The organism is Pedobacter sp. AJM, assembly GCF_002197755.1.
Classification (GTDB): Bacteria; Bacteroidota; Bacteroidia; order Sphingobacteriales; family Sphingobacteriaceae; genus Pedobacter.
Genome location: NZ_NHOT01000003.1, coordinates 288358 through 346028, shown reverse-complemented (window position 1 = coordinate 346028; position 57671 = coordinate 288358). Strand labels below are relative to the sequence as shown.

The window sequence follows — 57671 nt, the reverse complement described above, 5'->3', positions numbered from 1 at the left end:
GCGTTGCGGGATTACCGGTTGGCATAACTTCAGCCTATAATCGTTCAACAAAAAAATTAACCATTAGTGGTACACCCACTACCGCAGGTTCAGCAAAAACTTACACCGTAACTGGTACTGCCGGAAATGCATTAAGCATAACCGGAAATATTACAGTAAACGGAAAGGTTAGCACCCCCGTTTTTAACGGTGGATTAACTGATAAACGCTGTATTGGTGCCGGCACAGACACTTATAGGGCAACTGCAAGCAACACTACAGAAATAGTGTATTCGCTATTGCCTTTAGCGGCAGGTATTGTTGATGCCACCAGTGGTCAGGTAACCTGGAATGATACCTTTTCAGGTACGGCAACGATAACTGCTACTGCTAGAGGTTGCGAAGAGAAAAAAACAGATTTTATCGTAGTGATAAGTGGCCTGCCCGGTTTAACGCTTGGTACTGAACCTGAAATTTGTCAGGGCTTTACGGCATCATCATTAAGTTATACCAACCCGGTAAATAACCCTGTAACATATAGCATTAATTGGAATACAGCTGGTTTTGATCCTGTGATTAACCAGACTTTACCAGTAGGAAGTATTCCTTTTAACATCCCTGTTAATGCCCCGGTAGGTATGCATACGGGCATACTAACCTTAAAAAATGCAGCAGGCTGCAGTGCTCAAATTAATTTTAACCTTAAAATAAATCCAAAACCATCAGCGCCGCATGTGCTGGTGCAAACTACATCTCAATATTAATTAAACAAAAAAATCAGTCCCCATGAAAAATTCTACTACAAAAACCATCCTCGCAGTTATTTTCGTTATCATCTGCACATTTTCAAAAGTATCTGCACAGGTACTTCCAAACACCCCTGGGGTGAGTTTATTCTGTAAGGGTTCAGACCTTACTTTGCCATCTCCTCCTTCCGGAGAAGACTGGATTGTGAAGTATAGTGCAACGCAAACTACTACGCCAGGTACAGGTATTACTTTAGTGTCAGGAAATAAAATTGCAGCAGCTGATTTAAATACCGGCTATTATTATTTAAGTTCCAAATCAACCATAGCAGGTGCCTGTGAGTCTGAATTGCAGGAAATACCGGTATATGTACTTAAACCTTTGGTAGTTGATTTTACACCTGCCAATTTCTGTTTGGAAAGTCCGTTGGCACAGGTTGGTTCAGTTACCAATCCGGAAGATCCTACCATCACTACATTGGCCTATCAATGGTATACTGTTGAAGGTACTGTAGAAACTGCAATAGCAGGTGCAACAGCAAAAGATTATACACCATCTGCGCCTGCTACAGTTGGAACAAAAAAACACAGGTTAAAAGTAGGTTATGTAATTGGTAGCAAAAACTATTGTGCGCAAACTGCAGATCATGATATTACGGTTACAGCTAAGCCAACAAAACCAACCATTACGCCAGGAACCATTACAGGTACTGCCACCGCAGTTACTTTCTAGGTAGAAGGTTACATTTTCTGAAATATAAGGTATAAATGAAACGAAGGGTATTCTCCTTTCTGTCATTGGCTTTGATGTTGTTTTTTATTCAAACAGCAATGGGCCAGATTGCTTCCGAAGGGCGGCAAACGATTGCGATCTCACCAGGATCGTCAGTGGTTTTGCGTGCAAATTCGGCGGGGGCAGCTTCGTATATCTGGTATAAGGATAATGTATTGGTGAACGGGCAAAATAAACAGACACTGATTACCGCAACTGCAGGAATTTATAGAGTGGCTACATGGAATGCGCTGGGCTGCTTCTCAGATTTCTCTGATGAAATGGAAGTCGTTGTGCCACATAGATCTGTTGCCGATGTAGCCATCACAAAGCGGTCAGAATCAAAAATTGTAGTCGTTGACCAGGTCTTTGATTATTATCTAAACGTCATTAATAATGGTTCACATGATGCCTCCCAGCTGGAAATTAAAGATGCGCTTCCAAATAACTTATTATTGGAACGCCTTGAACAGCCTACAGATGGCTTAGCCACCTTCGATCAATCTAAACAAACCATCAACTGGAATATTCCTTTACTGGCCAACGGTAAGTTTGCTGAACTGGTGGTTAAAGTGAGAGCGAAACAATCTGGTATAGTGAGTAATACAGCCGTGGTTACGGTTAAAGAGTTTGATCCGAATTTGGCCAATAATACATCAACCGATCAAAAAGAGATTTCAGGTTTAAGAATACCAAATGTTTTTACGCCTAATGGGGACGGCAAAAACGACACTTTTTATATCCAACTTCTGGAATCATTTGAATCAAATGAAGTAACCATTATTAACCGTTGGGGAAGTACGGTTTACCAATCCGATCATTACCAAAATGATTGGACTGCTCAGGGACTGGCAGACGGAACCTATTTCTATATAGTTAAAGTGAAGAACGGAACATCAGCCTGGCAGGATTACAAAGGTTACATAACCGTAATACGGTAAATATGATAAAATATATAAGCATGAACATTTGGAGAGGGATATTTTTTGTTTTAATCATGATTACATCTGCTTTTAAGCTTTTGGCGCAACAGGATGCCCAGTTTGGACAGTATGTATTTAATGGCATGTATATCAACCCGGCATATGCAGGTTATAAGGAAGAACTTTATCTTCAGGCTTTTGCCAGGGCACAATGGACCGGCGTTCGAGGTGCACCGCAAACTCTTTCCATATCTGCAGATGAAGCAGTTAATGATGAAAGTTTAGGCCTCGGCATGATCATCACCAAAGATAAAATTGGTGCACAAAGTAGTTTAAATGCATCTGCAAACTTTGCCTACCGGATAAAACTGGATCGTACCGAAACCAATATCCTTGCCTTTGGTTTGGGCGTAGGTGTAATTCAATCATCCTTAAACGGTAATTTGCTGGAGGCTATTGAAGAAGGTGATAACCGTATCGTTACGGGAGTGGTCAGTCAAACCACACCTGATGTAAGAGCCGGTGTTCATTATTCCAACGAAAAGTTTTTTATTGGCTTTTCTGCCAACAATCTTCTGGCCAAATCACTATCAGTATTTAGCGATTACAATGCGCTTAATGTAAAAGTTCAACCACATTTTTACCTCACCGCAGGCATGGCATTTCCTGTAAGTGAGGATTTCGTTTTTAAACCTACCTTTTTAATTAAGGATGATTTACATGGACCAACTTCTCTAGATTTAAATGCCTTTATATTAATCAAAGAGCGTTTCTGGCTTGGCGCAGTTTACCGGACTTCAGTAGAACTTTATCCCAAAGGCAATCTGCAGCGCGGTCTGAACAGTAAGGCTGCTGCTGGTTTCATCAGTGAATTTTTTATCCGGTCCAACCTGCGTATTGGTTATGGTTATGATTATAGCCTGAACAAGCTAAATAATTATGATTACGGCTCGCATGAAATATCGGTTGGATATTATATTGAAACTAAAAAGAGCCGGAGACCGAAGTGTTATTTTTAAGTTTTGTGAAACCTATTAACTTCAATTGTCTTCGATTTACAGGTCATTAAAATGGTAGATAATCCCACCTCCGGAACCTTAATCATAAAAACGACCGCCAGTTAATGAAACTTCATATTCATATTATTGATAAAAAGTTTTTCGGTAGCATCAAATCATCATTAAAGGTATGTTTTAAATATAGGGTTATACCTTCTGCCAGAATTAGGGTGAATATGGTTTTCAGATCTGTACCAGACTTAAAAACCATAAAAAAAAGAAAATCCGCGAGATTATTGAAATTTCGCGGATTCTTTTGAAGATTTGTGGAGCCGAAGGGAGTCGAACCCTTGTCCAGTTGTGAGATAAATTATACCTTCTACATGCTTATTTTTCAATTAATTTTCGAATGATAAACGGGCTGAAAACCGACCTTGTTCATCACCTTAGATACTTGATCTCACTTTAAGTCGTATCTCCTTAAAGCCAGCTTTGTTGTTTCGATGCCCCGGATTCTAACCCAACAATGCAACAGTCAGAGGGACAAAAGCTATCTAATTCTAAATTAGGCAGCTAAGGCGTAAGTGTTTTCGCCAACTAAAATGTGATCGTTCACTTTAAGTGCTCTCCGAACAACGCACTGCATGCTAACATAACCTTCGCCACCCTGTCAAATCCAAGAACGGCCCCGGTTTAGGTCTAAAGTCTAAAGTCTAAAGTCTAAAGTCTAAAGTCTAAAGTCTAAAGTCTAAAGTCTAAAGTTGAAAACCTGGTTGCAAATGTACAAAAAAAATGCCAAATACAGCTGTAAACTGCTTATCTGGCATTTATTATAAAAACTGTAAACAGAAATCGTAAACTAGATTGTCCTTCCTGGATATTCCTTTAAGGCTATTTCCAGACAATCCATTGCGGCATTTAAATCACTTGTATTTAATACATAAGCCATGCGAACTTCCTGTTTTCCAGAACCCTTGGTAGAATAGAAACCAGTTGCTGGCGCCATCATTACCGTTTGGTTTTCATGTGTAAAATCTTCTAAAATCCATTGGCAAAATAGATCCGCATCATCAATAGGAAATTTGGCCACCACATAGAAGGCGCCACCCGGATTCGGACAAAAAACACCGTCAATTTGATTTAGACGGCTTACTAAAGTATCACGACGTAATGTATATTCGGTATTTACCTTTTCGAAATAACTATCAGGCGTATTCACAGCGGCCGCACCGGCAATTTGTTCCACCATACCAGGACTTAATCTGGCTTGTGCAAATTTTAAGCCCGAAGCAATCACAGCCTTGTTTTTGGTGATTAAACAACCCAAACGCGCACCACAGGCACTATATCTTTTAGAAACGGTATCCATAATTACCACGTTTTCTTCGAGCCCACCCAGGTGCATCGGTGAAATAAATTCACGCCCGTCATAGCAAAATTCCCGGTAAGCTTCATCTGAAAATAAAAACAGGTCATATTTTTTGCAAAGCATTTTTAAGGCTTCCAGTTCTTCCCTGGAATACAAATAGCCTGTAGGATTATTGGGGTTGCATATAATAATGGCCTTCGTTTTTTCTGTAATGAGTTTTTCAAATTCAGCAATTGGAGGCAAGGCAAATCCATTTTCAATAAAAGATAAAATGGGTTTTACCACCACATTACTCATACAGGCAAAACCATTATAGTTCGCGTAGAAAGGTTCAGGAATAATAATTTCATCACCTTCATTCACGCAGGTTTGCATTGCAATCGTAATGGCTTCTGATCCGCCTACCGTTACCAGGATGTCTTCCGGTGTAATGCCATATCCCAGTTTGTTATAATATTCCGCAAGCTTTAAACGATAGGCTAGTGTTCCCTCTGAAGGTGTATAAGCCCAAACATTGAAATCAATATTCTTAATGGCATTCAGCATGCCTTCCGGCGTTTCAATATCCGGCTGACCGATATTTAAGTGATAAACTTTCTTACCATCTCTTTTTGCTTGATCAGCATATGGTGTTAACTTTCTGATTGGTGAAGCAGGCATCTGCGCCCCCTTAAGTGAAATCTTTGGCATGGCACAAAAATAAAAAAGTCCCGATGATTATCGGGACTTTAATTACAATATTTATTGAAAAATTATTTCGAACTGGCCGCAACGGTTTCACCTTTAATATAAAGTACTTTTATAGGTGTTTTTGCATTTGAAGTTAAAGTTACCGCTTTTGAAAATGCAGATGGACCCGCGGCAGCATTAAAAGTTACTGAAATTACACCGGTTTCACCTTTTTTGATAGGTGTTGAAGTGTATTTAGGAACAGTACAACCACAACTTGCCTCAGCTTTACTAATGATTAATGGTTCTTCTCCAACATTCGTGTATTTAAAATCGAAAGTTACCGGTTTACCCATCGGAATTTTACCAAAATCATGGGTTTCTGATTCAAATTTAAAATCTGCAGGTTTTGATTGCGCATTAGCAACCAAACCAAAACCTAAAATGAAGGCGAATAATACTAAGATTTTTTTCATGTTATATTTGAAATTATTTTTTTAAAATTCTTAAAACAAATTTAATAATTTCAATCTAAAACAAAAACTATTCCAATTATATTTTACTCTTCCATATATAATTTTACAATCGAACTTTAAGGCAAGCTTTTAATTTTGCATATATTTGCCAGAACCAATATTTGATTATGATGCAGAATGAAAAATTTATAACCAATTCTATTGATAATTCTGAGCTGACATTTGGAGATTTTAAAACCATCGTATTGAATGATTATAAGATCGCCTATGAAAGCAGGCAAGCTAGTGTATTAGGTCGCAGGGAAGTGTTAACAGGAAAGGCTAAATTTGGCATTTTTGGTGATGGTAAAGAGGTGCCACAAGTGGCCATGGCAAAGGTTTTCAAAAAAGGAGACTGGCGCTCAGGTTATTACAGGGATCAGACTTTCGCCTTTGCAACAGGTATATCTACCATCAAAGAGTTTTTCGCACAACTATATGCAAATCCGACAAATGGTGCCGATCCTTTTTCAGGTGGAAGGCAAATGAACTGTCATTTTGCAACTAAATCCATAAATGAAGACGGATCATGGAATGACCTAACACAGATCAAAAACTGTTCTTCAGATATTTCGCCAACAGGCGGACAAATGGCTCGTTTGGTTGGCCTGGGATATGCTTCCAAGCTCTTCAGAAACAATAAGGAACTCGATTATTTAAAGCATTTTTCCGTGAATGGTAATGAGGTTGCCTTCGGTACAATCGGTAATGCATCCACCTCTGAAGGTGTTTTTTTTGAAGCAATAAATGCGGCTGGTGTACTGCAGATACCAATGGCCATATCCATCTGGGATGATGCTTACGGAATTTCGGTGCCGGCAAAATACCAGACCACTAAAGAAGATATTTCTGAAGTCCTTAAGGGTTTCCAGCGTAATGCTCATCAACCCGGATATGAAATTTATAAAGTAAAAGGCTGGGATTACCCTGCTCTATGCGAAGTTTACGAAAAAGCCATCCAGGTTTGCCGGGATGAGCATGTGCCGGTAATGATCCATGTTACAGAACTCACGCAGCCTCAGGGGCATTCTACATCTGGTTCTCATGAAAGGTATAAATCAAAAGATCGCCTGATCTGGGAAAGCGAACATGATTGCCTCTTAAAGATGCGGGAATGGATGCTCGATTCTGCCATTGCAACGGATGAAGAAATATCAGACATTGAGAAAAAAGCAAAAATATTTGTCCGTGATGCGCAAAAAGAAGCTTGGAATGAGTTCTTGGACAGCATTAAACCGGAACAGAAGACAGTGATCGATCTCATTGGCGGCCTGGCCAAACACCAGCCGGAATTAGCCAGGATAGGTGCGCAATTGGCGGCAACGGCTGATGCACAGCGAAGGGAAGTATTCAGTGCTGCACGTAAGGCCATTCGTTTATCAGCTAAATTTAATACCAGAGAACGTGAAGACATACTGGCCTGGTATAAAGACCAGGAAGCTTTGAGTTTCGAGCGGTATAATTCTAAACTGCATACCAATGGATTGGAAAGTCCGGATAAGATTACTGTAGTTGATGCGGTATATGATGAGCTTTCTAAAATGGTAGATGGAAGAGAAGTGCTTAATGCCTGTTTTAATGAAAACTTCGCACGTGATCAGCGATTGGTGGCGTTTGGAGAAGATTTAGGGAATATTGGTGACGTAAACCAGGGTTTTGCAGGATTACAGGCCCGTTTTGGTGAACTCAGGATAACTGATACAGGCATTAGGGAAATGACGATCATGGGGCAAGGCATTGGGCTTGCCATGCGTGGTTTAAAACCGGTTGCCGAAATACAATATTTAGATTATCTGATTTTTGCCTTAAATGTTTTAAGCGATGATCTGGCCTCACTTTCTTACCGGACTAAAGGAGGGCAAAAGGCACCGGTTATTGTAAGAACACGGGGCCATCGCTTAGAAGGTGTATGGCATTCAGGGTCACCAATCAGCATGTTACTGGGTTCATTAAGGGGGATGCATTTGTGTGTGCCAAGAAATATGACTCAGGCGGCCGGCATGTACAATACTTTATTCAGGGCTGATGAGCCCGCTGTGGTGATTGAGTGCCTGAACGGCTATCGGCTGAAGGAAAAATTACCCAGCAATGTTGGCGATTTTACGGTGCCGCTAGGCAAGGCAGAAGTGCTGGAAAAAGGTTCTGATATTACAGTAGTATCATACGGATCAACTTTAAGGTTGGTACAGGAAGCCGCAGAAGAACTGGCCAATTTTGGCATTTCCGTAGAAATTGTTGATCCTCAAACTTTATTGCCATTCGATTTGGATAAAGTATGTGCTACGTCACTGGCTAAAACCAATAAACTTCTGGTGGTTGATGAAGATGTTCCGGGAGGTGCTTCAGCTTATATCTTGCAAAAAGTACTGGAAGATCAGAATGGTTATTTTACTTTAGATGGAAAACCAAGAACATTATCTGCCAAGGCACACCGTCCGCCTTTCGGATCAGATGGCGATTACTTCAGCAAACCATCTGTAGATGATATTATCGAAACCATTTACGAAATGATGCATGAAACCCATCCGGACCAGTTTCCTGCGATGTATTAATGCTGTGATCCGTAAAGATGGATAGTTGAATAGCGTAATAAAAGTTGCTATTTAAATTCTAATAATTGATGTAATTTAGGGTAAAATAGATACCTTAGACGAGGTTATCTATCATTATCATTCCATTTGTATGTCTCATGTTATTGCCATTAAAAGCATAAAACGATCAGTTACCCCCAATTTTAAACTTTTTTAATTTTAGCACATTTTAGAAGTTGAAAAATATATTCGTTGATGTATTGTATTCCTGCTCAAAATTCTGGAAACAATGGCTTTTACTGTTTTTGCTGATTGTATTGCTTTTTAAGCTGGAAGGACATGCACAAAAGAAAAGTAATATTCAAAAGTTAGATAGCCTGTTGGTGCTGAATCAATCGCATTCACAGCTTGATTCAGTGAAAGTAAAACTCCTGGAACAGATTTCTAAAGTTTATCTTGGATTAAAGGATGCTGGTAAGTTTGAAGAATATACCGACAAAACTGTTGCCCTTGCACAAAAGTTAAAATTACGGAACATCTCTGGTTTCGCTTTGTATCGCCGTGGAAAATTTTATCACGGAAAAAGTATTTTTATAAAATCCGAAGAATATTATCGTCAGGCAATTGTTGAATTTGAACTGGCAAAAAACCTGGATATGGTTGGCGGAACCTATTTAAACTTAGGCGCTTTGTATGCTACAATTCCTGATTATGCAAAATGCCTGGAAGTTAATCAAAAAGCAATTGCCATTTATGAACAGCTGGGCAATGAATCCGATCTGGCGAGTTGCTATACCAATATTTCCAGTGTTTATCAGGATCTCGGCAACCAAAGTCAATCGCTGGTTTATCTGAAAATGGCACTTAAAATCTTTACGCGTGAAAATGAAGAGTCGAGGGGAGTAGCAGTCGTTAATGAATTAATAGGGACAGCATATTATGAGGCTAATCCTTTTGAACTGGAAAAAATGGGCATCCTTCCAAAGGATCGCTTAAACATAGCATTACAATACTATCAAAAGTCATTAAGGGTGGCCGATCTCTTAAATGATGAAAACATTATGTCATCCATAAGGAAAAGTATAGCTGATGTTTACAATGAAATGGGTAAAAAAGACCTGGCCTTAATCACCTATCAGAAAGCCATTCAAATTGGTAAAAATCTGGATGATAAACTAGGCTATGTAGATTGTCTCTATGCTTTAGGAAAGTTTTATCAGCAACAGAACGATGATGCCAATGCGTTAGCCCAATTTACGGAAAGCTATAAAATGGCTGATGAAAATAACTTTACAGACCAGAAAAAAAATGCGGCACTTGGTTTAAGTGATACCTACTATCAATTAAAAGACTATAACCAGTCGCTTAGCTTTTATAAACAATATGTTATGCTGAGGGATCAGATTTTTAATGAAGATAAAGAGAAAGAAATTACCAGGCGACAAATGCAAATTGATTTTGACTTCAAAGAAAAAGACTATCGCTATACGCAAAAGATAACAGGAATAGAATTGCAGAAACAGATGCTCCTGGCCAGGCAGCAGCAACAAGAACTCTATGTAAAAAAGCAACAGCTGGCCTTAAGTGATCAGGAAAAAAGTCTGCAGCGACTTACTTTTTTAAAAAGACAGTTAGACCTGCAAATTGCCCAAAAAAATCAAACGGAGAAATTTGAACGAGCCAAACTCCAGGCGAAGTATGAAACCTCCCTTAGAGACAAGCAAATATCAAAACAGGAGCAACAGATCCGGTTCGACTGGCGAATCAAGATTTACCTTAGCATTGGGATTGCGCTCGTTCTGTTTATTGCAGCCATTATCTATTATAATCAGCGTAAAACCGCCCGTTTAAATAAGGTTATTAATCTGCAGACACTGGAGCTTCAGCAATTAAACAGGGTAAAAGATAAAATTTTTAGTGTGGTCAGCCATGATATGCGTACGCCGGTAAATGCCTTAATTTCATTTATTCAGCTATTGGAAGGAGGAGCTATTGATCAGGATAAACTCACCAGATATGCCGCAACTTTAAAAACCAATCTGAGTTATACTTCAACCATGATGGAGAATCTTTTAAATTGGGCAGCCAGCCAGATGCAGGGATTTCATCCTGATATGGAAACTTTGAATATCCATCAATTAATTAGTAGGATAATAGATGCTGTGCTACACCATGCGGATGCCAAAAATATAAAAATAGAAAATAATACTTCCCCGGATATAAAGTTTAAAGCTGATGCCAATATGCTTTCGCTGATCGTTCGGAACCTCGTAAGCAATGCCATTAAGTTTACACCCAGATACGGAATGATCAGCATATCAGTTAAAAGTTCAGACGATGAAGTGTATCTCCGTATAGCTGACAATGGCACCGGTCTTAGTGACCATCAATTGGAACATTTTAATAAAATGGGTTATCAGGGAGCTGGAATCAGCACTCCGGGTACAGAAAAAGAAAAGGGTACAGGCCTGGGATTAATACTTTGCAGAACATTTACTGAACTGATGGGCGGAAAAATTAGTGCCGCTAAAAATAATCCAGCAGGTACAATTTTCACCATCACCATGCCTAAATAAATTAGATTCCGATGTCATGCAGTTTCCGGTTTTTCGGATTGTATTTCGTTTTTATTTTATAAACCTGGACAGGATTTTTTGGTCTATCGCATTTTCAAGTAAATGTTGGCGGTTGGCTGCGCTAATCGGAACCACGAAATCATGAGTCAGATGTACTTCATGATTGGTTAAAGTAGTGATGTGATTTTTATTGATCATAAACTGCTTATGAACCCTTGCAAAATAATGTTCAGGAAGTTGTTTCTCGAGATTTTTCAAACTCACCAGTATGATATGCATCTCATTTTTAGTAAATATTTTGGAAAAATCGCCCATACTTTCCATATAAATCACCTCATCATATTTTAGCTTGGTGATGCCTTTGGTCTCTTTAAAAAAGAAATGATCATCTTGATTAGCCGGGGCGTTGTAAACATTTTCGTTTACATGACTTACTTGTTTTTTTAATTCGAGGTATTCTATGGCTTTGTTCGCTGCCTTTAATACCCTTTCAAATGTAGCAGGTTTTACCACAAAATCGATTGCATCCACCTCATAGCTTTCAGCCGCATACTGGCCATGGGCAGTAATAAATATGAATAGAGGTTGTTTTTTGATGCTTTTTAATAAACCAATTCCTGAAAGCTCAGGCATATCAATATCCGAAAAAACAATGTCTATGCTGGTTTGTGATAAGATACCAGCGGCTTCCATGCCATCTTTACAAACTGCTAAAATTTCCAGTTGTGAAATTTTTCGGAGGTGCATTTCCAGGGCATCTCTTTCAATCTCATGATCATCAACTACAAGGCATTTATACCGCATTTGGATAGATTTATTTAAATATCAGAATAATACTTTAGTGTATATCTGTTAAATATAAATCAAATTAATGGATCAAAGTCATTGTAATCATACGTTTTCGGTACACTGATTAATTTTTATGCTTTTTATCACCGGTATATTGTTTCTCGCCAGCTTTTATTTCTACCGGAAGATCATTTTCTTCCGGTGGTACCGGACAACGATAACCATCGCTATAAGCGCAATATGGATTATAAGCTTTGTTAAAATCAATCTCGATTTGATGATTTTTAATTTCTTTTTCGCTTAAATCAATATACCTGCCACCGCCATAAGTCTCCTTTTGATTGGTTTGATCTGTAAAAGGCAGAAAAAGTAAATACCTATAAGCCGGATTAGCAGCCAGTGCTATATTTTTATAGAGCGTTAACGTTATTGGCGTTCCGTTTAAATTAAAGCTGACTTTAGCAAAACGATAAAATTCTTTACTGGTACCATCATAAGTAGGCATTTTGAAAATCTTTTCATTTTTTAAGATATCTACTTTGGCCATGACTTTATACATACTGTCTGCCTCATAAAAATGAAGATGCTGCAAATCACTTTCTTTTAAAGGTGAATTTGATTCTGTGATAAAATCCTGTTTGTAGTTATCGCGATGTTTGGCAATGTGCCCGGAGTAGGATTGAGCAAGTGTGTTTAAGCTAATAAAGAGCAGTAGGATAGGGAGGATTTTCATACTTTGTTAATTACAAATTAAAATTGCCATCATTGCGATGCACAAAGCGACCTCTCTTGCTAAATAGATTGCTTCTTGCATCGCAATAACAACATAATATTAGATAATACTCATTTTATTCCTTAAAAACTGATCAGCTAAAACCAAAGCGGCCATGGCCTCGACAATCACCACCGCTCTAGGTACCACACAAGGGTCGTGGCGGCCTTTTCCTTTAATTTCTGATGCTTCACCGGCAGCATTAATGGTTTGCTGACTATGCATAATCGTAGCTACAGGTTTAAAAGCAACTTTGAAGGTAATGTCCATCCCGTTTGAAATGCCGCCCAGAATACCTCCGGCAAAATTGGTAGTTGTGATGAAGCCCTTTCCATCAGGGGAAGGGTTTGGGATGGGGCGGTCGTTATGTTGTGAACCTCTTAATTCACTTCCGGCAAAGCCTGAACCGTATTCAAAACCATGAACTGCATTGATGCTTAACATTGCTTTGCCCAAATCAGCATGTAATTTATCAAAAACCGGCTCACCCAAACCAGCCGGACAACCCTTAATTACACAGCCGATTTTACCGCCTACGGTATCACCATCTTTCCGGATGGCGTCAATAAATTCAATCATTTCATGTGCAGTTGCCGGGTCGGCACAACGTACAATATTCTCTTCCCTGACTTCCAGTAAGGCGGATAAGTCGTTGCTTTCTAAATTTGGTGCTTCAATGTTTCCTACTGCGGTAACATGTGCAAAAATTTCAATGCCTTGCTGTTTTAAAAATAATTTGGCAATCGCACCAGCTGCTACGCGTGCAGCTGTTTCCCGTGCTGAGGAACGCCCGCCACCACGGTGGTCGCGAATACCATATTTGGCATCATACACATAATCGGCATGGCTGGGACGATAAACATCCACATTGTGCCCGTAATCTTTTGATCGCTGATCTTCATTCGGAATTAACAATGCTATTGGTGTTCCGGTACTTTTCCCCTCAAAAACGCCTGATAGAACCTGAACCGTATCGCTTTCCTTTCTTTGTGTGGTAATTTTCGATTGACCGGGCTTTCTTTTATCCAGTTCCGACTGAATAAAATCCATGTCAATACCCAATTGCGCCGGACAGCCATCAATAATTACCCCAATCGCTACGCCATGAGATTCGCCAAAAGTGGTGATGCGAAAAAGTTGTCCGAATGAGTTGCCTGCCATATTATTTTAAATTGATGATTTAGATTTGAGAAGTTAGACAGGAGATATGAGATTTTCTGTCCAAATTTCATTCAAATCTGATTAAATTTTAATTGTTTATTACCACTTTTATATGCGTAAAGTTAGACTTAAAGGTGTTGCGAGGTTCTCATTTCTCAAATATCTTTTCTTATATTTCCTTTACGTCAAAGCCTGCCTTTTTCAAATCTTCCCAGAAATGAGGATATGATTTTTCTACCACCTGCATGTCTTCAATCTCCACTTCGCTGATTAATAAAGCAAGGGGAGCAAAAGCCATAGCCATCCGGTGATCTTCGTAAGTAGCTACTGTAATTTTTTCAGGGAAATGAAGTTCATCCGTATTCAGTGTATAAACTAAATTATCTTCCGTTAACATTACCCCAATCTTGGCCAGTTCATTTTGTAAGGCAGCAATGCGATCCGTTTCTTTAATTTTTAAGGTTTCCAAGCCTGTAAAAGACATGTTTTTTCCTAGGGCAGCTGCAATAACAATGACGGTTTGAGCCAAATCAGGGCAGGTTTTCAAGTCCAGCACCTGATCGGTTTCCAGGGATAAGCCCAGGTTGCTGATGGAAATTCCTTTTTCAGTTTTTTCCGTGGCAATACCAAAAATCTTCATGATTTTTTGAATCTGGCTATCGCCCTGCAAACTTTTATCTTTCAAGGCCGGTAAAGAAATTTCAGCCTCATCAGCCAAGGCGGCAATGCTGTACCAATAAGAAGCAGCACTCCAGTCTGGCTCCACAATAAGGGTTCCTGCCTTAAAAGCTTGCGGTTCAATGGTAATTGAATTTCCAGTCCATGAATGTTGAATCCCCACTTCTGCAAGCATATCCAAAGTCATGTCTACATAAGGTCTTGATGTTAGTTCACCTTCAATTTCTAACGTTAAGCCTTGCGGAAGGATTGGGGCAATCATCAATAGTGCAGAAATATACTGACTGCTGATATCACCTTTGATTTTCACTTCTGCCGTTTTCTGGTTTAATGGACCATTGATATTTAAAGGCGGAAAACCATCAGATTCAGCATAAGAAATATCAGCACCAATGGTTTTAAGTGCCTCTGCTAAAATACCAATCGGACGTTTTTTCATACGTTCGGTTCCGGTTAACAGAAAATTTCCGTTTTTTGCCGATAGATAAGCAGATAGAAAACGCATTGCTGTTCCTGCTGGGCCAACGTCTACCAGTCTTGAGTCTTCAGTTTTGAGTTCTGAGTCTTCCCTTAATGCGGTTAAGATTCCATCAAGCGTAACGGTATCTGCCGCATTGGATAAATTATCAACCTTAACCAGTTTGTTGCTTAAAGCGCTAATAATCAGCGCTCTGTTGCATTCGCTTTTCGAACCTGTTAACTGGATTTCCGTATTAATATTCTTGGTTCCTTTAAAAGAAACTAAGGCGTTTTTCGACATTTTATTCTGTTTTATTCTCAACAGGTTGTTTTTGGATCATCGTCATGTTGAGCCCGTCGAAAACACCTGCTAAAAAGTTCTTCGACAAACTCAAAATGACAATTCGCAAGATACAACGCCATTATTTTATTAAATCATCATTGTGATCTGCCTCACAATGATATGGTACTTTAGACTTTGGTCTTTAAGCTTTGGACTTGACACCCTCCACCTTTAACCTCCAAGCCTTTGCCATCATTAAGCTTTTATCTCGTTATGTTGTTCAGCAGCAATACCTTTCTCTGCTTTACCAGCATTCATAATTTCAGTTTGCTTGCGGATCGATTCACCGTGCATCAATTCTAAGAATTTTTCAGTGAAATTTAAGTCTAATTTTAAAGCTTTTGCAAAAGCATGGCCTTTTTTAATGATGGCATCCCAACGGTTCACCTGTAAAATGGTTACCTGGTTATCGCGTTTAAACTCACCGATTTTCTCCACGATGGACATCCGTTCTGCTAATTTTTGTAATAAAATATCATCAATTTTATCAATTGATTTACGTAGATCCGCTAATTTATCTGCAAAGGCTTCGTTCGGTGCTTCTGGTTCACGTACAGTTAAACGATCAACCAATTCTGCTAATGCAGCCGGCGTAACCTGTTGTTTGGCATCTGTCCAGGCTACTGATGGATCAACGTGAGATTCGATCATTAACCCCTGCATATCTAAATCCAACGCTTTCTGAGCAATGTATGGGATTAATTCACGGTTACCACAAATGTGACTTGGATCATTGATGATAGGCAATTCAGGGCATAAAGTTTTCAATTGAATTGCCATTTCCCACATTGGTTCGTTACGGAAAGAGCTTTTCTCGAAAGAAGAGAAACCACGGTGAATGGCTCCGATTTTGGTAATACCTGCGCCATTAATCCGCTCGATAGCACCAATCCAAAGCTGTAAATCAGGGTTAACCGGATTCTTAATTAATACAGGTACATCATGACCTTTTAAAGCATCCGCAATTTCCTGAACTGTGAAAGGATTTACAGTGGAACGTGCGCCGATCCAGAGGATATCTACACCAGCAGCCAAGGCTTCTTCCACATGTTTTGCATTTGCTACTTCTACAGCTGTTGGTAAGCCCGTTTCTGCTTTAGCGCGTTTTAACCATTCTAAACCAATGCTTCCGATACCTTCGAATTCTCCCGGACGGGTGCGTGGTTTCCAGATACCAGCTCTCAATACCGATACTTTGCCGGTTGCAGCCAATAAGTGTGCCGTAGTTAATAATTGCTCTTCCGTTTCTGCACTGCATGGTCCAGAAATAATAAGTGGCTCGTTGTTTACGTTTAACCAGGTGTTTAAGGGTTGGATGTTTAAATTAAGTTTCATGATTTGGGGCTTGTAATATTTTATAATTCGATTGTTTAATTGTTGTATTGATTTATTATTGAGTCGTAATTCGTAAATCTAAAATCGTAACGCTGTCAGACTTTATCGTTCTTTTGATATTCGCCGAGAATATTAAAGTTCGATGTATATTTTAGGGCTTTTCTGATTGCCTTATCATATTTTTCTGTGCTTGGCCATTCCAGGTCAACGTAAAAGTAATATTCATTTCGTTTACCCAATACCGGCATAGATTGTATTTTTGTTAAGCTTACCTCTTGCTCTGCAAAAATATTTAAAACGGTTGCCAGAGAACCTGCTTTGTGACCCACCTGAAAACAGATGGATGCTTTATTGATTTTTTTACCTTCGTCTGTTTTGTCCTTTTTAAGGATCAGGAAACGGGTGTAATTTTTCTTGTTTGATTCTACACGGCGCTCTAATATGTTTAAGCCGTAAAGTTCAGCAGCTAAACTATTAGCAATCGCCATGGTATCCGTCAGTTTTTCTTCCTGAATCCGTTTGGCACAGGCAGCGGTATCATTGCTTTCTACAATTTTAATATGCGGATAATCGTAAAAGAAATCGATGCACTGGCGGATGGCAATAGGGTGAGAGGTTACGACTTTAATGTCCTCAAATTTTACACCAGGCAAAGCCATTAAGTGCAATTGAATGGGCAAATAAACCTCACCAACTACAGAAAAGCCGTAATCACGAATCAAGGTGTAGTTTGGTAATAAGCTCCCGGCAATGGAATTTTCGATAGCCATAACCACGAAATCTGCTTCGTTTTTCTCCAGCTTATCACAGGTTTCTTTAAATGAGTTGCATTCTACAGTTCCGATGTTTTTACCAAAGAATTTGTAGGCGGCTTCTTCATGAAAAGATGCTTTAATACCTTGAATTGCTACTTTTTTTGTCGTTTCCATTTTTGCATAAAACAAAAAAGTCCCGGCTTTTTGCCGGGACTTTTTTATACATTTTAATATTGTTATCTATCATTTTGCATATTAGCCCCGGCTCTCACTAAAATAGTAAAAGTAACCAAAGTAATATGTGTTGAATAATTTCATTTCCTTTTTGAATGAGCCAAATGTAATAACAAAATTTAATTTGTCAATAGTAAATTGAAAATAATTTGAATAAAATTTAATTTTGTTTAAAAAACATCTGCCTATCCCGTTGAACTTAACGTTCGTTGCTTTTCATTGAAGTCTTTAATGTTATCATTTTTCTGATTTTGATTTTCCTTCGCTTCAGCCTCATGTAATTCCTGCTGCATGATTTTAGCGATCTTGGTACTGCCATCATGGCTCCATCCTGGTGGATTAAAGATATATTTCAACTTATCCATAAAGGTTGGGGCCTTCTTTACATCGGCGGATAAAGCAATAAATTCGTGGAAAATAATATTAACCGGTCCCATGTCTTCTGGCTGAGAAGTTAAGCCGTATTTAATTTTATCTTCAGGTAATTCTGCCTGGAAGGTACCAAACCACCTGTCCCAGAGAATTAAAACCATCCCCATGTTCTTATCCAGGTAACGTACATTGCTGGCATGATGAACGCGGTGGTGTGAAGGCGTTACAAAAATATATTCATACCATTTAGGGAAATTGATTTGATATTGCGTATGAACAAGATTTCCGTAAATCTGCGTTACGAGGTAAGCGAAAAGGATATCCATCGCCGTGAAACCCATAAATGCCAAAGGCAAATAGAAAAATACGCGGTATAAAGGCTCAAAAACGGTTGAACGAAAACCTGTGGTTAAATTAAAATGCTCTGATGAGTGGTGCGTAACATGCATGGCCCAGAAAAAACGGACATAATGACCCACTGTATGCAGGAACCAATACAGAAAATCCTGGGCTAAAATCAGAATCAGCCAGTAAATCCAGAAATTTGATATCTGAAACAAACGGAACTGGTAGCAATATTCAAGCAAAAAGAATGTTGCAGTTTTCATACCCAAATTAATGATTACAGCTGCTGTCATCAGGTATATATTGTTCCAGGTGTCGCGTTTCGTATATAATTTTTTGTCGTGCGCATAGCTAAAATACATTTCAACCAATGTCAAAATGATTACAAAGCCAAATAATCCGCCTACAGAAATATCACTTCCGGTAAATGTCATTTTTATAAACTGTTATAATAATCCAAACTGCTTAAAATATCGGCATTGCTTACACGGCAGTTAAACGCGCATTTGCCTGTTGTTTCTAAAAGTGAAAATAAAATGTTTCCATCTTCATTCTTTTTATCACTTTGCATTAATTCCAGAAGTGTTTCAAAGCTTTCCTTTTTAATAAGATATTTTGGATATAATGATAAAATGTACTCGCTGATATCTTTCAGTTCTTCTTTGGATAATCGACTGTTTTTGATGGACAAAGCCGCCTCGCAAACAAATCCAATAGCAATGGCTTCACCATGTGTTAGTGGATTTTCATCATTTGCCAGCGAATAACTTTCCACCGCATGGCCAATGGTATGACCGAAATTTAAAATCTTACGCAGATTTCTTTCATGCGGATCAATGGTTACCACTTCATTTTTAATTTCCACCGAACGATAAATGTCTTCAGCCGAAGGATTTAAATAATCAGTTTTTTTTAACTTTTCATAGTAAGCTTTATCATAAATCAAACCATGTTTGATCATTTCGGCAAAACCCGATAATAGTTCACGCTTCGGCAGTGTTTCCAGAAATTTCGTTTCAATGAAAACCATCTGCGGCAGGGTAAAAGTGCCCACCATGTTCTTCACGTTATCGATATCAATGCCGGTTTTGCCACCAACTGATGCATCTACCTGTGATAGCAGGGTAGTAGGAACATTGATAAAATCAATACCACGTTTATAGGTCGAGGCGATAAAACCTCCCATATCGGTGATGACACCACCACCCAGGTTAATCAGCAGGCTCTTACGGTCGGCCTCAAAATCTAGCAGGGTTTTCCAGATGCCAATACAAAAATCGATGTTTTTGTTTTCCTCTCCTGCGGAGGTTTCAATCAGGTCAAAGTCTGAAAAATCATCCATCATCGATTGAAAAACCGGTAAACAAATTTCACTGGTATGTTCATCAGCAAGAATAAATACCTTGCTGTATTTGTTGCTTTCTAAAAGATTTTTTAAGGCATCTAAATTACTTTCGAAATAAAGTGAATGGCCTGCGCTGCTTAAAGTTTCCATCATACGACTTCGATTTTATCTTGTTCAAAAGTGATGATATCGCCAACCCTGACTTTATAACGCTTGCGAAACTCTACTTCACCATTGCATTTTACTAATCCATCCATTACGGCAGCCTGCGCATCTCCGCCGGTACCCACCAATCCTGTCGCCTTTAACAACTGGATTAATGGAATAAATTCCCCATCTAATTTGAATTGTATCATTTTGTTACAAAAATACGATTATTTACAGGTTTTTAGTTTTAACAACGGATGCTTTTTATAATTTTGCATCCAACTGACTTATTACATAACTAAGAATGGATTTATCCCCCAATAAACAGCCTAATTTCGACAATACGGAAGTGGCGTTCCGTCAAAAAACAAATGCTGAGCTCAAAAAAGCTTTTTGGCTTTTCAAAATGATTGGCAGCAACTTTTTGACGAAGGTTGGCCCACCGATTACCAATTTCTTTCTAAACATAGGCTTGCCTGTTCAGGGTGCCATAAAAGCTACAATTTTTCAGCAATTTTGTGGTGGTGAAACCATTGCGGAATGCGATCATGCTATCGTGCAACTGGCTAAAGGTGGTGTTGGAACCATTCTGGATTACTCTGTTGAGGGTGAAGAAGAAGAAACGGTATTTGACGAAACTTGCCAGGAAATCATCCGCACCATTCTCCGTGCAGATGGTGATCCTAATATTCCCATCACGGTATTTAAGATTACCGGGATAGGGCGTTTTGCGTTATTGGAGAAATTAGATGCTAAGAGAACATTATCAGCAGATGAGCAGGCAGAATTTGATAAGGTAAAATTGCGTTGTGAAATGATTTGCCGCACTGCTTTTGAAAAGGGGGTACCGGTTATGATTGATGCTGAGGAAACCTGGATCCAGCAAACAATTGATGAACTGGCATTAGATATGATGCGTAAATTTAACCAGGAACGCATTATTGTATATAATACCTATCAAATGTATCGTCAGGATAAACTGGCTGATATGAAGGCGGATCACCTCATTGCAAAAGCTGCAGGATTTATTTTAGGTGTAAAAATGGTTCGTGGTGCGTATATGGAGAAAGAGCGCAAGCGTGCTGCAGAAATGGGCTATCCATCCCCAATTCAATTAAATAAAGAAGCAACCGATGAAGATTATAATGCGTCATTACGGTATTGTATTGATCATATTGATGAAATAGCCATCGTTTGCGGAACCCATAATGAAGATAGCAGTCGATTATTAACCTATCTTTTGGATGAGAAAAAAATCATGCATAACCATCCGCATGTTTATTTTTCACAGCTTTTGGGTATGAGTGATAATTTGAGTTTTAATCTTGCTGATGCGAATTATAATGTAGCAAAGTATGTTCCTTACGGACCGATTAAGGCGGTAATGCCCTATTTATTCAGAAGGGCTCAGGAAAATACTTCAGTGGCAGGGCAAACCGGCCGTGAGTTAGGTTTGATTGAAAGGGAATTGAAGCGAAGAAAAATTTAATTTTCCATTGGCAATCAACAGCTTTCAGTGATCACTGCTCATAAGATTGCCAATGGTATTACTTTTTTACGGTAAAGTCTTGCTTGCCATTGAGGAGATCATAGAAAAATATAAAATCACTCGCTAAACTATAAAGCGGGTATTGAAAAGTAGCAGGTTTATTTTTCTCGAAAAAAAAGTGACCTATCCAGGCAAAGCCATAACCCAGCAGGGGGATGGCTAAAAAGAAAAGCCACTGGTGAAACAGAAATCCGGCGAAGAATGTTAAAGCAACTAAGCCCGTTCCGATAAAGTGGAGGATACGCGAAGTGGTATTGGTGTGCTGAGATAAATAAAAAGGATAGAAATCTTTTAATGATTTAAACTTTTTTTCTTCCATGCTATATAATTCCGTTAGCTTTTAAAAAGGATTCCAATTGTGCTGGTTTTTCAGTCATTAAAAGTGTATTTAACCCAACCTTCTTTGCGCCTTCAATGTGTTGCGGACTATCATCTATAAACAAAGTTTCTGTAGGGTTAAGATGGTTTTCACTCAAAACCTGTTCAAAAATATTGGTATTGGGTTTACGTAATTTCATGTGCTGAGAGAAATAAGCCTTTTCAAAAAACGCATCATAATTGTTTAAATTGAAAGTGGTTTTCAAGTAATTGATGATCCAGTCGTAATGGATTTCATTATTGTTACTTAATAAAAATGTACGGTAGTTATTTTTTACTTTTAAAAGTACGTCATGATTTTCCTGGTGTGTACCAATCAGCAAACTATTCCAGGCCTCATCTATTTGGGCATCAGTAAGCCCGGGCTTGTTTGCCGCTTTTCTAATGCCTTCACGAAATTCTACAGGAGAAATTGCGCCGGTTTCAAAATCATCAAACAATGGATTATGGCTTTTATGTGCAAAGAAATTTTCTATATCTGTAATGCCAATTTTTTGAAATGATGCCTGGGCAATTTTAAAATCGATATCGAAAATTACATTGCCATAATCGAAAATGATGTTTTTAATATGTTGCATACGTGTGTAAACTTTTTGCAAATATCATCATTAAATAGTGTGCCCTACAATTTTCTGAATCAATAAAAAGCCATAAAATGAAATTTATTCATGGCGGTATGATTCTTTAATCCGGATGCTGCTATAAGTTAACAATTCATTCCACCTTAAAATTCATTCATCTTTTTTGATCAAGTTATTTAATAACTAAAACAGTACCATTGTTTTTGGTTTTATAATAATACTGTGTTTCCATTTTCCGGTTAATTACTTCTACTTCCACAACCTCTCCAATCTTGCCGGTTTCATCCCTGATAATATCACCAGGTTTAATTTCATCAAGCAAGTGTGAAGGTGTTTTTTTATTCACATTTTTCATATTTCATGATTTATAGATGTATACTTATTTATAAGAACACTATGTAATATAAATTAGTTTTATAAAGATAGGACAAGATGAATAGTATAAAAAGAAATTACTTTCAATTTAGACTGAATTGATCATAGATAAGCTGTAATTCAAATATAAAAAACTATCAATTTGGATATGCACTTATTTAAGCCAATCGAATATTTTTGCTGCGCTGTTTTGAATATAAGTTTTGCTTTTACTCATCAGGTGAAGCTGCGCAGGTGAGAGCCTATCGTTTTACCTTCGGGAAAACCGTTTAAAAGCATGAGAATTATTATAAATCCAATTTGTACTGCCATCAGTTAATCTGTTCACGGGATTAAATTATTTTTTGCTTGATCAATTTTCAGCAATCTTGTTTAAGTGTATTAAGTTTGTATTTTGTGGTGACTATTAGCCAGATTAAAATTACAATTTAATGGTTTATTGATGATAAGTTTTTATGTTTACATGCTGTTTTTCCATTTGCTGGATATGATGAGTATGCCTTTTTTTTATTCATTTTGAGCTTAATACTATACAATTATTCTAATTTTTGTCTTTTTATTGTTTACACATAAATAATATGTAACCAAACAACGGGAAGTTAATCTAATGCAAAAACAGCTCATTTAAAGATGATGGTTAAACTGAAACTTATAAAAGGTACTTTTAAAAGAGAATTCGCATTAGCCGCAACGCATCCAATGAGAATTTTGGTGATCAAAGAAGGCAATGGTTTACTTTGTATGAATTCTGGTGATTATGAATTGAAAAACGGCAGGATATTTTTCATCCCTGAAGAAGGTTTGGTTCGGCTGGAAGGTGAAATTACTACCGGCTACTGGTTAAATTTCTGTAGTTCGCTGTATGCCGAATTTCTAAAACAACATTTAGATCCCTTAGCTAAAAATCTTTTCCTTAATTTGTCTTTTAGAGACCTTAGCGGCAACAGGCTTGAGAAAGCATTCAATTTACTGGATCAGTTGAAAAAGGAAATTGAAGTAAATAGGGATTTAGCACTTCTTTCGCAATGTTTGTCGCTTTTTTTAGGGTTTACAGCCGGATTTGACGGATATCTGGCTGCACTGACACTTGATGAATTACAGCAGACCATAAGATTTAAAGCAATTCTGGAAAATTTTTATAAAAAAGAAAAGGCTATCCGGTTTTATGCCAGAGAGATGGGGATGAGTCCTAGAAAATTAAATGCTTTCCTTGATCATGTGCTGGGAAAAAGCTTATTTGTCTTAATCAAAGACCGGATCATGAGAGAAGCTGAAGTATTGTTGCTGGATAGTGAATATACTGTAGATGAGATTGCTATCATTCTGGGTTTTTCAAATGCGGCAAACTTTGGTATCGCTTTCAGAAGGTATAAAGGTATTTCCTTATCGCAGTTCAGCAATACTGAAAATGAAAATTGATGCTGCTGTTAAAGAAACGCTGATCACGTAGATTTTGTCCCTTCTCAATAACAGGTTTTCCTGACCTCACCACATCATTTGCTGGGCGCCTGACGCGTAAGGCTTTGCTTACTGTTACCTACTACCAGCAGCATCAATTTCGAAAGGCTAAATTAAAAAAAACTTGGCATGAATTTATACAATATTTTTATAACTATTTAAAATAGCGTAACATTTTTATGCTCCTGATCAGGTTACGCTACGGGATTCAAAATACCGCATTGTTAATAAATAAAATGTAAAACGCTTCGCCCGGATGATGTATTTTAGATGCAAATATTATTGATGTACGCGATCAGGTTTGATTAGGGAATAAATACTATATTAAACAAAGGTGAACGCAAAAAAGAGCACAGATTTTATCTTTGAGCTTTACTACTATGAAATGCAGCATTATGAATCTCTAATTTATGAAAAAAATTATTTTCTTTCTTTTACTATTTGTTTCAGCTGAGTTATTTGCCCAGCATGAAAAATCACCACGATCAACCTATCCGGGTTTATTTGAGACTGTTCAGCTTTCCAGGATCTATGCTGACGGGAAATCTTTTCCTGATGCGATTCCTAAAGCTGAGCCTTCGGTAATTATGAAAGCTTACCTTGCTCAAAGAAACAGCAAAGATTTTAACCTGAAAAGCTTTGTGGACGCACATTTTAATTTACCTGAAAGTCATACTGCTTTATACCAGTCGGATATCAAAGCGGGCATTGAAAAACATCTGGATACTTTGTGGACTGTGCTGCAGCGGAATCCTGATACCGTTTCTGCCTATCAAACCTCATTACTGCCATTGCCAAAGCCCTATCTGGTGCCGGGAGGACGATTCCGTGAAGTGTATTACTGGGATTCTTACTTTACCATGCTGGGATTAAAAGAGGCCGGTAAAACGAAACTGATCAAAGATATGGTTGATAACTTTGCTTACCTGATCAATACCTATGGTTTTATCCCCAATGGAAACCGGAGTTATTACCTTACCCGTTCGCAGCCACCTTTTTTTGCGGCTATGGTGCAACTGCTTTGTCAGGACAATCCGCAAGTGAAATTGAGCGAATACAAAAATGCTTTGGAAAAGGAGTACCAGTTCTGGATGAAGGGTGCTGACCAGCTGAAACCGGGAAAAGCAATTAATCATGTAGTCAGACTTAATGATGGAACGCTATTAAACCGTTATTATGACGCTGATGATCAGCCCAGGGAAGAATCATACCTGGAAGATGCTGAAGCAGCCAGGTCAACCAAACAAAACCCAGCCACCTTTCTACGGCACGTGCGATCTGCGGCAGAGTCTGGATGGGATTTCAGCAGCCGCTGGTTTGCTGATGGCTTAAGTTTTAGCCAGATCATCACTACCGATCTTTTACCGGTTGATTTAAATACATTGATGTATCATTTAGAAAGTACAATTGCAGCAGCCAATAAAGAGGCGGGGGATACAAAAAAAGCTAATTTGTTTTCTGCCAGCGCCAAGAAGCGTAAAGCCGCAATATTGAAATATTTTTGGAATGCACAACAAAACTTCTTTACAGATTATAACTGGAAAAATAAAAGCTTCTCTAAGCAGTTAACTTTAGCAGCTGCCTTTCCATTGTATTTTAAGCTTGCTACAGCTACTCAGGCCAAAGCGGTATCAGAAAAACTGGAAAAGGATTTCCTGAAGCCTGGTGGCTTAATCACTACATTAAAAACCACCAGGCAGCAATGGGATGCACCGAACGCCTGGGCACCCCTGCAATGGGTGAGTATACAAGGTTTACATCATTATGGTTATCATAAACTAGCTGATACAATAAGCAATAGATGGGTGAATCTGAATATTTCGGTTTTTAAGGAAACCGGTAAACTGATGGAAAAATATAATGTGGTCGAATCAAAAAGTAAAGGTGGTGGTGGAGAATATCCCTTACAGGATGGATTCGGCTGGACCAATGGTGTGTTGCTTAAACTTTTAAAAAGATAATATTATCGGATAAACATTTTAATGCTTTTGCCCTTTATTCACGTTAAAAAGATGTAGAATTTGGGGAAAAAGCGCATCCATATATTCTTCCACGCCATTTTTAGATCCTGGAAAAGTTAATACTAAAGTGTTACCGATAAAGCCGGCCACGCCCCGTGATAACATGGCATAAGGCATGCGTTCCTGCCCATACTTTCTGGCAGTTTCCATAATTCCATCAATTTTGCGTTCAATGAGCGGACTAATGGCCTCAGGAGTCACATCCCGAGGTGATAAGCCTGTTCCTCCGGTAAAGATAAGTAAGCTAATGTTATTGTCTGTCAGTTTTTTAGCCGTATTTTGGATATCTTCCAATACATCGGGCACAATGGTATAGGTTTCTGTATCAATGCCCAATTGCGCCAGTCGGTTAATAATGGCCTTGCCGGAAGCATCTTCAGCAGTTTTTTCAAAAACGGAATCGGAACACACCACTACTGCAGCCTTAATTTCAGGGAACTTCAGTTTTTTTAAATCTGACTTGCCTCCCAACTTTTTAAGCAGACGGATATTTTGAATCTCTACGCCCTTGTCAATCGGCTTCAGCATATCGTACATGGTTAATGCGGTAACCGAAGCACCATGCATGGCTTCAACTTCTACCCCGGTTTTATAAACGGTATGGACTTCTACTGTAATCAGGATGGTTAAATCTACCACTTCATAGGTAATAGACGTAAATTCAATCGGAAGGGGATGGCAGTCCGGAATCACATCACTGGTTTTTTTTACGCCAAATAATCCGGCAGCGCGGGCAAATTCAAAAACATCTCCTTTAGGGATTTTTCTTTGCACAACGGCATCAATTGTTTCTTGTTTTGAAACTTTTACCGTAGCCGTGGCTATGGCAATCCTTAAGGAATTTGATTTTTTAGTAATATTTACCATCTTAAATGTTTTCTTTCCATTGGTGGGTTTCGTCTTCGAATATTTCTTTGCCCCAGATCGGGAGTTCAGCCTTAATGCGCTCTACCAATTCATTGCAAGCTTCCATAGCAGGTTTACGGTGAGCGGAAGAGGTAAAGACAAATAAACAGATTTCGCCTGCCTGTATTGAACCTAAACTGTGGTGCACATGCATGCAGTTGAGCGGGTACTTAGCAAAAATATCTTCTCTAATCTCATCCATTTTGGTAAGTGCCAATTCTTCGTAGGCCGTGTAATCAATAGCGGCTACAAATTTGCCATTTATTTCATCCTTTCTTACCTGTCCCATAAAAATGTTATGGCCGCCAATAGCTGTTTTAGTGGCATGTTTTGCAATACTATCGGCTATAAAACCCGGACTTATTGCACCTTTAACAAAGATGTTTTTTAGTTTCTTTTCACTCATTTTGTTTTGTTAGAAAATGATTTCTCCATTTAGAAATGCCACCCTTTAAGCTGTAAATCTTCTTTGTATGACCATATTTTTCCTGAAGCAGTTCAGCAGCAGCAACACTTCTGATGCCATGCTGGCAAAGCAATACAATGCTTTCTGCGGCAATATTGTTTTGCACAAAGGTGTTAAATTCAGACATGGGTACTTGAAGGAAGATTTCTTTATTCAGCAAAGGAAATTCATGTTTTTCACGCACATCAATCACCAAAGCAGATGCTTCTTCCTGTAAAAGTTGCATTGTGGCAAGATCTATTTCCTCAAAAACAGGTGTTTTAGGGCATAATTGTTCTTCATTACTAAGCAGAAAATCTGCTTTACTTTCAGGTAAAAAATAGTCATTGCCTGGAGAAATATTTAAGGTATAAGTGGCCTGGTTAAGCAGATTATAATGTAGCATTTTACTGATCAGGGGCTGCCCGATTCCGGTGACCAGTTTAATGGTTTCCGCTGCCGCCATGCTCCCGATGATTCCGGGTAAAACACCCAATACGCCATTTTCCGCACAGTTTGAAACTTCTCCGGGCAGTGGGGAAATAGGGAAGAGGTCGCGATAATTGGTGGCGATACCCTGTTCATTTTTCACATTAAAAATGGCCAGCTGCCCTTCAAAGCCAGCTACTGCTGCGAAAATTAATGGCTTTTGAAGTATTGCACAGACATCGTTAATCATGTATCTCGAATCGAAATTATCTGTACCATCCACTATGATGTCATAACTTTCTATTGTATTGAATATGTTGCTTTTATCCAGTCGAAGTTCATGTTCCACAATGTGAGTTTCAGGGTTCATCAGTCGCAACCTTTTAGCCGCTACTTTTACTTTAGGCTGGTCAATGTCATTAGTCGCGTAAAGAATTTGCCTGTGCAGGTTAGAAAGTGAAATGGTGTCATCATCTACTATTCCAATTGTCCCGATGCCAGCTGTAACCAGGTATTGTAAAATTGGACAGCCCAGGCCACCGGCACCAATCACCAGTATGCGCGAGTTGATGAGTTTGTTTTGTGCTTCAACTCCAAAGCCCTTTAAAATCAGTTGTCTGCTGTAGCGTTCATTATCCATTGCTATTAACCTCCAGAAAATGGCGGCATAATGGCCACTTTATCTTCGTTTTTAAGGGATTGATTGGACTGTATCACATTTTGATTAATGGCCAGTTTGTATTTCATTCCTGCTAACTGCGGAAATGATGTTTCCAGGTAGCTTTTAAGCTGATCAGTGTTTATAACATCCGAAATTTCGATTTGCTGTTGCCTGATAAATTCAGAAATTTTACCAAAACTAATGATCTCTAATTTCATATCAATTTACTTTATGAATACTTATTTTATTCAGGCCTTTTACAAACCTTCTGCCCGTTGCTACATCAGTTGTCGCAATCATGGCAATATTACCTTTCTCAGCTTTTTCAGGATCAGCAACGAAATCGGTTAAAATTAAAATGTTGTTTTCTGATTTTGCGTTGAAAACCTCATTCCATGAAAAAACCACTTTATAGTTATCGGTAGCAGAACAAACCAGGTAATACTCACTTAATTTTTTAGGCGATGATTCATTAATCTCCACCTGACTTAAAATCTCTTTCAAAGGTACGCCTTTAATATTTTTAATGCTGCTTTTTCGCTGCAAGAGGTGATTTAAAATAGTTATGCTGTCAATACTAACTTTTTTATAATTGGAAAGTGAAGCCAGATTGATGGTTAGCTTTTGCTTTACATCGCCTTCAATTGTAAATTGTTTGCTTTCCTGTGCCTGGCTATTCATGCCACATAAAATAAAAATGGCAAATAAGTATTTAATCATTTTTGTAAAAATATTGGTTTAAGGTGAGTTATTCGGTAGCAACAGTACGGTGACTTTTTCTCCAGCCATGAAATGCTGCTGATCTTCCTTCAGACGAATGAGGCAATTTGAATGCGCAAATGAACTCAATCGAAATGACTCTTGTGCATTTAGCGGCTTTGCTTTACCATTTGCATAAATTCCTTTTAAAAAATGGGTTAAACCAGGGGGCTTTTCGTAATCAGTTTCCAATTCCGATTCTACTTCAGCGACACTGTTTGGTAAATTTGATAAGGTCTTAATGGCAGGTAAAACATAATTGTAATAACAACTTAATACAGATGATGGATTTCCGGGCAAGCCAAAAACAAGTTTACGGTTTTGCGTACCGAAAAAAAGGGGTTTGCCTGGCTTCTGTTTAATTTTATGGAATTTTGGTGTTATCCCACATTTTTCGGCAGCAGCAATGACAAAATCATAATCACCAACACTTACGCCTCCGGTTAAAAGCACAACATCACTTTGATGTAGTGCTACCTGCAGTGTTTCTGTAAGTGATTCCAGGTTATCATTAACCCAAAGCACTTCAATGCGCTGAATGCCTTCCAGTTTTAACGCTGCAGATAAGGAATAAGAATTAGATTCGTAAACCTGACCAAATGCCAGTGGTTTTCCGGGTTGTTGTAACTCATTTCCAGTAAGCACAATGGTTACTTTTGGCATAGGAAAAACTTCAACCGCACTGATGCCAATTCCGGCCAGAAAGCCTATTGCAGCAGGTGTGAGTAAACTTCCAATCTGCATGGCTAATGCTCCGGCTTTAATTTCAGCACCTTTTTCCCGCACATTTAAACCTTTAGCCATTTTAGGATCTTCCACAGTGATCTGCTTTGCAGTTCGGCTTACTTTTTCCTGCATCACCACAGTATCTGCACCTTCGGGTAATGGGGCGCCAGTAAAAATCCGGCTGGTTTCACCACTGGTAATAATGATGGATTGTGTGGCTCCGGCAGCCATTTCTCCAACTAGCGTATAGGTTTTTAATGCTGAATCAAACTTTATCGCATAGCCATCCATTGATGACTGCTTGAATGCAGGAATATCAACCGAGGCATAAACATCTGCAGCTAGAATATGCCCCAGGGTATCTTGTAATGGGATTTCTTGTGGATCTAAAATGGTAATATTATCAAGAATAATTTGTTTTGCCTGGTCTACCGTAATCATTTTACCCTCCAATTGTGATCATACTTCGATTATTAATGGTCTCTGCATCTAACGATTCAAAATGTGAAATGAGTTGACCACCTAGCGCTTCCTTCTTATCCCAAATGGAGGCCATAATTAAAGGAAGCACGTCTTCATCGTTTCTCAGGGCCGTTAGTAAATCCGTTTCACCGTTAGAGAACAAGCAATTCTTTAATTTTCCATCGGCAGTTAGTCGCATTCTATTGCAGGTACTGCAGAAGGGAGCCGTCATGGTGCTGATAATGGCGAAAGAACCTTCATGGCCAGGAATCATAAAATGTTTAGCCGTATCATGTGGAGCACCTTCAACAGGTAATACCGTAAAGTCTTTTTCTACCGTTGTTAAAATTTCCTGAAGGGAGAACATTTTATTGCTGGTCCATTTGTTGCCAGTAAAGGGCATAAATTCAATAAACCGAATCTGTATGGGATTGTGTTTTGTCCAGGCAATAAAATCTTTAATTTCGCCATCGTTGAGTCCTTTCATCACTACCATGTTAATTTTAACGGCAATTTTTTCCTGTAAAAGTAACTCAATATTGCTGCGTACCTGGTGAAAAACATCACGGCGGGTAATCATGAAAAATTTCTCTGCCTGAAGCGTATCCAGGCTAATATTGACGGTTTTTATTCCGGCTTCTTTTAATACGGGAAGCATTTCAGCAATCCGGGTTCCATTGGTGGTGATAACCAGCTCAACAGGGAGTTTGCCTAATGCCGAAATAATGGCAGCAGCATCCTTTCTTACCAATGGCTCGCCACCGGTGAGCCTGATTTTTTTTACGCCCTGATTAACAAAGATGGTGGCCAGTCTGATAATTTCATCCGTTTGCATCAACCTGGAAGCAGGTGTAAAATCATACTCTTCTTCCGGCATGCAATAAAAGCAGCGGAAGTTACAGTTATCCGTTAAAGATATCCGCAAGTAATCATGTACTCTTCCAAACGAATCTGCTATCATTATTTTTTAATTAAATTATCATAATCGGTTTCGGTATCAATATCTACATTACCCATCGCAAATGCAATTGTTTCTACATCATTATCGTGTAATTTTAACATTGATTTAGCACCATTATTTCCGGTTAAGGATAAAAGCTGAGGGAAGTATTGTTTATTGAACAGCACAGGTGTACCAGTTGTTTTGGCATAAGTGCTTGCAACGATACCTTTTTTTGTGCTGATTTGTTTCTGTTTTAATGCGCTGAAAATCTCAGCTGTGATAAATGCCTGATCCGAAACGGCTATAATTATGTTTTCGATCAGTGGCGATTTTTTGATGAGTGCTGCTACTCCAGCAGCAATGCTGGATGACATCCCTGCTGACCAGTTTTCATTAATCACAAAGTTCACTTCAGCAGATAATTTTTCCTGAATTTCATTTGCATAAGCGCCAAGCACTACAATGATCGGTTGAAAAGAAGTTTGCAACGCGGCATTAATAGTCTGTTCAATAAGTGTTTTTTGTTTAAATACCAATAACTGCTTCGGTCGGCCTAATCGGCTTGAATTTCCTGCTGCCAGGATCATGATACCTGTATGCATCAATTGTTTTTATTTTCATAAACGTGAATAGGAGCGGTTTTCTCTTTCAGTCTGCCTGCCGAGGCACCCGATAAAACAGCCTTGATTTCAGCTACAATCGAAATGGCAATTTCTTCAGCTGTTTCTGCACCAATATCCAGACCAACCGGGCCATGAACCCTGGATTGATTTTCAGTGGTATTCTGGTTAAGTTCATCCAGCATTCTGACTAATTTCTTTTTAGGACCTAAGGAACCAATATATGGCGCATTGGTTGATAGAAGGAGGTGTAACAACTCCAGGTCGTAATTGTAATTGTGGGTCATTAAAACAAAAGCGGTATGATCGTCTATCGTAATCTGCGATAAAAGTTGCCCAGGTTTGGTGACTAAAATCTGATTGGCTTTGGGAAAGCGCTGACTCGTGGCATGGGTGGGGCGTCCATCGGCAATGGTGACGTTCCAGCCCAGTACATCTGCAATATTGGCGAGTGGTTGTGCATCATTCCCTGCACCCGCAATAATTAGCGCAATGGGTGGACTGATAAATTCCAGAAATGCAGTAATTAGTTCTTGATCTACTTTATAATCTAAAAATGTTGATTTTCTTTCAGTCAAAACTTGTTGAAGATCACCAGAAAGTGAAGGGAAATGACCATTTTCATTATGCCTAAATTGACCATGCCGTGTATGGAGCGAGTGCGTGCCAATTTGTTTTTGACCTTCAAGAGAAAATAATACAGCCAAGGCTGCATTTTCGCGTTTGCTTTCCAGTTCAGTTAAGATGCTGATCGGATTTGCTTGTCTATTATTAAAAATAGGCTCAAAAAGGATGTAGACAATGCCATTGCAACCCAGCTGTACCCCGAATTTTGCATCATCTTCATCCATAGAATCGTAAGTAACCAGTTTATTTTCCTGCTGATGGATGGCTGTGAGTGCCTTTCTCAAAGCATCACCTTCCAGGCAGCCACCACTAATGGCACCGGTTAACACGCCATCTTCCGTGATCAACATTCTGGCACCAGGCCGGCGATAAGATGATCCTTCTACCTTAACTACTGTTGCCAGCGCTGTTTTTTTTCCATCTTTCCTGGCCTGAGCATGCGCTTTAATAATGTCTGCGATTTCTTTCATCGGGTAATTTTCAGATTAAGCAATTTAACCACTATATTTTGAAATGGATTATTTGCTATAAATTAAAAACAATGTTTAGCATCAATGTTTTGATATTTTGAAGAAATTTAATTTTTAGACGATATTTCAACTGCTTTTTAATCATCACCAAAACCCTTGACCCGATTACCTGTTAATTTAGCTAAATTAGCCGCTCAAAATGGCGTCATTTATTTTGATTCATGAAAAAGACTTTTGCATTCAGAATTTTAATCTTAACCCTATTGGTTTGCCTAACTGCTGCTGCACAACTTTCTGCACAGGTATTGCGGATTGCGGTGGCAGCAAATGCGCAGCAACTGATTAAAAGGCTGCAAAAAGATTTTGAGCGTAAAACCGGGATAAAATCGGAGGCTATAGTGGGTGCATCAGGAAAATTAACTGCCCAAATCATGAATGGCGCACCCTACGATATCTTTCTTTCAGCAGATACAGCGTTTCCGGAGCAATTATATGCAAAACAATTCGGATTGCAAGCCCCAAAAATTTATTCATTAGGAAGTTTGATTATTTGCGGCAAAACCGATCTTGATTTAAAAAACTGGCCAAAAATACTATCTGCTCATAAGGCCGGACGAATTGCCATTGCCAATCCAAAAACTGCACCCTATGGAAAAGCTGCGGAAGAGGCACTGGAATATTATCAATTAAAGAGCAAGATCAGCTCCAATTTGGTTTATGCCGAAAGTATTTCACAAGTAAATACCTATATCCTAACGGGAGCGGTAGAATTAGGTTTTACTACAGAATCCTTTCTATATGAAAACAGTGATCAATCAAAATTGAAATGGGCCAGGGTAGACGCTGAAAGTTATCGCACGATTTCTCAAGGTGCCATTTTACTGGCCTATGCGAAAAAAGGAAAGCTTGTGGAAGCGACAAAATTTTTTAATTATCTTTCTTCTGCTTCTGCACAACAAATTATCAGGAAAAGTGGCTATCATTTACCTGTAGTAAAAAAAAGTTAAATGGATTTTGAACCGATTTACCTCAGTTTAAAACTTGCCTTGATTACCACGGCAATACTTCTGTTAATCGGAATTCCGGTTGCTTACTGGCTTTCCGGAAAGAGTACCATGGCGAAAATTATTTTGGAAGCCTTTATCACAATGCCCCTGGTACTGCCACCTTCTGTTTTAGGTTTTTACCTGCTGCTGGCCTTTAGTCCGAATAACGGTTTTGGGAAGTGGCTGTATGAGCATTTAAACCTTCACCTGGTTTTTTCTTTTCAGGGATTGGTCTTTGCATCTGTTATTTATAGCCTTCCCTTTATGATTAGTCCGGTGAAATCCGCATTCGGACATCTACCTGAAACACTGGCGCAGGCTTCTTATACCATGGGTAAAAGCAAATGGCAAACCTTTATTTATGTACTGCTGCCCAATATAAAGGCATCCATCTATACGGCTGCGGTACTTACATTTGCCCATACACTTGGTGAGTTTGGCGTGGTACTGATGATTGGAGGAAACATCCCTGGTGTAACAAAAGTTGCTTCCATTGCCATTTATGATGCGGTGGAAACCATGGATTATGAGGCTGCCAATCAGTATGCGCTGATATTGTTTGCCATTACTTTTGCGATCGTACTGGCTGTTTTCATCTTTAATAAAAAAGCAGTCAAAAATCCATTTGAATGATAGAAGTCGATATTAATAAGCGTATAAAAACCTATAAAGGCTGGGAAGATTTAAGGGTGAAAGCCCAATTCGATATTGGAAAAGTTACCCAGATTACCGGACCATCGGGTGCAGGAAAAACAACTTTGCTGAAGATGATTGCCGGATTAATTACCCCTGAAAAAGGAATGATTAAATTTAAGGATACCCTTTGGTTTGATGCTGAAAGAAAGTTTTCGAAAAGAATTCAGGAAAGAAATGTTGGGTTTGTTTTTCAGGATTATGCCTTGTTTCCGAACATGACGGTTGAAAAACAGTTGGCCTATGGTACGTCCGATCAGGCATATATCGGTCAGTTACTGGAGTTGGGTGAGATGGAAGTTTTTCGTCAGCACCTGCCTGCTCAGCTATCAGGTGGTCAACAGCAAAGGCTGGCCATTTTAAGAGCTTTGTCCACAAAACCTGATCTGTTAATGATGGATGAATCTTTTTCAGCGCTTGACAAGGAACTGAAAAGTAAACTGCTCGCTAAACTCCAGGCCTTATTCTTAGTTCAGGGCACAACGGTATTGCTGGTGACACATGACGATGAAATACTTGATCCATCGCCGGCAGTATTTAAAATGGAAGCATAAACTTACCTCAAAGGATCAGAAACTGGTGGTGATCATCAACTGCCAAACATTGGTTTTAGCAGAATTGTCCTCTTCCTTTTGTGCCCATAAGAGGTAGCCGAATTCCATATCTATTTTTTTGTTCCACCGGTAGCCCATAGAAACAGCAGAGCGATTTTGATCAAATATGCTGCCGTTTACATTTTTCTTGTTGATGACATTCAGAAATAATTCATTCTGAAAGCCTGTATAAAAACCTTTACTGAAATCTTCATTTGCCAGAAGCGGAACCTGCACCGCAGTAAAAAAACGGCTCCGTTGTGAAAAATCTGTCTGATCTTGCTGCGTCATGAAACGTTGTTCCAGCCTAAATCTTAGCGTCCATTCTGTACGTCCGGTATTGGCATTAAAAAGATATTGCTGGTAAATCCGGTTTTCGGGATGAAGTATCTTGATTGCTGATTCATCATTTTCCCATTTTCCTAAAAAAGCATAGCCAGCAGCAATAGAATGGTGTTTATTAAAATTATAATTTAAAGCTGTGCGAAGAAGCAATGCTGAAAAGCCATTCAGCTGATCAGCCGACCGGACTTGCACATCAGCCATGATGTCAAATTTCTGGCTTACTTGCTGACTGTGGGAAATGAACAGCCACCCGGTATTTTCAGTCTGGGCAGCTGTTTGAAATGCGATCAACAATGGAATGACCATTATCCATAATTTATTAAGGTTCATTTTCTACTATCGGCAAGGCCGCTGATAAAAGTTATATCAGCTCATCAAAATGAATAGGTAATTTATTAATGCGCTTTCCGGTGGCATGATAAATGGCATTTGAAATGGCAGCAGGCATACCTACAAGGCCAATTTCACCAACACCCTTCACGCCAAGTTCATTAATTAGCTCATCATTTTCCTCGGCAAAAATAACCTCAAGCTGGCGGATATCAGCATGAACCGGAAGGTGGTATTCGCCCAGGTTGGCATTGATATATTTACCCAGGTTTTCATCCATAATGGTTTCTTCATGAAGCGCTTTGCTGATTCCCCAAACCATCGATCCATAAACCTGACTTTTAGCTGTCTTAGGATTAATGATCTTTCCTGCCGCAACAGCGGTTACTGCCCGGGTTACGGTAACAGTGCCCAGATCTTTATCCACTTCCACTTCCACAAAAGAGGCACTATGTGTAGCCAGACTGTATTTTTTTAGTTTAAGCAGATGTGGCTTTCCCATATTGGTTGTTTTGATTACCTTGCCTTTATTAAAGGCGATGATATCTTTAAATGATACGGAAATATTCGGATCGTTATTTAAAATAATGTTACCATTGCTGAAAGTCAGCTCCGCGTCTTCAACCTTTTTAAAAGGAGAGTGGGGCATTTCCCTGGCTTTCTTGGCTAATTTTTTTCTGAGTTCCTTTGCTGCGATTACAATGGCTACGCCGGTAGAGGAGGTCATCGCTGAACCACCCTGAAACATCGAAAATGGCTTTTTGCTATCCCCATAGCGGAAATCCACTTCTTCCAGCGGAAGTCCGAGTTCATCTGCTGCAATCTGCGTCATTACCGTAAACGTACCGGTACCAATATCCGTTACTGCATTATTCAGTATCATTTTTCCATCTGCGGTAATCATGGCTTCCACACGCGATGGAAACTGAAAGGCATCCCATATTCCGGTAGCCATGCCATAACCAATCAACTTATTGCCACGTTCCATGCTTCTTGGTTTTGGCGTTCGTTTTTCCCAGCCAAATTGGTCAGCAGCTTCCAGGTAGCAGGCTTTCAGGGCTTTACTGGTATAGGGTTTGCCGGCAGATGGGTCCATTTCTGTATAATTGATTAAGCGTAATTCCAACGGATCGATATTAAGCTTATAGGAAAGTTCATCCATGGTGCACTCAATAGCATGTAGGGCTGTACTTCCGCCAGGTGCACGCATATCCATTGGCGTATAAACATCCAGTGGCACAAGTTCCTGTTCAAATAAGGTATGAGGTGCCGGATAAAGCCGGTGACTCCAGGAGGCAATCGGTTCAAAGTAATCCTCAAATGAAGAGGTTTCGCTCTTCGATGAATGATTCATCGCCGTAAGTTTGCCATCAGTATCGGTTGCAAAGCGCAGGTTTTGTACGGTTGGCGGGCGGTGGGTAAATGAAAACATCTGTTTCCGGTCTAATACCACCCGAACATTCCGTTTGAGGTGCAGTGCCGCCATTACACATAAAAATAACTGGTATTGGGGGCGAAGGCCTGAGCCAAATCCACCACCTACAAATGGTGCCAGTACCCTTACATTTTTATATTTGAGTCCGAAAATGTTGGCTACATACAACTGATTATTAATGGTGCCCTGTGTTTTATCGTAAATGGTGAGTTTACCGTTGCCCTGATAAACGGTTGTGGTGGCGAAAAGTTCAATAGGGTTATGGTGTTCGGTACCATGGGTGTAGGTCGCATCTACTTTCACCTCAGCCTGTTGATAGGCTTTTTCAAAATCGCCTGTTGGCGGTGGTGGAGGTGGTTTCAATGCGGTAGCAAATCCTTTTTTTGCTACTCTTGATTGATCCAGGTGATGCTCCAGACTGGTTTGAAAAGGTTCTTCTTTATATTTAAAAATAACCTGTGTAGCTGCAAAGCGTGCCATTTCAAAACTTTCGGCCACCACTAAGGCAATTGGCTGGCCATTGTATAAAATATTTTCATCATAAAGCGGTTTAAAAACCGTTCCCGGAGGGGCATCCATATCAGTATACTGCAAATCAAACCAAGCCAGCCTGGTCCGGTTTTCATGGGTAAGTACTTCAATCACACCAGGCAGTGCCATTGCTTTACTTACATCAATACTTAAAATTTTTCCTTTGGTGATCATGCTGTTTACTACATAACCATAAAGTAAATTGTCAACCTCATATTCAGCGGCATATTTGGCTATTCCGGTTACTTTGAGTTTACCTTCTAAACGACTAACTGGCTTACCTACCGTTTTATTTGTATCCATTTCCATGTGTTCTCGTAAAATTATTATGCTGATGGTTGAGCACCAGGCAACTGACTGGACGGGTTTAATGCCATAAGTCCGTTTCTGATAATGGCCTTTTTAGCAAGGCTGATTTTAAAATCATTATGACCAAATCCTTTTGCACCTTTTAATATCATATCAGCTGCTGCAGAAAAGTTTTCAGCATTTGCTTCCTTATTTTTTAAGAATTCTTCCGCTTCAATATTGCGCCAGGGTTTGTGGGCTACACCACCTAAAGCAATTCTGGCTAATTCAATGGTATTTCCATTCAGCTTAAATGCTGTAGCTACTGATACCAATGCAAAAGCATAGGAGTGGCGGTCTCTTAGTTTCAGATAAGAATAATTTTCGGAAAAATCATCTTGAGGCAGATCAATGGAAGTGATGATTTCTCCCTGCTCTAAAGTGTTGTCCAGGTCAGGGCGGTTATCTGGTAGCCGATGAAAGGATGCGAAAGGAATGCTGCGGTTGCCATTTGGTCCGCTCACGTTTACAGTAGCATCAAGTGCGGCGAGGGCGATGCACATATCTGAAGGAAAAACCGCAATACATGCATCACTCGTACCCAGAATGGCATGGATTCTATTGTACCCGGCTTTGGCCGGGCAACCAGATCCCGGATTGCGTTTATTGCATGGTACATCCGGGTCATAAAAGTAATAACACCTGGTGCGCTGCAGCAGGTTACCGCCATTACTGGCCATGTTTCGGATCTGCGCCGAAGCGCCAGCCAGAATAGCTCTGGAAAGCAGGGGATATTTTTGTTCAATTAAAGGATGATATGCAGTGTCTGCATTTTTTACTGCAGCCCCGAGACGGATTTTACCATCTTTTTGTATAGAAATCTCATCGTTTTCAGGGATATGATTGATATCGATGAGTTGGGAAGGATGTGTAAGGTCATATTTCCACAAGTCGATTAAATTGGTTCCCCCGGCAATAAATACGGCATCAGGTTTCTGGTTAACCAGATCTAAAGCATCGTGAATATTGGTAGCTTGTTTATATTCAAAATTATTCATGTGTACCTCCGTCTTTAACCTGCATAATCGCATCAATAATACCCACATTTGCACCGCAACGGCAGATGTTGCCACTCATGAGTTCCTGAACTTCTTCACGCGTATGGGCATGACCTTCTTTCAACATTCCAATAGCGCTGCAAATTTGTCCGGGAGTACAATAACCGCATTGAAATGCATCGTGATCAATAAAAGCTTGCTGAATGGGATGAAGGGATTCACCATCAGAAATACCTTCTATAGTGGTGATTTCTGAATCATTTTTCATTACCGCCAGGGTCATACAGCTTAATATTCGCTTGCCATCACAGATAATGGTACAGGCACCACACTGACCATGGTCGCAACCTTTTTTAGTCCCGGTAAGTTTAAGGTGTTCACGCAAGGCATCAAGTAACGAAACCCATGGAAGCAGGTTAAGCTCATAACGTTGCTGGTTAACGTTTAGTGTTGTTTTTGTCATTGTAAATCTGTTTTGTAGTTCGGAGATCCCCAATTACACAACTTTAAACATTTGAAAAAAGTTTTAGACAAATGACCTGATGCTAAAATTCTCTCTGATAAATATAAAATACACGCATCAGCCACTACATGATTTTAACGCTGGCATCCTTTAATTTTTTAACCAGCTGTTGAAGGAAATCACTCTTAAATTCTGCTTCCACATAAATATTGTTAATCCAGAGCAGGACCTTAATTTCTAAACTGTCGGCTGTAATGTTATTCAGTAAAACTTCAGGAGGTAGTTTTTTTACGGTATTTTCCGCTTCATTTAACATGCCCGAGATAATTTTTTTGATGTCTTCAAAATCACTTTCTGCACTTACTTTAAAAACGAGTTCGGTTTTAATGAAATCATTCCCTAAGGTCCAGTTTACCAAACGTCCTGAAAGTAAATCACCATTGGGAATGATGACTTCAGAACCCTGAGGGGTAAGGAGTTTACTGGAGCGGATTCCGATATCCCGAACCTTGCCTTTTTTATCGGCGAGTTCAACATAATCGCCTATACGGAAGGGTTTTTCGAAAATCAGAATAATTCCGGAAACAAAATTATTAACGATATTCTGCATCCCTAAACCAATACCTACACCAAATGCACCTAAAACAACCGTAAGCTTATCCATTGGTAAACCTGAAGCCATTACGGCCAGTAATACGCCCAAAACAATGATCACCAGGCGAACCAATGCCACTTTTGACCCCTTATGACCACTATCTTCATTAAAGGTAATGCGCTCCTCACCAAACAATAAGGGAACATGTTTCTGTAGTTTATTGGCGATGTAGATAATGACAATAAAAAATACGATGTTACCAAGGCTGAAGTGAATGCTGCCGAATACCCTCGGTTTTGACAGTATTTCGCTGATCCATTGCCAGAGGCCTCCAATCAGACTCAGGTTGATAAGCAATACGATTACCCATAATAAAACACAAAGTACAGAAAGCCCCTTTTTAAATTTGGCTTTTGTTTTCATGTGGTTGATTCTCGAAAAAAGACCATTATTGCAGGAACTGATTTTCATCTGCAGATCCAGTGCATCAAGCATAATCTGCATAAACACACTCAAACCAATTAACTGAATGAGGCCAATCACTCCGGTAACACTGGTTACTTTGGCCATATCAACCCTGCCAAAAAGATTCAGCAATACGGAGAGCGCATTCATTAAAATGAGGATTATCAGTACAGTGCGGATATATTTTTTGGAAAATTCCTTAAAAGTTACCTTATTAAATAGCTGAATGCCAATCCATATAAAGAAAATGTTAATGGCAATCAGCACCACACGAAGTGGAAGCGTATCATCTACTCCGGCATTTCCGATAATCATGATGGTATATAAAGCCATGAGCATCAGCCAGAAACGCAACTGTTTTTTTTCTAAAGTGTTCCAGAGGTGAACCGACATCACAGCCAGTAGTAAAAGCTGAATCAATTCAATGTATAGTGCTGGTGCATCGGGTTCGAAAAGCGGCGTAATGTTTAACAATACAATCAGCGTTGAAAAAATCGGGAAGGGTTTGAGGTATTCGAATTTCAGGTCACCAAGCTGGCGCCTGATTGCCGCACGCCTGGAACTTTTGAAGTTTCGGTGCACCCAGATAAAAAAGACAACGGAAATTAAGATGGCCAGAAAACGGTTATCCCAGGTAGAATGAATAAAGTATTTGAGAATTTGTTGCTGCCCCTGATATGATGATGCAATTAAATTACCAGTGGTTTTGCTGGCCGGGTTTTGGAGCGTGGCATGCCAAAGGTATGGATTCCGTTTGCGCAAAGCGAGTTTGCCTGAAAGCGCCAGTTTTTCAGCAGTTTGTGCACGCAAATCATTTACCACTACATTTAATGCAGAAGTATTGGCCAGAAGTACATTGACCTGACTTAGGTTTTCACCTGTTAATTTTCCAGCCTCCTGTAATCGCGATTTAATTTCACTGATCTGTTGATGATATAGTTTCCGGCCATCCTCGCCATTGTTGTTTTGCAGTAGGGTATCGCTGCTCAGGCTAACTACCTGGTCAGACATTTTTTGAAGAGCATTGCTGTTTTGTACTAAAATAGCCGTAATATTTTTTAATCTGGTATCTGCATCTCGCAAAATAAGATCAAAACTCAACAGGTTTTTGGTATCAAGTTCCTCCTTAGCCTTAAAAGATATAACCAATGGGTTTACATTTTCTTTTACCGTATTAAACTGGCGCTGAATGGCATCCAGGTCATATCCCTTTTTGTTGGCCGCGTTGATTTCCGTAATGGCAGACTGGGCCGTTTGAATTTTAAAAAGGAGTGTATCAGGAATGGTATTAACAGAATCAGTTGGTTTGGTTTTTGCCTGCTGTGCCTGACACCAGATGCTGGTGGATACAAGCATCAGCAAAATAAAGAAAATACATTTTGGTTTTACAGCAAATTTCATTGTAATAATGGTATTCGTTTTTAATATAGATAATAGCCTTGATCTCCCTTTAAGTTGCTTTACTCAGGATCCAACGGGTTATGATATCCATCGTTTTTATTTCCTTTGGTCAATAAAAATTTCCGGATGGTAAAATTAATAATGATGGCTTCTATAAAGTTTGCCTTTTTGATTGTCGCTATGGCAACTAATAGGTAGAATAAGGTAAGTCCGCCAAAGCCCAATGTGTAACTGTTTAATAAATCTGAAAATAGAAAACCTAATGTAACGGTACCGAACAGAAAAGCTAAAATGGCGCAAATTAAGGTAAATATATTCGTGATCAGATTGGCGCTAAGTTTGGCAATATAATGTATGGCATCTAACCTCAATAATTCCAGTTGTAAAGTTGCACTATCTTTTAATTCTTCATAAAGGATTTCCGCTTCTCTTATTTTTTTATCTATCATAGGCTAATTCATCAGGAGCGTTATAGTACAACAAATGTTTGTTGAAGACACAAGTTTATCCATTGGAATATTATCTATAGCAACCGATGTGATCTTTACATTGTTTTATAATTATCGAATTAGTGTAAACTGATAGATCGATCAGGCAATGGATTTTCGAATTATTAAATGGATCTCGGTTTCTGAAACTAATTCCTAATGTCAGGTGGCATTTCATGTAAAAGTCCATTGCAAATGCTTAACCGCTGATGCAATGGACAATAGGAATACCGCTTTTGTCTTTTCAGACCTCAGACCAGACCGGATGAGATTAATTGAAGCTATTAAGCATTATGATCTGTAATGGCTTTGCCCAAATCGTTAACCAGATCGGTATCGAGATCATCAAGCGTTTTCCATTGCGGCCCCTCATCACCAGGTTCCGCATAAATGACACCAATTTTTTCTTCGCCATCCATAATCCGGTAAGTACCGTTATCCTGGGGAAGAACATCATAGTTCAGTCCATTCAGGTTCAATTCAAATTTTTCCATTAGTTTTTCGTTTTTGAGACATTTAATAATTTCCTGGTCGTTTAACCGCAAGCTGCCCAGACTGATACAGAACCGGCATCACAACGGAACTCGCCCCATCCATGTTCATCAAGGGTTACTTCACCCTCAACATGACCTAAACAATCCGTAAAGGTTTGCCCGGCAAATGCCTCGCCCATTTCCATATGTTTTGTGCCTGCTTCACCATTGGACATGATTACGGCGACACCCGAACCCTGGTGTTCCTCATCACCGGCCCTGGTCCATCCAATGCAACTCGCATGATCGAAATAATCTCGCTGAAAACCGTAGGCTTTGTTTTTTCTTAAGTGTAATAACTGCGCCAGTTGCGGAAGCGATTGCATGGTTACTTCATGGTCTTTTCCGTCTGTTCCTTTATCTGTATAGGAAGATCCGTAAACATCAGAATAAAATACACATGGATAACCCGCCTCGCGTAGCAGAATAATGGCATAAGCATGTGCCCTGAACCAGGGTTCTACCGTTTGTTCTAAGGATTGAAGCGGTTGTGTATCGTGGTTTTCAACCAGTGTAACTGCGAGTTCCGGACGTACCTGAACTAAACTTCCGTTTAAGATGGTAGAAAGATCAAATTCTTCCCCTGCTTTGGAAGCCCTGGAAAAATTTGCCTGAAGACAGGCATCAAAAAGCGACATGCGTCCTTCTGTGGCCTCAATATAATCCAGCATCGATTGTAAATCATATGGCGACCAGTATTCACCTACGGTAAACAGTTCTGCATTCAATTCTGCACGGAGATAATCCAGCCACTCATTAAAGAAAGCATGCGGCATATGTTTGATGGCATCCAGTCTGAAACCATCAAAACCCACCGTTTCATAAAACCATTTCCCCCATCTTTTCAGTTCCGCTCTTACCGCCGGGTTTCTGAAATCTATGTCGGTTAACATGAGGTAATCGTAGTTGCCATTTTCGTTATCTATTACTTCTTCCCAACCCTCGCCATATTGATTTTGAATGCTATAAATAGCTGTTTCCTGTGTTCTGGCATCATAATCTACACCGGTAAAACACTGGTAATCCCATTTAAATTCAGAATATTTGCCATTTCTGCCGGGGTAGGTAAACCTGGTATAGGCATCAATCTCAAAAGGTTCTGAAATAAATTCGTTGCGGTTTTCGGGATTTACCTTTCTTACCATTACCGGTTCAAAGTCGTCGGCACCACCAAGGTGGTTGAGCACAATATCTACATAAACCTGAAGCCCGGCCGCTTTTGCTGTTTTTACGGCCTCAATATATTCTTCTTTTGTTCCGTATTTGGTAGCAATACTTCCTTTTTGGTCAAATTCACCCAGATCGTATAGATCATAAGAGTCATAACCTGTAGATTCAGTACCATCCATCCCTTTATGGGCAGGCGGCAACCAAACTGAATCTATTCCCATTTCCTTTAATTCTTTTGCATCCTGACTTACTTTTCTCCAAAGGCTACCATCTTTAGGGTAATACCATTCGAAATATTGAAGCATTGTATGATTTTCCATTCATTTTATTTTTGAATACAACTCTAAAAGTTAGGCTTTGTTTGAATGATAAAGCAAATCTCTTTCGGGAGTTGAAAAAAGATTTCAGATAGCCGTTAAAGGCAATTAAATCTATTGTGGGGCTGTATCATTTATCTTATTAAACATTTATGCTATATGTTAGAAGAAGATTCATCTCGAAATATGGTGAAACCAGATATAGTTGTTGATAAAAATCAAATCAAAATCAATTGAGTTAATAATTGTTTTTATATAAGCATTTGTATTTTAGTTATTTATAATTTTTTTTGTTGGATTATATTTTTTGATTGTATTTTTTAGGATACTTTAACAGTATTTTATGATTGTATGATAATCTTAAAAATACTACATTCGTATTATCATTAACTAAAACAGAAACAGCAATGCTCTCAACTAAACATCGCTAGTATGTTTCCGCGATGCGATAAGCAAGTCTTATCGCATTTGCATTTTAAATGCATCAATACTTACGATTGTATTTCCTCATGCTGCAGGTGACTCACTTCCAATTTATCTCTTCTTCAAAATTGTCATAATAAGAGTAATCCCGGGTAATTTTCTATTTTCAATGGTATAGATAGGAAGTGAAAAAGCAGCCCTTTCAGCTGTTGTTCCGGAAGATACAAATTCAACAATCAGCCGCAATACTTTTACTTAAATCCATTTATTATATATGTTAATCATGAAATGCTTTATAAGACCAGATTATTAATGCCCAAAGGCATTTTTTTTGCTTGATTTTTAAACTGAACAAAAGGAATACCGCTAAAGAATTGATCTGTTTGAAGAAAATATTTTTATTAAAATCTAATGATTTTTTTAATGGAAAAGCAGATTTAAACAAAAATGATCGAACATTTTGATGGATTCGTATGGCGCGATTAAATAAAAAAATCCTTCCCGCAATGTTCTCTTTATGGGCACATTGCGAGAGAAGGAAGGCTTGCAGCCAGAGCGTGAAGCATTCTGCTTCATATCGTAGAATGTTTACCTCTTCGGATTCCTAATTTTATCCAATTTTTGGGCCGGAGAAATATACAGTGGTATCATTCTTTTATCATTCGGTATTAGGCCAGCCGTCTGGAGAGCATTCTGAAGCCTAATACGCCCAGTCCACAACCAAAGTAAACCAGGTAATCATCTAACGGACAGTAAGCAACATTGTAATATACCTCATTTCCGGCGCCAAGTATGTTAATATTGCAACCCCGGTTAGGCCTTATTCTAACATTTGCCGCATATTGCGTGGTAATAGTTGAAGTAGGACCACAGGTTGGTAGTAAAGGTGTTCCACCCCAAATACCCAAAACATTAGATGTATAGATTTCGGTAGAATTTAAAGGCTGACAACCTATAGGTTGTGTATAACCATAATGTGATAACAGGAGAAAAAAAACAATTAAAAAACTCGTTTTAGATATTGATTTCATAAGTAAGAAGACATATAATAGTGATCTGAATACTTACAAAACTATCGAGCGTACCCACCTGATAAGCCATTCCTTTCATTCATTTTGCCTTTTACAGGCCTGCTGTGGCATGTTTAGGTTATTCAAACTCAAAAAAGCAGCTGATGATTTTGAAAAGCGTACAATAATGATATAGCGAAAACTTAAGGCGTGTAAACCTATTGAATAAGGGATTTGAAAATTGGTTTTTTAAAATCAAATTATAGCAAATACAAAAAACTTAAATATAGATCTGGACTTATGGGCATGATTGCTGATCTTACAACTTATTTTTACTCATCCTATTTAGTTTTCATTAATATGAACTGACTCTTTAAGGAATCAATGCCACGTTTGAATAGGGGGGATGTAGCAAATAATCATTTAATTGCAACATTGTTGCTTTTTTTTTTGGATGTCTGTTATCTTGTGTTTAATTTTAAACAGTTTAGTTTAGTTGATGATAGCAGGGGAGAGTGGTTCCTTCCCTGTTTTTTTGTGCCTGTTCAGGCATTACTGTATGCTTTATTATATGTCCGCCTATAAATTTCTTGTCACATATATTTTTATTAAAAACAGCATATCATTCATCTTTTACCGCTAGCGTCATAAAAAATGGCTGTTTTGGCTACTATTTCGTTTTAGTAATGCTCTTATTCACTTTAAGGTATTTGGCACATCATTTTTGATTATTAGTGATTTTCATGGTAAAGTCATTACGTACAACACTGACTACTATTTGTATGTTTAATAAGTCCAAAATGGTTAATCTTGTATAGATTTGTCCAATATCCTTTTCCTTTTAGCCGATCAGCAGAATATTTCTTTATCTCCCATTTTTTTATTTAAACATTGCTAATACATACCGTTTTAGGTATTTTATGAAAAAAAATATTTTATTTTTGTTAATTAACATTTGGTGTGCAAACGTGATGTTTGCGCAAACGAGGGGCTGTCTGGTTGGTAATGTGCTTTACACGGAACAATCGGGCAAAGGCCTTAATTACTTTCTCCGGTCGCCAGGTAATCGCACCTCAGCATGCGGTTTTCAAAGGGTAGGCAACACCAGCAATTGCAGGCTCTACAATAGCGGTGATGTAGACATGGAGAGCAGTTATACCTTATATCCTGATGCGGCCAGTAGCGGATGGATCGAGATTGCAAACTGTCCCATTGATAATGATGTATGGATTTTTTTTATTCCTGTTTCATTATTCGGTACACTTACCCTAACGAAAAAGGAACTTTCTGACAAAACGATTAATAGTAACGCTGAATCAACAAAACTTAAAACTTAATATGCCGCTGGCAAAAAATTAATTAAGAAAAGCCACATCAATAAGCTGAATTTATATGAGCGCTCAGATTAATCCGGCGCATGACTTTATGCTTTGGATAATTTTTACTGAATAACCAGTAGTAATTTAGCTAAAACGATTTAAACAAACTTTGCAATAACCAAAATATCGAACAACAAAATATGAGAAATTCAAATTACCCATCACAAACTGAAGCCGATAGGCTGAAAGCACTTAACCGTTATCAAATTTTGGGCACATCAGCTGAATCCACTTTTGACCAGTTGGCAGAAGTGACTACCCGGATTTTTGATCTTCCGATTTGCCTAATCTCTTTTGTAGATAAAGATGAGGTATTTTTCAAGGCAAATATTGGATTTGATCATGATGTTTCATCTTATAAACGAGATAGTCTTTGCAATGAGGTAATTAAAAGTAAAGATATAACTGTTATTGAGGATGTTTTTGATATACCGGAACTGGCGAATAACCCATATAAGGTACGCTTTTATGCAGGTGCACCATTGATTACCAATGATGGATACCGAATTGGTGCGTTGTGTGTGATGGGGTATGAACCAATGAAATTTGATGAAAAAAAGCAGGAGATTTTAGCCGGATTGGCAAAGTTGGTAATGAATCAGACTGCATTAAGGGAGCAAGCCGGTCATCTGATTTCTGAAAACGAAAATATTGCAGCTCAAAATGCCGGATTGATAGATTACCAGCAACAAATTGCGAAAGCTAACCGTGATCTGGAAAGTCTTCAGGATAATTTCGAAATACTTTTTCAGCAGGCTCCGGTAGCCATTGGTATTATTTCTGAAGAAAATCATGTTTTTGAACAGGCTAACCAGACTTTGCTGAATATTTTGGGTCGAGATTCAGCACTAATAGGTGAGCCGCTTTCTTTGGTCATTCCAGATCTGGAAGATCAGGATTTTCTACGGTTAATAGACAACGTAAAAGAGACCGGAAAACTCGTACACGGCCATGAAGTACGGCTATTGGTATGGAATGAAAACCAGCTTAGGAGTTTATACATTAATATAACCCTGCAGTTTACCAAAAACTTGGAAACAGGCGGAAACAGCATCATGTTTATACTGGCAGATATTACTGAGCAGGTTATTGCAAAGCAATTGAACGAAGAAGCCAATGTTGTATTGATGAGTGCCATTGATGCCGGTGAAATGGGATATACTGTAGTAGAATTCGCTACAGGAAAAATGACTTCCAATGATCAGTTTAAGCGGAATTATGGTTATCATATTGATGAACAATTTAATTATCCTGATCTTTTCGAAGCCATGTTACCGAAATACAGGCAAAAAATTAAAAAATCTGTTGAACATGCCATAGAAAATAATGGTGTATATCGGGCAGAATATGAAGTGAAATGGAAAGATGGATCGGTACACTGGATCAGTGCATTTGGCAAGCCAAGATATGATATGCATGGAAGAGCCTCACACATTATCGGTATCAATAAAATTATAGAAAACCGTTAACGTCATTTTGTATCAAATAGCAGAAAGGGGGGACTTCGCAATTCACTGTATGAAACTTGCGAAGTCTTTCAGTTAAAATGATCTTTAAGACTTCGCAAGGTGGGTTACGATATTTTCGATTGGTCAATCAGTTCATGAATGGTCTTGCGTTCTTCCACACGATCTGTTGAATCAGCATCGCTAGATATACCTTGATTACTATTATATGTTCTTTTCATGAACCTGTTCCGGTCAAAATGATGGTGGTCATAAAAAGACTTACGATCCAGCTCAGTCATTTTTTCTTCCATTCTCAACGCTGCAGGGCTACCGATAACATCCCTGATGGTATCTTCCAGTTGATGGGTAACTTCGTCTTTAATATACAATGGCATGGCATGAAGTTGATCGGTATGAAAATCAGGTACAATGACTACATTTTCATGATCATGCAGATTTCCTAAACCTATCGGAATCAGAATAGGTTTTTCATCAAGTTCGTTGCCCATATTTTTAAGGGTAACTAAGATATAACGCACCACATTGTTTTCGGGATCAAATAAAAGATCATTTACTTCACCAATTATGCTGCCGCTTTCACCTCTTACTTTCCATCCTTTGATGTTTTGTTCACCTTCAGTTAAACGATAATCGCTCGTAGATAGTTCAAGTAAATTGCTGTTGATTGTTTTATTTTCTTCCATCATAAATTGCTGTTATTTTAGCTTTGTATACTCAAACAACATCTCGAAAGAAGCAAAGGTTTTACGAGCAGAACGACTAATTTTTTGGTAATGTCTGCAGTAATGTTTTATAAAGTTATCTGAAGGTTATTCACTTCAAAACCCTTATAACTTAACATTTCCGCATTGTGAGAAACCTCAAGGTTGAGCTCCAGCATTTCAATAATCTCTTTTGCATGAGTAATATTTCGGTGTATATCGTTAATCCCGCGGATTTCTATGCCTTTAGACATGACCTTAAATTTAGAAGGCTCAAATTTGTTGATGAAGGCCTGAAGATCGGCACTGATTTTTGAAGACGTATTTTGCATATTCAGATTCTATTTAAATCATCGCAAAGCACGTAAAGTCTCTTTAACTTATTACGCAGTTGATGTTATCTTATCAATAACTATTAATCGCATTTATAATGGATTTGAAAGCATTTGTGCGTATCCTTTAACTTGAAAGGTTTATATCCATTAATAAAAACCTGCTATTTGATCAGCTAAAAGGATTTACAATGAGCAAAATTTTAATATTATGTTAAAATAGCGCGCTATATGTTAACAATAACATAACCCTGACTAACCAAATTCCTAATGCTATGATTCCATCTTTGTGGCACCTAACAAGCACCTGATTTAGGTAGCCTGATGGGTTAAAAACCAACAAATCATAACTATTCATTCATTCATGAAATCAAATTACAAATTCATTTCTTTGCTTTTTTCCGTGAGGTGGCAGTGTTTTGCAATGTTAATGCTACTTTTCAACTTAAATAGCTTTTCCCAAAGTAATAAACTGATTACAGGTAAGGTTATAGACGAAACCAATCAACCCATCCCTGGTGTTACCATCAGAATTAAAGGTGGTAACACAGGCACATCTACTAATTCTGACGGACTTTACAATATCCAGGCTAAAAGTACTGATATGCTGGTTTTTTCCATGCTTGGCGGCATCACCAGGGAAGTAAATGTTGGTAATCAAACCAAGATTAATGTAACCATTATGCCGGATAACCAGAGCCTGAAAGATGTAGTGGTGATCGGTTACGGCACGGCAAATAAAAAAGATGTAACCGGGGCAGTAACCACCATTAAATCTGAAGAGTTTAACCAGGGGGTAATGGTAAATCCCGCCCAGTTACTCCAGGGAAAAGTTGCCGGCTTAAATATAACTAAAAGTGGCGATCCAAATACCAAGCCTTCTACCATTCTCCGAGGTCCATCTACATTAAGAGAAGGTGCCGCACTAGAACCATTTTATGTTATAGATGGCGTGCCTGGAGCATCAATTGATTTATTGGCCCCATCTGATATCGAAAATATCGACATTTTGAAAGATGCTTCTTCCACGGCGATTTATGGCTCAAGGGCAGCAAACGGCGTAATCATCGTGACAACGAAGAGGTCTAAAAATGGTCAGGCAAGACTTTCTTATAATGGCTACGCTGCGGTAGAAAAGGTATCCAAAAAATATGACATGCTTTCTGCACCTGAATTGAGACAATATCTGGCAGATAATAAGCAGACCTTAAACCCGATTGATGATGATGGTTCTGATACCAACTGGCAATCCTTATTGGAAAGAACTGGTTATTCTCAAAATCATAATGTTTCCTTTGGTGGTTCGGGTCAGGCTTCAGATTATGGCGCCAGCGTAAATTACCTGGACAATCAGGGGATTTTAAAAAACTCTTCATTAAAGCGGACAATTGTAAGGGGATACCTGAATCAGAAATTTTTTAATGACAGGCTGAAACTCGGTTTAACCATTACCAATAGCAATTCAAAAAGTTCAGATATCTACCAATCGCAGGCCTTGTCTAACATGCTGTTTTATCTGCCAACGGTGAGTCCCTTTAGTACCGACGGTACTTATAAAGAAAATTATAACCGTACCGGAAGTGGTACCCGTAATCCGCTCTCTATTGTAGATAATAATGAAATTGATAACCTGAACAACAAAACGCTGATTAATGGAATGGCACAGCTAAACATTATCGATGGATTAAAGTTTACAGCAAGTGTATCATCGCAAAGAGATCAGAACAATTCTAGTACTTATCTGAACAGCCAGTCTGGTTTGGCCAGGGGTGTAAATGGTCAGGCAATAAAACTTGATGTTTTAAATAAAAGTCAGGTATTGGAAGGTTATTTTAATTATGATAAAACTTTTGGAAAACACAGTCTGAAATTACTCGGTGGTTATTCATGGCAGGAAGACAGAACCAATGATGGTTTTGGCGTAACTACGCAGAACTTCTCTAATGATAATTTGCGTTATAATAATTTGTTTCTTTCCAATCCCAGTACATTATCGCAGATTACTTTTGCCAATGTTCCAATTTCTACTTTGAGGTTAATTTCTTACTATGGAAGGGTTCAATACAATTACAACGAAAAATATTTGTTGCAGGCTTCATTAAGAAATGATGGCTCATCAGGCTTTGGCAGAAACAACCGTTGGGGATTATTCCCGGCTGTTTCTGCAGGATGGAGGATTATCAGCGAAGACTTTATGAAGGCTGTTCCTGTAATCAGTGATTTAAAACTGCGTGCCGGTTATGGTGTTTCCGGTAACAGTTTAGGCTTTGATGCCTTCACTGCGTTACTTATTTATGGAACACCATCTGGAAGTAATAAATTTTTAAACAATGGCAACGTTAGTAATGCCATCGGCCCGGTGAGAAATGAAAATCCTGATTTAAAATGGGAAAGTACAGCCACCACCAATATTGGTTTAGATTTTGGCTTGTTTAAAGACCGGATTTCAGGTTCGGTTGATTTTTACATCAAGGAAACTTCGGATTTAATTTACAACGATTATTCAGTCTCAACGACTCAGTTTTTTCTACCTACCATTACCGCAAATGCAGGTAAAATCAAAAACACAGGGGTAGAGTTAACATTGAACGCAGTGGCGGTTAAAACAAACAATTTTAAGTGGACCACCTCACCAAACCTTGCCACCAATAAAAACAGAATCGTCACCTTATCAGATGATTTTTATAAAATATCTTCCATACCAACAGCACAGTTGGGCGGTAAGGGTCAATCCGGAAATTTCAGTCAGCTCATTCAGCCAGGTTATGCCCTGGGTACCTTTAACTTATGGAATTACGCCGGTAAAAATGCTGCTGGTGTAAGTACTTATATTAATGCTGCCGGACAAACCATTGCCACCCAGCCTTTAACCACTGATGCAAAAATAGCCGGTGATGCACAACCTAAATTAATTTATGGCTGGGCAAATAGTTTCAACTATAAGAACTGGGATCTGAATTTCCTTGTTCGCGGCGTGTTGGGAAATAAAATTTTAAATGCTACAGCAGCGTCTTTAAATAACCCGGCTGATGCAAAATTGCAGAATATCCCACGCAGTACCTTAGGCGAATCTTTCAACGATATCAATGCCTACCTCATTTCCGATCGTTACCTGGAAAGTGGTTCTTACCTGCGTTTGGATAACGCCACAGTGGGATATACCATAAAGCCAAAAACGCCTGTTGTTAAAGCCATCAGGTTATATGTGACCGCAAACAATCTTTTTGTCATTACCAATTACACTGGAATAGATCCTGAAATTAACATCGGAGGATTAACGCCGGGCATAGACAATAACAATTATTATCCAAAAACAAGAACCTATAGTTTTGGTGTAAGTGCATCATTCTAAAAATTATAAAAATGAAAAAGTTTATCATCCTATTTAATATTTTTGCCTGCCTAGTGGTGCTGGAATCATGTAGCAAACTAGATGTCGATGTAGAGTCGCAATATGTGAAGGATAATTTTCCGGTTACCAATTCTGATTATGCAGCACTTTTTGGTACCATGTATTCTAATTTATCCTCTCAGTATGGTGTGCCTTACTGGAGGATGCAGGAGCTTTCTACTGACGCAGCTATTCTCCCGGCACGTGATGGGAATTTTGATGACGGTGGTCAGTATCGCCAGTTGCATTATCACACCTGGACCATCGATCATCCAAATGTTCGCGACATTTGGCAATGGGGTTTCGGTGGCATTAACAATTGCAACCGTTTAATTAACCTTACCAATGAATCTGTCGTTTCTGCGGCTTCAAAAACGGCAAGTTTAGCTGAAGTGAAAGCCATGAGGGCTTTATATTATTACTTCATGATGGATTTATATGGGAATATACCCATTATTGATACTTTCCCGGTGAGTACACTTCCTGGAAATCAGAGCCGTGAAAAGGTATTTGAATTTATTGAAAAGGAACTTTTAGCCGTTGTGGCACAATTGCCGGTAAAAGACAATAATAACCGTGTGGTGGTTTATGGCCGGCCAACGCAGGCGATGGTTTATGCCTTACTGGAAAAAATGTACCTGAATGCAGAAGTATATACCGGAAAGGCAAGATACAATGATGCCGTAACCATGGCCGATCAAATCTTGAAAAACAACAATTATGCACTTGATGCGAAGTACAGTGATATTTTTGACGTCAATAATGGGCCACAGGTAAACGAAACCATTTTCGCCATTCCTTACGACCAGCAGATTCCGGGCAACCAGATGACACGGTTTGGTTTCTATCCGGCATTGGCCGCAGCTTATGGTATTAATGTAGGGTTCAGTATTTCCATGAGCACCACGCCGGAATACTACAAACGGTTTAATTTAACCAATGATATCCGCAATAGCTTCTGGTTAATTGGTAAACAATATGCACCTGATGCCAACCGTAAGCCAGATTTGTCAAAACCAATCTTTGTGGCAGGTACCACTACCCAAATTGAAATTACACCAGATTTAATTCTTAAGCCAGGTAAACCAATGGATTTGGGCAATACCGTGGCCGATCAGGCAAAAGGCGTGCGTTCTGTAAAATACTGGCCGGATGTAAATGCCATTCAGGCTACCCGTTTAAACGGAAACGATATGCCGGTTTTACGTTTAGCTGATGTGATGCTGATGAAGGCAGAGGCTATTTTAAGAGGCGCAACAGCCACCACCGTAAATGGCGAATTGCAAACGCCCTTGTTACTGGTGAATAAAATAAGAAGTCGTGCCGGCGCTTCAGCAGCTACGGATGTAACCTTAAGCACTTTGCTTGATGAAAGGGCACGCGAGTTTAGCTGGGAAGCCTGGAGAAGGAACGATTTAATCCGTTTCGGACAATTTGAAACCGAATATCCGCTCCCGAATGATGTGCTTTTTATGAATAAAGACATCACCAGGAGGATTTATCCCATTCCTGCAAATGAGCTAAAGCTAAATACCAATTTGAAACAAAATCCTGGTTATTAATTAATATATAATTTTATAAATATGAGACTGGTTACCTGTGTTGGTTTATTGATGGTGTTGCCTGCAATAGGCCTGATGACTAAAAAAGAAGATTTACCGATTAATCAGATTCAGGTAATCGGTTCTCATAACAGTTATAAACAAGCCATTAATCCGGCATTGTTTAAAGTGTTTAAATCTCAGGATACTACTGCGGCCAATGCGTTGGATTACGAACATATCCCAATGCCGGCACAGTTGGATCTGGGTTTAAGAAACTTAGAGATTGATGTGTATGCTGATGAAAAGGGCGGTAAGTACGCACATCCAAAAGGTTTTGAGCAAGTAAAAGGTCAGCCAGCTTTTGATCAGCAAGGGGAAATGAATGCACCTGGTTTTAAAGTTTTACATGTTCCGGATTTAGATTTCAGGTCATCTGCGCTTACCTTCAAAACCGCGTTACAGCAATTAAAAAAATGGTCGCTGGCACATCCAGGGCATACACCGGTTTTTATCACTTTAGAAGCAAAGGATGATACCATCAGGAGTAAAGGATTTACTATTCCTGAAGTATTTACAAGTAAAACTTTTGATCAGCTGGATGCGGCTATTCTCGAAAATTTAGGTCCTGATAAGGTAATTACACCTGCAGATGTGAGAGGGAAATACAAAACTTTAGAAGCGGCTGTGTTACACCAGAACTGGCCTTTGTTGAGCAAGGCAACAGGTAAATTCATGTTTGTTTTAGATGCTGCCGGAAGAAAGCGGTCAACCTATATCGCTAACCATGCTTCCTTAACCGGGCGGGTGATGTTTGCCAATGCAGACCCCGGAACACCTGAAGCCGCAATGATGATTAGAAATAACCCGAAGGATAAACAAATTCCTGAATTGGTGAAGAAAGGATACATCATCAGAACCAGGGCAGATGCGGATACGAAGCAGGCCAGAAAAAATGATTACAGTGATTTTGAAGCGGCCTGCCAGTCAGGTGCACAAATTATCACGACAGATTATTATCAAAAAAGTACACATTTCACATCTACATACGCAATCAGCTTTCCGGGCGGAAAGTACTTTAGAAGAAATCCCTTGTTTTAAAAGGCCAGAAAAGATATGAACAGAAGATCATTATTAAAAGGAGGTTTGCTCACCGGTTTGGGCTTACCTTTTGTAGGATTAAAAGATGTGGTAGCCAAACCACTGATTGGCGGTAAAAAAGCGAAGAACATCATTATGATGGTCAGTGATGGCATGAGTATAGGTACCCTGAATATGGCAGATTTATATGCCAGTCGTGCCTTTGGTAAAAGCAGCAAATGGCTGGGTTTGTATCGCGACAATAAGGCGGTAAGGGCTTTAATGGATACGGCTTCTGCCAGCTCAATGGTTACCGATTCAGCCGCGGCAAGCTCCTCATGGGGCGGGGGAATGCGGGTGAAAAATGGTTCCCTTAATGTGGGGATGAATGGTGAAAAACCACAGCCCATTCTGCAAAAATTTAAAGAGCAGGGTAAAAAGGTAGGCTGTGTAACAACGGTGCCCATTACCCATGCCACGCCAGCGGGGTTTTGCATTAATATTAATAACCGTGGCGGACAGGATATTATTGCTGAAATGTACCTGGGGCTGAAATTCGATGTGATGATGGGCGGCGGGCATAAATATTTTAGTGAGAAAAGGGAAGGTGGTAACCTGATTCCTAAATACCTTACCCAGGGATATCAGGTTGCAGAAAACCGTGCTGAAATGTTGGCTTTAGGGTCGGACAAGCCAGTTCTGGGCCTGTTTGCTGAAGATGGAATGCCATACGAAGTCGATCGCAAACACGACCAGGAACTGATTAACAGTACCCCTACATTAGCAGAGATGACGGTTAAGGCCATTGAACTGATGAAAAATAATAAAGCTGGTTTTGCACTACAGGTAGAAGGTGGTAAGGTAGACTGGGCTGCTCATGCCAATGATTTGAGTGGATTGATTTTTGACCAGCTGGCTTTTGATGAAGCCGTTGGAAAGGTAATTGAATTTGCTGAAAAGGATGGCGAAACCTTGGTGATCATCACCACAGATCATGGCAACGCGAATCCGGGTCTATTCTATGCCGATGAAGCCAATAAGAAATTCGATACCCTGCAGCACTTTAAACACAGCAACACCTGGCTTTTAGCACAGCTGAATCAATCTTTTAGCGAGCAAAAAATTATCGATTTAATTAAAGAAAACCAGGGTTTCGAGATGAAAGCTGATGATGTGAAATCGCTGCTGGTGCATTTTAAAGATATTGTTCCGGGGCAGCTTTATAACGAATCAAACCTTCCGTTCTATGAATATGGAAAAATTCTAAGCAAATATACGGATGTACAGTGGGCGGGAATGAACCATACCGGAGATTATGTGGAGTTAACCATGTTTGGTCCCGGATCTGAAAACCTGAAACCCTTTGTTAAA

At 39.1% G+C, this 57671-nt stretch carries 52 protein-coding genes and 1 other RNA gene (2 of these 53 only partly in view); 18 read left to right on the top strand and 35 right to left on the bottom strand.

Annotated elements, in window-relative coordinates; genetic code table 11:
* The 4 genes in view from CBW18_RS07385 to CBW18_RS07370 are tightly spaced (at most 35 nt apart) and all read left to right on the top strand, a layout consistent with a single transcriptional unit that may run on beyond the window.
* On the top strand, positions 1 to 743 hold the end of the coding sequence (locus tag CBW18_RS07385; protein ID WP_088300651.1) for a DUF11 domain-containing protein. The gene continues 2146 nt to the left of window position 1, outside the view; only the last 743 of its 2889 coding nucleotides appear in the window; the start codon falls outside the window, past its left edge; the stop codon is at positions 741 to 743.
* 22 nt (positions 744 to 765) lie between these two features.
* Positions 766 to 1458, top strand: coding sequence for a hypothetical protein (locus CBW18_RS07380; protein WP_088300650.1), 693 nt, complete (start codon positions 766 to 768; stop codon positions 1456 to 1458).
* A gap of 35 nt (positions 1459 to 1493) precedes the next feature.
* Positions 1494 to 2438, top strand: a complete 945-nt coding sequence (locus tag CBW18_RS07375; RefSeq protein ID WP_088300649.1) for a gliding motility-associated C-terminal domain-containing protein — start codon at positions 1494 to 1496, stop codon at positions 2436 to 2438.
* A gap of 20 nt (positions 2439 to 2458) precedes the next feature.
* Positions 2459 to 3439, top strand: coding sequence for a type IX secretion system membrane protein PorP/SprF (locus tag CBW18_RS07370; protein WP_088301324.1), 981 nt, complete (start codon positions 2459 to 2461; stop codon positions 3437 to 3439).
* Between the two features lie 303 nt (positions 3440 to 3742).
* Here CBW18_RS07370 and ssrA read toward each other — a convergent pair.
* The 3 genes from ssrA to CBW18_RS07355 all read right to left on the bottom strand — a co-directional run bounded on the left by ssrA (position 3743) and on the right by CBW18_RS07355 (position 5932).
* Positions 3743 to 4108: a transfer-messenger RNA gene (ssrA, locus tag CBW18_RS07365) on the bottom strand.
* A 169-nt stretch (positions 4109 to 4277) separates the two neighbouring features.
* A complete protein-coding gene (locus CBW18_RS07360; RefSeq protein WP_088300648.1) occupies positions 4278 to 5477 on the bottom strand; it encodes a pyridoxal phosphate-dependent aminotransferase in 1200 nt (399 codons plus the stop codon).
* Positions 5478 to 5539: 62 nt separating this feature from the next.
* Entirely contained in the window at positions 5540 to 5932 is a 393-nt protein-coding gene (locus CBW18_RS07355; RefSeq protein WP_088300647.1) for a DUF1573 domain-containing protein, read from the bottom strand.
* A gap of 167 nt (positions 5933 to 6099) precedes the next feature.
* Here CBW18_RS07355 and CBW18_RS07350 point away from each other — a divergent pair, with 167 nt between their 5' ends.
* Both CBW18_RS07350 and CBW18_RS07345 read left to right on the top strand, forming a co-directional pair.
* Positions 6100 to 8523, top strand: a complete 2424-nt coding sequence (locus tag CBW18_RS07350; RefSeq protein ID WP_088300646.1) for a thiamine pyrophosphate-dependent enzyme — start codon at positions 6100 to 6102, stop codon at positions 8521 to 8523.
* Positions 8524 to 8738: 215 nt separating this feature from the next.
* Positions 8739 to 11078: a tetratricopeptide repeat protein gene (locus CBW18_RS07345; RefSeq protein WP_088300645.1), complete on the top strand. Its 2340-nt coding sequence runs from the start codon at positions 8739 to 8741 to the stop codon at positions 11076 to 11078.
* A 51-nt stretch (positions 11079 to 11129) separates the two neighbouring features.
* Here CBW18_RS07345 and CBW18_RS07340 read toward each other — a convergent pair whose 3' ends face one another.
* From CBW18_RS07340 to CBW18_RS07300, 9 genes are all read right to left on the bottom strand, one after another.
* Entirely contained in the window at positions 11130 to 11882 is a 753-nt protein-coding gene (locus CBW18_RS07340) for a LytTR family DNA-binding domain-containing protein (protein WP_088300644.1), read from the bottom strand.
* A 109-nt stretch (positions 11883 to 11991) separates the two neighbouring features.
* The gene (locus tag CBW18_RS07335; RefSeq protein ID WP_088300643.1) at positions 11992 to 12600 is read right to left on the bottom strand and encodes a DUF1684 domain-containing protein; all 609 of its coding nucleotides are present in this window, start codon (positions 12598 to 12600) and stop codon (positions 11992 to 11994) included.
* Between the two features lie 99 nt (positions 12601 to 12699).
* Positions 12700 to 13800: a chorismate synthase gene (gene aroC, locus CBW18_RS07330; RefSeq protein WP_088300642.1), complete on the bottom strand. Its 1101-nt coding sequence runs from the start codon at positions 13798 to 13800 to the stop codon at positions 12700 to 12702.
* A 169-nt stretch (positions 13801 to 13969) separates the two neighbouring features.
* Entirely contained in the window at positions 13970 to 15238 is a 1269-nt protein-coding gene (aroA, locus tag CBW18_RS07325; protein ID WP_088300641.1) for a 3-phosphoshikimate 1-carboxyvinyltransferase, read from the bottom strand.
* A gap of 237 nt (positions 15239 to 15475) precedes the next feature.
* Positions 15476 to 16615 carry a chorismate mutase gene (locus CBW18_RS07320; protein WP_088300640.1) on the bottom strand — a complete coding sequence of 380 codons (1140 nt, stop codon included), beginning with the start codon at positions 16613 to 16615 and terminating at the stop codon, positions 15476 to 15478.
* A 95-nt stretch (positions 16616 to 16710) separates the two neighbouring features.
* Complete coding sequence (locus CBW18_RS07315; RefSeq protein ID WP_088300639.1) at positions 16711 to 17544, bottom strand: prephenate dehydratase; 834 nt, start codon at positions 17542 to 17544, stop codon at positions 16711 to 16713.
* A 245-nt stretch (positions 17545 to 17789) separates the two neighbouring features.
* Positions 17790 to 18755, bottom strand: a complete 966-nt coding sequence (locus CBW18_RS07310) for a sterol desaturase family protein (protein ID WP_088300638.1) — start codon at positions 18753 to 18755, stop codon at positions 17790 to 17792.
* A 2-nt stretch (positions 18756 to 18757) separates the two neighbouring features.
* On the bottom strand, positions 18758 to 19816 hold the full coding sequence (aroB, locus tag CBW18_RS07305) for a 3-dehydroquinate synthase (RefSeq protein ID WP_088301323.1): 1059 nt from the start codon (positions 19814 to 19816) through the stop codon (positions 18758 to 18760).
* A complete protein-coding gene (locus tag CBW18_RS07300; RefSeq protein ID WP_088300637.1) occupies positions 19816 to 20022 on the bottom strand; it encodes an RNA-binding S4 domain-containing protein in 207 nt (68 codons plus the stop codon). The genes aroB and CBW18_RS07300 overlap by 1 nt, the downstream gene beginning before the upstream one ends.
* Before the next feature lie 95 nt (positions 20023 to 20117).
* On the opposite strand from CBW18_RS07300, the gene CBW18_RS07295 reads away from it, so the two are divergent.
* Complete coding sequence (locus CBW18_RS07295; RefSeq protein ID WP_088300636.1) at positions 20118 to 21302, top strand: proline dehydrogenase family protein; 1185 nt, start codon at positions 20118 to 20120, stop codon at positions 21300 to 21302.
* Between the two features lie 58 nt (positions 21303 to 21360).
* Here CBW18_RS07295 and CBW18_RS07290 read toward each other — a convergent pair whose 3' ends face one another.
* The 3 genes from CBW18_RS07290 to CBW18_RS07280 form a co-directional block, all read right to left on the bottom strand.
* The gene (locus CBW18_RS07290; protein ID WP_088300635.1) at positions 21361 to 21681 is read right to left on the bottom strand and encodes a DUF962 domain-containing protein; all 321 of its coding nucleotides are present in this window, start codon (positions 21679 to 21681) and stop codon (positions 21361 to 21363) included.
* Between the two features lies 1 nt (position 21682).
* Positions 21683 to 22318, bottom strand: a complete 636-nt coding sequence (locus CBW18_RS07285) for an HAD family phosphatase (protein ID WP_088300634.1) — start codon at positions 22316 to 22318, stop codon at positions 21683 to 21685.
* A 175-nt stretch (positions 22319 to 22493) separates the two neighbouring features.
* On the bottom strand, positions 22494 to 22676 hold the full coding sequence (locus tag CBW18_RS07280; RefSeq protein ID WP_088300633.1) for a hypothetical protein: 183 nt from the start codon (positions 22674 to 22676) through the stop codon (positions 22494 to 22496).
* Between the two features lie 650 nt (positions 22677 to 23326).
* Here CBW18_RS07280 and CBW18_RS07275 point away from each other — a divergent pair.
* Entirely contained in the window at positions 23327 to 24115 is a 789-nt protein-coding gene (locus CBW18_RS07275) for a helix-turn-helix domain-containing protein (protein WP_088300632.1), read from the top strand.
* A gap of 449 nt (positions 24116 to 24564) precedes the next feature.
* Positions 24565 to 26115, top strand: coding sequence for an alpha,alpha-trehalase TreF (treF, locus tag CBW18_RS07270; protein WP_088300631.1), 1551 nt, complete (start codon positions 24565 to 24567; stop codon positions 26113 to 26115).
* Positions 26116 to 26133: 18 nt separating this feature from the next.
* On the opposite strand, the gene moaCB is transcribed toward treF, so the two are convergent.
* Genes moaCB through CBW18_RS07225 form a run of 9 tightly spaced genes read right to left on the bottom strand, consistent with a single transcriptional unit; the run spans position 26134 to position 33223 of the window.
* Positions 26134 to 27042, bottom strand: coding sequence for a bifunctional molybdenum cofactor biosynthesis protein MoaC/MoaB (moaCB, locus tag CBW18_RS07265; RefSeq protein WP_088300630.1), 909 nt, complete (start codon positions 27040 to 27042; stop codon positions 26134 to 26136).
* A gap of 1 nt (position 27043) precedes the next feature.
* Complete coding sequence (locus tag CBW18_RS07260) at positions 27044 to 27487, bottom strand: molybdenum cofactor biosynthesis protein MoaE (RefSeq protein ID WP_088300629.1); 444 nt, start codon at positions 27485 to 27487, stop codon at positions 27044 to 27046.
* Positions 27480 to 28595, bottom strand: a complete 1116-nt coding sequence (locus tag CBW18_RS07255) for a ThiF family adenylyltransferase (protein WP_088300628.1) — start codon at positions 28593 to 28595, stop codon at positions 27480 to 27482. Before CBW18_RS07255 ends, CBW18_RS07260 begins: the two co-directional genes overlap by 8 nt.
* A gap of 5 nt (positions 28596 to 28600) precedes the next feature.
* Positions 28601 to 28834 (bottom strand): MoaD/ThiS family protein, encoded by a 234-nt coding sequence (locus CBW18_RS07250; protein ID WP_088300627.1) that lies wholly within the window; start codon positions 28832 to 28834, stop codon positions 28601 to 28603.
* A gap of 1 nt (position 28835) precedes the next feature.
* Positions 28836 to 29336, bottom strand: a complete 501-nt coding sequence (locus CBW18_RS07245; RefSeq protein ID WP_253248983.1) for a molybdopterin-binding protein — start codon at positions 29334 to 29336, stop codon at positions 28836 to 28838.
* A gap of 18 nt (positions 29337 to 29354) precedes the next feature.
* Positions 29355 to 30542: a gephyrin-like molybdotransferase Glp gene (glp, locus tag CBW18_RS07240; RefSeq protein WP_088300626.1), complete on the bottom strand. Its 1188-nt coding sequence runs from the start codon at positions 30540 to 30542 to the stop codon at positions 29355 to 29357.
* A 1-nt stretch (position 30543) separates the two neighbouring features.
* On the bottom strand, positions 30544 to 31524 hold the full coding sequence (gene moaA / locus CBW18_RS07235; RefSeq protein ID WP_088300625.1) for a GTP 3',8-cyclase MoaA: 981 nt from the start codon (positions 31522 to 31524) through the stop codon (positions 30544 to 30546).
* Positions 31524 to 32108: an NTP transferase domain-containing protein gene (locus tag CBW18_RS07230; RefSeq protein WP_088300624.1), complete on the bottom strand. Its 585-nt coding sequence runs from the start codon at positions 32106 to 32108 to the stop codon at positions 31524 to 31526. Before CBW18_RS07230 ends, moaA begins: the two co-directional genes overlap by 1 nt.
* The gene (locus tag CBW18_RS07225; RefSeq protein ID WP_088300623.1) at positions 32108 to 33223 is read right to left on the bottom strand and encodes an XdhC family protein; all 1116 of its coding nucleotides are present in this window, start codon (positions 33221 to 33223) and stop codon (positions 32108 to 32110) included. The genes CBW18_RS07230 and CBW18_RS07225 overlap by 1 nt, the downstream gene beginning before the upstream one ends.
* A 221-nt stretch (positions 33224 to 33444) precedes the next feature.
* Here CBW18_RS07225 and modA point away from each other — a divergent pair, with 221 nt between their 5' ends.
* The 3 genes from modA to CBW18_RS07210 are packed head-to-tail and all read left to right on the top strand — an operon-like array spanning position 33445 to position 35516.
* A complete protein-coding gene (modA, locus tag CBW18_RS07220) occupies positions 33445 to 34230 on the top strand; it encodes a molybdate ABC transporter substrate-binding protein (protein ID WP_088300622.1) in 786 nt (261 codons plus the stop codon).
* Positions 34231 to 34902 (top strand): molybdate ABC transporter permease subunit, encoded by a 672-nt coding sequence (gene modB / locus CBW18_RS07215; RefSeq protein ID WP_088300621.1) that lies wholly within the window; start codon positions 34231 to 34233, stop codon positions 34900 to 34902.
* Positions 34899 to 35516 (top strand): ATP-binding cassette domain-containing protein, encoded by a 618-nt coding sequence (locus tag CBW18_RS07210; protein WP_088300620.1) that lies wholly within the window; start codon positions 34899 to 34901, stop codon positions 35514 to 35516. The genes modB and CBW18_RS07210 overlap by 4 nt, the downstream gene beginning before the upstream one ends.
* A gap of 15 nt (positions 35517 to 35531) precedes the next feature.
* Here the strand turns inward: CBW18_RS07210 and CBW18_RS07205 are convergent, their stop codons facing one another.
* From CBW18_RS07205 to CBW18_RS07165, 9 genes are all read right to left on the bottom strand, one after another.
* Complete coding sequence (locus CBW18_RS07205; protein WP_088300619.1) at positions 35532 to 36230, bottom strand: DUF2490 domain-containing protein; 699 nt, start codon at positions 36228 to 36230, stop codon at positions 35532 to 35534.
* A 31-nt stretch (positions 36231 to 36261) separates the two neighbouring features.
* Positions 36262 to 38505 (bottom strand): xanthine dehydrogenase family protein molybdopterin-binding subunit, encoded by a 2244-nt coding sequence (locus CBW18_RS07200; RefSeq protein ID WP_253248982.1) that lies wholly within the window; start codon positions 38503 to 38505, stop codon positions 36262 to 36264.
* Between the two features lie 17 nt (positions 38506 to 38522).
* Entirely contained in the window at positions 38523 to 39542 is a 1020-nt protein-coding gene (locus tag CBW18_RS07195; protein ID WP_088300618.1) for a xanthine dehydrogenase family protein subunit M, read from the bottom strand.
* The gene (locus CBW18_RS07190; protein WP_088300617.1) at positions 39535 to 40005 is read right to left on the bottom strand and encodes a (2Fe-2S)-binding protein; all 471 of its coding nucleotides are present in this window, start codon (positions 40003 to 40005) and stop codon (positions 39535 to 39537) included. The genes CBW18_RS07195 and CBW18_RS07190 overlap by 8 nt, the downstream gene beginning before the upstream one ends.
* A 124-nt stretch (positions 40006 to 40129) precedes the next feature.
* Positions 40130 to 42421 carry a mechanosensitive ion channel family protein gene (locus CBW18_RS07185; RefSeq protein ID WP_088301320.1) on the bottom strand — a complete coding sequence of 764 codons (2292 nt, stop codon included), beginning with the start codon at positions 42419 to 42421 and terminating at the stop codon, positions 40130 to 40132.
* 104 nt (positions 42422 to 42525) lie between these two features.
* On the bottom strand, positions 42526 to 42915 hold the full coding sequence (locus CBW18_RS07180) for a hypothetical protein (protein ID WP_088300616.1): 390 nt from the start codon (positions 42913 to 42915) through the stop codon (positions 42526 to 42528).
* Positions 42916 to 43238: 323 nt separating this feature from the next.
* Positions 43239 to 43448 (bottom strand): hypothetical protein, encoded by a 210-nt coding sequence (locus tag CBW18_RS07175; RefSeq protein ID WP_088300615.1) that lies wholly within the window; start codon positions 43446 to 43448, stop codon positions 43239 to 43241.
* A gap of 41 nt (positions 43449 to 43489) precedes the next feature.
* Entirely contained in the window at positions 43490 to 44977 is a 1488-nt protein-coding gene (locus CBW18_RS07170) for an alpha-amylase (protein ID WP_088300614.1), read from the bottom strand.
* Between the two features lie 1088 nt (positions 44978 to 46065).
* Positions 46066 to 46428: a hypothetical protein gene (locus CBW18_RS07165; protein ID WP_088300613.1), complete on the bottom strand. Its 363-nt coding sequence runs from the start codon at positions 46426 to 46428 to the stop codon at positions 46066 to 46068.
* Positions 46429 to 47327: 899 nt separating this feature from the next.
* Here CBW18_RS07165 and CBW18_RS07155 point away from each other — a divergent pair.
* Both CBW18_RS07155 and CBW18_RS07150 read left to right on the top strand, forming a co-directional pair.
* Positions 47328 to 47744, top strand: a complete 417-nt coding sequence (locus CBW18_RS07155) for a hypothetical protein (protein WP_088300611.1) — start codon at positions 47328 to 47330, stop codon at positions 47742 to 47744.
* A 182-nt stretch (positions 47745 to 47926) separates the two neighbouring features.
* Positions 47927 to 49255, top strand: coding sequence for a PAS domain-containing protein (locus tag CBW18_RS07150; RefSeq protein ID WP_088300610.1), 1329 nt, complete (start codon positions 47927 to 47929; stop codon positions 49253 to 49255).
* Positions 49256 to 49359: 104 nt separating this feature from the next.
* Here CBW18_RS07150 and CBW18_RS07145 read toward each other — a convergent pair whose 3' ends face one another.
* Together CBW18_RS07145 and CBW18_RS07140 are read right to left on the bottom strand one after the other, a co-directional pair.
* The gene (locus CBW18_RS07145; RefSeq protein ID WP_088300609.1) at positions 49360 to 49941 is read right to left on the bottom strand and encodes a PRC-barrel domain-containing protein; all 582 of its coding nucleotides are present in this window, start codon (positions 49939 to 49941) and stop codon (positions 49360 to 49362) included.
* Positions 49942 to 50045: 104 nt separating this feature from the next.
* Complete coding sequence (locus CBW18_RS07140) at positions 50046 to 50288, bottom strand: hypothetical protein (RefSeq protein WP_088300608.1); 243 nt, start codon at positions 50286 to 50288, stop codon at positions 50046 to 50048.
* A gap of 430 nt (positions 50289 to 50718) precedes the next feature.
* On the opposite strand from CBW18_RS07140, the gene CBW18_RS07135 reads away from it, so the two are divergent.
* The 4 genes in view from CBW18_RS07135 to CBW18_RS07120 are tightly spaced (at most 21 nt apart) and all read left to right on the top strand, a layout consistent with a single transcriptional unit that may run on beyond the window.
* Complete coding sequence (locus tag CBW18_RS07135; protein ID WP_253248981.1) at positions 50719 to 53640, top strand: SusC/RagA family TonB-linked outer membrane protein; 2922 nt, start codon at positions 50719 to 50721, stop codon at positions 53638 to 53640.
* A gap of 11 nt (positions 53641 to 53651) precedes the next feature.
* Complete coding sequence (locus CBW18_RS07130) at positions 53652 to 55241, top strand: RagB/SusD family nutrient uptake outer membrane protein (RefSeq protein WP_088300606.1); 1590 nt, start codon at positions 53652 to 53654, stop codon at positions 55239 to 55241.
* Between the two features lie 21 nt (positions 55242 to 55262).
* A complete protein-coding gene (locus CBW18_RS07125; protein ID WP_088300605.1) occupies positions 55263 to 56321 on the top strand; it encodes a phosphatidylinositol-specific phospholipase C1-like protein in 1059 nt (352 codons plus the stop codon).
* 15 nt (positions 56322 to 56336) lie between these two features.
* Positions 56337 to 57671, top strand: the 5' portion of a protein-coding gene (locus tag CBW18_RS07120) for an alkaline phosphatase (RefSeq protein ID WP_088300604.1). Its footprint extends 69 nt past the window's final position; 1335 of the gene's 1404 nt are visible here — the first part of the coding sequence; it begins with the start codon at positions 56337 to 56339; its stop codon lies off the right edge, out of view.

Bases quoted from the DNA above. Each gene is read 5' to 3' on its own strand.
- CBW18_RS07380 (WP_088300650.1), top strand. From the start codon at position 766: ATGAAAAATTCTACTACAAAAACCATCCTCGCAGTTATTTTCGTTATC.
- CBW18_RS07375 (WP_088300649.1), top strand. From the start codon at position 1,494: ATGAAACGAAGGGTATTCTCCTTTCTGTCATTGGCTTTGATGTTGTTT.
- CBW18_RS07370 (WP_088301324.1), top strand. From the start codon at position 2,459: ATGAACATTTGGAGAGGGATATTTTTTGTTTTAATCATGATTACATCT.
- CBW18_RS07360 (WP_088300648.1), bottom strand. From the start codon at position 5,477: ATGCCAAAGATTTCACTTAAGGGGGCGCAGATGCCTGCTTCACCAATC.
- CBW18_RS07355 (WP_088300647.1), bottom strand. From the start codon at position 5,932: ATGAAAAAAATCTTAGTATTATTCGCCTTCATTTTAGGTTTTGGTTTG.
- CBW18_RS07350 (WP_088300646.1), top strand. From the start codon at position 6,100: ATGATGCAGAATGAAAAATTTATAACCAATTCTATTGATAATTCTGAG.
- CBW18_RS07340 (WP_088300644.1), bottom strand. From the start codon at position 11,882: ATGCGGTATAAATGCCTTGTAGTTGATGATCATGAGATTGAAAGAGAT.
- CBW18_RS07335 (WP_088300643.1), bottom strand. From the start codon at position 12,600: ATGAAAATCCTCCCTATCCTACTGCTCTTTATTAGCTTAAACACACTT.
- aroC (WP_088300642.1), bottom strand. From the start codon at position 13,800: ATGGCAGGCAACTCATTCGGACAACTTTTTCGCATCACCACTTTTGGC.
- aroA (WP_088300641.1), bottom strand. From the start codon at position 15,238: ATGTCGAAAAACGCCTTAGTTTCTTTTAAAGGAACCAAGAATATTAAT.
- CBW18_RS07320 (WP_088300640.1), bottom strand. From the start codon at position 16,615: ATGAAACTTAATTTAAACATCCAACCCTTAAACACCTGGTTAAACGTA.
- CBW18_RS07315 (WP_088300639.1), bottom strand. From the start codon at position 17,544: ATGGAAACGACAAAAAAAGTAGCAATTCAAGGTATTAAAGCATCTTTT.
- CBW18_RS07310 (WP_088300638.1), bottom strand. From the start codon at position 18,755: ATGACATTTACCGGAAGTGATATTTCTGTAGGCGGATTATTTGGCTTT.
- aroB (WP_088301323.1), bottom strand. From the start codon at position 19,816: ATGGAAACTTTAAGCAGCGCAGGCCATTCACTTTATTTCGAAAGTAAT.
- CBW18_RS07300 (WP_088300637.1), bottom strand. From the start codon at position 20,022: ATGATACAATTCAAATTAGATGGGGAATTTATTCCATTAATCCAGTTG.
- CBW18_RS07295 (WP_088300636.1), top strand. From the start codon at position 20,118: ATGGATTTATCCCCCAATAAACAGCCTAATTTCGACAATACGGAAGTG.
- CBW18_RS07290 (WP_088300635.1), bottom strand. From the start codon at position 21,681: ATGGAAGAAAAAAAGTTTAAATCATTAAAAGATTTCTATCCTTTTTAT.
- CBW18_RS07285 (WP_088300634.1), bottom strand. From the start codon at position 22,318: ATGCAACATATTAAAAACATCATTTTCGATTATGGCAATGTAATTTTC.
- CBW18_RS07280 (WP_088300633.1), bottom strand. From the start codon at position 22,676: ATGAAAAATGTGAATAAAAAAACACCTTCACACTTGCTTGATGAAATT.
- CBW18_RS07275 (WP_088300632.1), top strand. From the start codon at position 23,327: ATGATGGTTAAACTGAAACTTATAAAAGGTACTTTTAAAAGAGAATTC.
- treF (WP_088300631.1), top strand. From the start codon at position 24,565: ATGAAAAAAATTATTTTCTTTCTTTTACTATTTGTTTCAGCTGAGTTA.
- moaCB (WP_088300630.1), bottom strand. From the start codon at position 27,042: ATGGTAAATATTACTAAAAAATCAAATTCCTTAAGGATTGCCATAGCC.
- CBW18_RS07260 (WP_088300629.1), bottom strand. From the start codon at position 27,487: ATGAGTGAAAAGAAACTAAAAAACATCTTTGTTAAAGGTGCAATAAGT.
- CBW18_RS07255 (WP_088300628.1), bottom strand. From the start codon at position 28,595: ATGGATAATGAACGCTACAGCAGACAACTGATTTTAAAGGGCTTTGGA.
- CBW18_RS07250 (WP_088300627.1), bottom strand. From the start codon at position 28,834: ATGAAATTAGAGATCATTAGTTTTGGTAAAATTTCTGAATTTATCAGG.
- CBW18_RS07245 (WP_253248983.1), bottom strand. From the start codon at position 29,336: ATGATTAAATACTTATTTGCCATTTTTATTTTATGTGGCATGAATAGC.
- glp (WP_088300626.1), bottom strand. From the start codon at position 30,542: ATGATTACGGTAGACCAGGCAAAACAAATTATTCTTGATAATATTACC.
- moaA (WP_088300625.1), bottom strand. From the start codon at position 31,524: ATGATAGCAGATTCGTTTGGAAGAGTACATGATTACTTGCGGATATCT.
- CBW18_RS07230 (WP_088300624.1), bottom strand. From the start codon at position 32,108: ATGCATACAGGTATCATGATCCTGGCAGCAGGAAATTCAAGCCGATTA.
- CBW18_RS07225 (WP_088300623.1), bottom strand. From the start codon at position 33,223: ATGAAAGAAATCGCAGACATTATTAAAGCGCATGCTCAGGCCAGGAAA.
- modA (WP_088300622.1), top strand. From the start codon at position 33,445: ATGAAAAAGACTTTTGCATTCAGAATTTTAATCTTAACCCTATTGGTT.
- modB (WP_088300621.1), top strand. From the start codon at position 34,231: ATGGATTTTGAACCGATTTACCTCAGTTTAAAACTTGCCTTGATTACC.
- CBW18_RS07210 (WP_088300620.1), top strand. From the start codon at position 34,899: ATGATAGAAGTCGATATTAATAAGCGTATAAAAACCTATAAAGGCTGG.
- CBW18_RS07205 (WP_088300619.1), bottom strand. From the start codon at position 36,230: ATGAACCTTAATAAATTATGGATAATGGTCATTCCATTGTTGATCGCA.
- CBW18_RS07200 (WP_253248982.1), bottom strand. From the start codon at position 38,505: ATGGAAATGGATACAAATAAAACGGTAGGTAAGCCAGTTAGTCGTTTA.
- CBW18_RS07195 (WP_088300618.1), bottom strand. From the start codon at position 39,542: ATGAATAATTTTGAATATAAACAAGCTACCAATATTCACGATGCTTTA.
- CBW18_RS07190 (WP_088300617.1), bottom strand. From the start codon at position 40,005: ATGACAAAAACAACACTAAACGTTAACCAGCAACGTTATGAGCTTAAC.
- CBW18_RS07185 (WP_088301320.1), bottom strand. From the start codon at position 42,421: ATGCTTGTATCCACCAGCATCTGGTGTCAGGCACAGCAGGCAAAAACC.
- CBW18_RS07180 (WP_088300616.1), bottom strand. From the start codon at position 42,915: ATGATAGATAAAAAAATAAGAGAAGCGGAAATCCTTTATGAAGAATTA.
- CBW18_RS07175 (WP_088300615.1), bottom strand. From the start codon at position 43,448: ATGGAAAAATTTGAATTGAACCTGAATGGACTGAACTATGATGTTCTT.
- CBW18_RS07170 (WP_088300614.1), bottom strand. From the start codon at position 44,977: ATGGAAAATCATACAATGCTTCAATATTTCGAATGGTATTACCCTAAA.
- CBW18_RS07165 (WP_088300613.1), bottom strand. From the start codon at position 46,428: ATGAAATCAATATCTAAAACGAGTTTTTTAATTGTTTTTTTTCTCCTG.
- CBW18_RS07155 (WP_088300611.1), top strand. From the start codon at position 47,328: ATGAAAAAAAATATTTTATTTTTGTTAATTAACATTTGGTGTGCAAAC.
- CBW18_RS07150 (WP_088300610.1), top strand. From the start codon at position 47,927: ATGAGAAATTCAAATTACCCATCACAAACTGAAGCCGATAGGCTGAAA.
- CBW18_RS07145 (WP_088300609.1), bottom strand. From the start codon at position 49,941: ATGATGGAAGAAAATAAAACAATCAACAGCAATTTACTTGAACTATCT.
- CBW18_RS07140 (WP_088300608.1), bottom strand. From the start codon at position 50,288: ATGCAAAATACGTCTTCAAAAATCAGTGCCGATCTTCAGGCCTTCATC.
- CBW18_RS07135 (WP_253248981.1), top strand. From the start codon at position 50,719: ATGCTACTTTTCAACTTAAATAGCTTTTCCCAAAGTAATAAACTGATT.
- CBW18_RS07130 (WP_088300606.1), top strand. From the start codon at position 53,652: ATGAAAAAGTTTATCATCCTATTTAATATTTTTGCCTGCCTAGTGGTG.
- CBW18_RS07125 (WP_088300605.1), top strand. From the start codon at position 55,263: ATGAGACTGGTTACCTGTGTTGGTTTATTGATGGTGTTGCCTGCAATA.